The 50755-nt window shown below is 67.2% G+C and carries 41 protein-coding genes; 26 read left to right on the forward strand and 15 right to left on the reverse strand.

The genetic code is table 11. From position 1 onward, the window contains the following. Positions 1 to 129: 129 nt before the first annotated feature. A complete protein-coding gene (locus ASD86_RS01970) occupies positions 130 to 1020 on the reverse strand; it encodes a LysR family transcriptional regulator (RefSeq protein WP_056106299.1) in 891 nt (296 codons plus the stop codon). Positions 1021 to 1404: 384 nt separating this feature from the next. On the opposite strand from ASD86_RS01970, the gene ASD86_RS01975 reads away from it, so the two are divergent. Next, positions 1405 to 2949, forward strand: coding sequence for an MFS transporter (locus tag ASD86_RS01975; RefSeq protein WP_056106303.1), 1545 nt, complete (start codon positions 1405 to 1407; stop codon positions 2947 to 2949). Between the two features lie 10 nt (positions 2950 to 2959). On the opposite strand, the gene ASD86_RS01980 is transcribed toward ASD86_RS01975, so the two are convergent. Then, positions 2960 to 3877 (reverse strand): hypothetical protein, encoded by a 918-nt coding sequence (locus tag ASD86_RS01980; RefSeq protein WP_056106304.1) that lies wholly within the window; start codon positions 3875 to 3877, stop codon positions 2960 to 2962. A 155-nt stretch (positions 3878 to 4032) separates the two neighbouring features. On the opposite strand from ASD86_RS01980, the gene bla reads away from it, so the two are divergent. Together bla and ASD86_RS01990 are read left to right on the forward strand one after the other, a co-directional pair. Next, a complete protein-coding gene (gene bla / locus ASD86_RS01985; protein WP_056106307.1) occupies positions 4033 to 4956 on the forward strand; it encodes a class A beta-lactamase in 924 nt (307 codons plus the stop codon). A 136-nt stretch (positions 4957 to 5092) separates the two neighbouring features. After that, positions 5093 to 7192, forward strand: coding sequence for an NHL repeat-containing protein (locus tag ASD86_RS01990; protein ID WP_056106310.1), 2100 nt, complete (start codon positions 5093 to 5095; stop codon positions 7190 to 7192). Positions 7193 to 7317: 125 nt separating this feature from the next. On the opposite strand, the gene ASD86_RS01995 is transcribed toward ASD86_RS01990, so the two are convergent. Continuing rightward, the gene (locus tag ASD86_RS01995; protein ID WP_056106312.1) at positions 7318 to 7773 is read right to left on the reverse strand and encodes a PA2169 family four-helix-bundle protein; all 456 of its coding nucleotides are present in this window, start codon (positions 7771 to 7773) and stop codon (positions 7318 to 7320) included. Positions 7774 to 8119: 346 nt separating this feature from the next. On the opposite strand from ASD86_RS01995, the gene ASD86_RS02000 reads away from it, so the two are divergent. Beyond that, the gene (locus tag ASD86_RS02000; RefSeq protein ID WP_056106315.1) at positions 8120 to 9118 is read left to right on the forward strand and encodes a ligase-associated DNA damage response exonuclease; all 999 of its coding nucleotides are present in this window, start codon (positions 8120 to 8122) and stop codon (positions 9116 to 9118) included. Further along, on the forward strand, positions 9115 to 10725 hold the full coding sequence (locus ASD86_RS02005) for an ATP-dependent DNA ligase (RefSeq protein ID WP_056106318.1): 1611 nt from the start codon (positions 9115 to 9117) through the stop codon (positions 10723 to 10725). Before ASD86_RS02000 ends, ASD86_RS02005 begins: the two co-directional genes overlap by 4 nt. A gap of 15 nt (positions 10726 to 10740) precedes the next feature. Here ASD86_RS02005 and ASD86_RS02010 read toward each other — a convergent pair whose 3' ends face one another. The 5 genes from ASD86_RS02010 to ASD86_RS02030 form a co-directional block, all read right to left on the reverse strand. Beyond that, on the reverse strand, positions 10741 to 13380 hold the full coding sequence (locus tag ASD86_RS02010) for an excinuclease ABC subunit UvrA (protein WP_056106321.1): 2640 nt from the start codon (positions 13378 to 13380) through the stop codon (positions 10741 to 10743). A 95-nt stretch (positions 13381 to 13475) separates the two neighbouring features. Beyond that, a complete protein-coding gene (locus ASD86_RS02015) occupies positions 13476 to 13913 on the reverse strand; it encodes a response regulator (RefSeq protein ID WP_056106323.1) in 438 nt (145 codons plus the stop codon). 7 nt (positions 13914 to 13920) lie between these two features. Next, on the reverse strand, positions 13921 to 14367 hold the full coding sequence (locus ASD86_RS02020) for a response regulator (RefSeq protein WP_056106326.1): 447 nt from the start codon (positions 14365 to 14367) through the stop codon (positions 13921 to 13923). After that, positions 14360 to 16174, reverse strand: a complete 1815-nt coding sequence (locus ASD86_RS02025) for an ATP-binding protein (protein ID WP_056106328.1) — start codon at positions 16172 to 16174, stop codon at positions 14360 to 14362. Before ASD86_RS02025 ends, ASD86_RS02020 begins: the two co-directional genes overlap by 8 nt. 270 nt (positions 16175 to 16444) lie before the next feature. Continuing rightward, the gene (locus tag ASD86_RS02030; RefSeq protein WP_056106330.1) at positions 16445 to 17182 is read right to left on the reverse strand and encodes a DNA-formamidopyrimidine glycosylase family protein; all 738 of its coding nucleotides are present in this window, start codon (positions 17180 to 17182) and stop codon (positions 16445 to 16447) included. Between the two features lie 101 nt (positions 17183 to 17283). Between ASD86_RS02030 and ASD86_RS02035 the strand changes: the two genes are divergently transcribed. Further along, a complete protein-coding gene (locus ASD86_RS02035; protein ID WP_056106334.1) occupies positions 17284 to 18078 on the forward strand; it encodes a DUF72 domain-containing protein in 795 nt (264 codons plus the stop codon). Between the two features lie 162 nt (positions 18079 to 18240). Further along, entirely contained in the window at positions 18241 to 19152 is a 912-nt protein-coding gene (locus ASD86_RS02040; protein ID WP_056106336.1) for an NAD(P)/FAD-dependent oxidoreductase, read from the forward strand. 21 nt (positions 19153 to 19173) lie between these two features. On the opposite strand, the gene ASD86_RS02045 is transcribed toward ASD86_RS02040, so the two are convergent. Continuing rightward, positions 19174 to 19551, reverse strand: coding sequence for a hypothetical protein (locus ASD86_RS02045; protein WP_157476015.1), 378 nt, complete (start codon positions 19549 to 19551; stop codon positions 19174 to 19176). Positions 19552 to 19753: 202 nt separating this feature from the next. Next, positions 19754 to 20926 carry a serine hydrolase domain-containing protein gene (locus ASD86_RS02050; RefSeq protein WP_056107052.1) on the reverse strand — a complete coding sequence of 391 codons (1173 nt, stop codon included), beginning with the start codon at positions 20924 to 20926 and terminating at the stop codon, positions 19754 to 19756. 271 nt (positions 20927 to 21197) lie between these two features. On the opposite strand from ASD86_RS02050, the gene ASD86_RS27160 reads away from it, so the two are divergent. The 3 genes from ASD86_RS27160 to ASD86_RS02065 are packed head-to-tail and all read left to right on the forward strand — an operon-like array spanning position 21198 to position 22862. After that, positions 21198 to 21713: a sigma-70 family RNA polymerase sigma factor gene (locus tag ASD86_RS27160; RefSeq protein ID WP_056106342.1), complete on the forward strand. Its 516-nt coding sequence runs from the start codon at positions 21198 to 21200 to the stop codon at positions 21711 to 21713. Further along, positions 21710 to 22483 (forward strand): hypothetical protein, encoded by a 774-nt coding sequence (locus tag ASD86_RS02060; RefSeq protein ID WP_056106344.1) that lies wholly within the window; start codon positions 21710 to 21712, stop codon positions 22481 to 22483. Before ASD86_RS27160 ends, ASD86_RS02060 begins: the two co-directional genes overlap by 4 nt. A gap of 4 nt (positions 22484 to 22487) precedes the next feature. Beyond that, a complete protein-coding gene (locus tag ASD86_RS02065; RefSeq protein ID WP_157476019.1) occupies positions 22488 to 22862 on the forward strand; it encodes a hypothetical protein in 375 nt (124 codons plus the stop codon). 208 nt (positions 22863 to 23070) lie between these two features. Here ASD86_RS02065 and ASD86_RS02070 read toward each other — a convergent pair whose 3' ends face one another. From ASD86_RS02070 to ASD86_RS02085, 4 genes are all read right to left on the reverse strand, one after another. Beyond that, entirely contained in the window at positions 23071 to 24330 is a 1260-nt protein-coding gene (locus ASD86_RS02070) for a delta-60 repeat domain-containing protein (protein ID WP_056106348.1), read from the reverse strand. A 769-nt stretch (positions 24331 to 25099) separates the two neighbouring features. After that, positions 25100 to 25888, reverse strand: coding sequence for an NrdJb (locus ASD86_RS02075; RefSeq protein ID WP_056106350.1), 789 nt, complete (start codon positions 25886 to 25888; stop codon positions 25100 to 25102). A 143-nt stretch (positions 25889 to 26031) separates the two neighbouring features. Next, positions 26032 to 26559 carry a hypothetical protein gene (locus tag ASD86_RS02080; protein ID WP_056106352.1) on the reverse strand — a complete coding sequence of 176 codons (528 nt, stop codon included), beginning with the start codon at positions 26557 to 26559 and terminating at the stop codon, positions 26032 to 26034. Positions 26560 to 26825: 266 nt separating this feature from the next. Further along, positions 26826 to 28979, reverse strand: coding sequence for an adenosylcobalamin-dependent ribonucleoside-diphosphate reductase (locus tag ASD86_RS02085; RefSeq protein WP_056106354.1), 2154 nt, complete (start codon positions 28977 to 28979; stop codon positions 26826 to 26828). Positions 28980 to 29785: 806 nt separating this feature from the next. Between ASD86_RS02085 and ASD86_RS02090 the strand changes: the two genes are divergently transcribed. The 16 genes from ASD86_RS02090 (at position 29786) to ASD86_RS02165 (ending at position 49043) form a co-directional block, all read left to right on the forward strand. After that, complete coding sequence (locus tag ASD86_RS02090) at positions 29786 to 31219, forward strand: Do family serine endopeptidase (protein WP_056106356.1); 1434 nt, start codon at positions 29786 to 29788, stop codon at positions 31217 to 31219. 267 nt (positions 31220 to 31486) lie between these two features. Further along, positions 31487 to 31849, forward strand: a complete 363-nt coding sequence (locus ASD86_RS02095; protein ID WP_056106359.1) for a hypothetical protein — start codon at positions 31487 to 31489, stop codon at positions 31847 to 31849. A gap of 20 nt (positions 31850 to 31869) precedes the next feature. Then, on the forward strand, positions 31870 to 32394 hold the full coding sequence (locus ASD86_RS02100) for a hypothetical protein (protein ID WP_056107054.1): 525 nt from the start codon (positions 31870 to 31872) through the stop codon (positions 32392 to 32394). Further along, positions 32394 to 32777: a hypothetical protein gene (locus ASD86_RS02105; protein WP_056106361.1), complete on the forward strand. Its 384-nt coding sequence runs from the start codon at positions 32394 to 32396 to the stop codon at positions 32775 to 32777. Before ASD86_RS02100 ends, ASD86_RS02105 begins: the two co-directional genes overlap by 1 nt. 517 nt (positions 32778 to 33294) lie before the next feature. Further along, positions 33295 to 34344 (forward strand): AI-2E family transporter, encoded by a 1050-nt coding sequence (locus ASD86_RS02110; protein WP_082578039.1) that lies wholly within the window; start codon positions 33295 to 33297, stop codon positions 34342 to 34344. Between the two features lie 128 nt (positions 34345 to 34472). After that, positions 34473 to 35003 carry an endonuclease V gene (locus ASD86_RS02115; protein ID WP_056106363.1) on the forward strand — a complete coding sequence of 177 codons (531 nt, stop codon included), beginning with the start codon at positions 34473 to 34475 and terminating at the stop codon, positions 35001 to 35003. Between the two features lie 371 nt (positions 35004 to 35374). Continuing rightward, a complete protein-coding gene (locus tag ASD86_RS02120) occupies positions 35375 to 36091 on the forward strand; it encodes an HAD-IA family hydrolase (protein ID WP_056106365.1) in 717 nt (238 codons plus the stop codon). Next, the gene (locus ASD86_RS02125) at positions 36088 to 37470 is read left to right on the forward strand and encodes a leucyl aminopeptidase family protein (protein ID WP_056106367.1); all 1383 of its coding nucleotides are present in this window, start codon (positions 36088 to 36090) and stop codon (positions 37468 to 37470) included. Before ASD86_RS02120 ends, ASD86_RS02125 begins: the two co-directional genes overlap by 4 nt. A 135-nt stretch (positions 37471 to 37605) precedes the next feature. Continuing rightward, complete coding sequence (locus ASD86_RS02130; protein ID WP_056106369.1) at positions 37606 to 38214, forward strand: nucleoside 2-deoxyribosyltransferase domain-containing protein; 609 nt, start codon at positions 37606 to 37608, stop codon at positions 38212 to 38214. A gap of 336 nt (positions 38215 to 38550) precedes the next feature. Then, positions 38551 to 40665 (forward strand): DUF11 domain-containing protein, encoded by a 2115-nt coding sequence (locus tag ASD86_RS02135; protein ID WP_056106372.1) that lies wholly within the window; start codon positions 38551 to 38553, stop codon positions 40663 to 40665. Positions 40666 to 40997: 332 nt separating this feature from the next. Then, positions 40998 to 43040, forward strand: a complete 2043-nt coding sequence (locus ASD86_RS02140; protein WP_157476021.1) for a GEVED domain-containing protein — start codon at positions 40998 to 41000, stop codon at positions 43038 to 43040. Positions 43041 to 43355: 315 nt separating this feature from the next. After that, entirely contained in the window at positions 43356 to 44612 is a 1257-nt protein-coding gene (locus ASD86_RS02145) for an efflux RND transporter periplasmic adaptor subunit (protein WP_056106377.1), read from the forward strand. Between the two features lie 213 nt (positions 44613 to 44825). Continuing rightward, complete coding sequence (locus ASD86_RS02150) at positions 44826 to 45518, forward strand: ABC transporter ATP-binding protein (protein WP_056106379.1); 693 nt, start codon at positions 44826 to 44828, stop codon at positions 45516 to 45518. 16 nt (positions 45519 to 45534) lie between these two features. After that, positions 45535 to 46701: an ABC transporter permease gene (locus ASD86_RS02155; RefSeq protein WP_056106381.1), complete on the forward strand. Its 1167-nt coding sequence runs from the start codon at positions 45535 to 45537 to the stop codon at positions 46699 to 46701. A 12-nt stretch (positions 46702 to 46713) separates the two neighbouring features. Continuing rightward, positions 46714 to 48039, forward strand: a complete 1326-nt coding sequence (locus ASD86_RS02160) for an ABC transporter permease (RefSeq protein WP_056106383.1) — start codon at positions 46714 to 46716, stop codon at positions 48037 to 48039. A gap of 257 nt (positions 48040 to 48296) precedes the next feature. After that, positions 48297 to 49043 (forward strand): hypothetical protein, encoded by a 747-nt coding sequence (locus ASD86_RS02165; protein ID WP_056106385.1) that lies wholly within the window; start codon positions 48297 to 48299, stop codon positions 49041 to 49043. A gap of 1480 nt (positions 49044 to 50523) precedes the next feature. Here the strand turns inward: ASD86_RS02165 and ASD86_RS27640 are convergent. Then, positions 50524 to 50755, reverse strand: a 232-nt coding sequence (locus tag ASD86_RS27640) for an EamA family transporter (protein WP_235567635.1), incomplete at its 5' end; no start/stop codon positions are given.

Consider the following 50755-nt stretch of genomic DNA (forward strand, 5'->3'; position numbering starts at 1 on the left):
GCTGGCGCGGGGGATTTGCTTTTGCGCTTGGTGTTGAGGGAAGAGCAAATCCCCCCTGCCCCCCTTTTTTAAAGGGGGGAAAAGCACGGGTTTTCGGTTAGCGCATGCGGAGTTGGACGGCGCGGGAAATCAAACGCCGCGCACGCGCATCGGATTCGGCGCGGGGTTCGGCGCGGTCGCGGGCAGGTCGCGGATCAGTTTGCCGAACTCGCAGACCGCGGGCGCGGCTTCGAGCGAGTTCCAGATCAATACGAACTCAGCGTCGGGCAAGGTCGGCAGGCCGTATTCGCCGTCGACGATGCGCATGCCCGGTTCGACGTCGTCCTCGGCCATCACCGTGATCGCCAGGCCGGCGAGGATCGCCGCGTGCAGGCCTTGCTGGCTTGGCGAGGTGAACACCACATGCCATTCGACCGCGGTGCCGTCCAACGCCGAGATGCCGACTTGCCGGTTGATGCACGGCGGCGGGAAAAACGCGAACGGCAGCGAGGTGTTTGCGGGCACGTCGAAGTAATCGGCCGCGACCCACACCCAGCGCGTACGCCGCAATACGGTGCCGGCGCCGCTATCGGGCAAGGCGATGATCACCGCGAGGTCGAGTTCGTCGGCTTCGACCATCTGCCGCAGGTCCATGCTCATGCTGACGCTCACGTCCAGACGGATCGACGGGAACGCGCGCGCGAACTGACACAGCACGTTGGGCAGACGATCGCCGATGAAATTCTCGGGCACGCCGAAGCGGACCACGCCGGCGATCGGCGAGGGCTGGAAGCGCCGGGTCAATGCGTCCAGCGATTGCAGGATCTGGCCGGCATGACGCAGGAAGTCTTCGCCGTCTTCGGTCAAGGTCAGGCGCCGGGTGGTGCGGCGCAGGAGCGGGCGGCCGACCTGGTCTTCGAGGCGGCGGATCTGGTGGCTGATCGCCGACTGGGTCAGGTGCAGGCGCTCGGCGGCGCGGGTGAAGCCGCCGGTTTCGGTGACGGCGACGAAGGTGCGCAGCAGGGCCGGGTCGAAGTCCATGGGCTCAGGATACGGCGATTGATGAGGGGCCGTAATGGGTTCCACAAAATTAAATCATTTCTCTCATGAGTCGGGCACGGGGAGAATGATCGGTGTCGCTCGATTGGCGATGCGGCCCATCGCCGCGAGGCCGCGAGGTCTGTTGTGGGAGGGGCTTGAGCCCCGACGCTCTCGATCAGGTCACTGAGGCCTTTCGCAATCCGAGCGGAAAGCATCAGGGCTGAAGCCCCTCCCACGAAAAACCTCGAAGCTGCGCTGCGGTCTTGCACAAGCCGACTTGCTGGCTTGCGACGCATCCACCTTTGACTACTCGCAACGCAACCGCGCCGCAGCCATCAAACGCGGCAATGCGAAGCCCTGCCCCATCGTTTCCCAGGACACCCCATGCCCCTGTCCCAATCCGGCAAGAACACCCTCGCCCTCGCCGCGGTCAGCCTCGCCGCGCTGATGTTCGGCCTGGAGATCTCCAGCGTGCCGGTGATTTTGCCGACCCTGGAAAAACAACTGCACGGCGATCTGCGCGACATGCAGTGGGTGATGAACGCCTACACCATCGCCTGCACCACGGTGCTGATGGCCGCGGGCACGCTGGCCGATCGCTACGGCCGTCGCCGCGTGTTCGTGCTCAGCGTGATCGCGTTCGGGCTGACTTCGCTGATCTGCGGCGTGGCGCAAAGCATGCCGGTGCTGATCGCGAGTCGTTTCGCGCAAGGCCTCGCCGGTGGCGCGATGTTGACCTGCCAGATGGCGATCCTGTCGCATCAGTTCCAGGCCGGCCGCGAACGCGGCCGCGCGTTCGCGATCTTCGGCATCGTGTTCGGCGCCGGACTGGGCTTCGGGCCGATCATCGGCGGCGCGATCGTCGCGCTGTCGAACTGGCACTGGGTGTTCCTGGTGCACGTGCCGTTGTCGGTGTTGACCTGGGTGCTGATCGCGCTGGGCGCGCAGGAGTCGCGCGATCCCAATGCGCATAAGCTCGATCGCGCCGGCATCGTCACCTTGTCGGTCGCCGTGCTCGGTCTAACCTATTACCTGACCCAGGCGCCGGAACAAGGCTTCGCCAGCCCGGTTGCATTGGCCGCGCTGACGATCGCGGTGATCGGTTCGATCGCGTTCGTGATCGCGGAAAAACGCAGCGCGCATCCGATGTTCGATTTCGCGGTGTTCCGCATCCGCGATTTTTCTGGCTCGATCATGGGCTCGATCGGCATGAACTTCAGCTTCTGGCCGTTCATGATCTACCTGCCGATCTATTACCAGAGCGCGCTGGGCTACGACACGGTCAGCGCGGGACTCGCGCTGTTGGCGTACACCCTGCCGACTCTGCTGATGCCGCCGCTCGCCGAACGTTTGTCGGCGCGTTATTCGCCCGGGGTGGTGATTCCGCTGGGGCTGTTCGCGATCGGCGCGGGCTTTCTGGCGATGCGTTACGGCAGCGCGGTCGAACATGCCAGTTGGCTCAGCATGTTGCCCGGCGCGCTGCTGGCCGGCGCCGGCCTGGGACTGACCAATACGCCGGTGACCAATACCACCACCGCCGCGGTGCCGAGCTCGCGCGCCGGCATGGCTGCGGGCATCGACATGAGCGCGCGCTTGATCACCTTGGCGATCAATATCGCCTTGATGGGTTTGATCCTGATCGCGGGCATCGCCGCGCATCTGCATGGGGTGTTCGGCGCGCGTTTCGACGGCGCGCAGTTGCGGCAATTGGCCGGGCGGATCGCGGCGGGCGATGTCAACGCTTTGCAGTCGGTCAGTGGCGGCACCCACGAGGTCGCGCATGCCGCGTTGATCGAGGGCTTCGAGTGGGTGCTGTGGTACGGCGGCATCGGCGTATGCGTGCTGGCCGCGCTGAGCCTGGCGATCTTCGCGCCGGGCCGCGCGCGTTCGTCCGCGAACGATGCGCAAACCGCGTCGTGCGCGCAGTAAGCGCGAGGCCTCAGAAGAACGCGATGCCCGGCCGCAGCACCAGTTGGAAGATCAGCAACTGCGCGATCACCGCCAGCACCGGCACTGCCAGCGAACGCGCGGGCGCGATGCCCGCCACTCGCGCCGACCCGGTCGACCACGCCGCGGCCTGCAGCCACCACACGCCGATCACGAACTCGGCGATCGGCACGATCGCGACCTGATCGAGACTGCCCGGCACCCGCATCGCGATGATCAACGGCAGCGCCAGCAAGGCCGGCAGGGTCGCGATGCGGAACATGAAACCGCTGCGCCGTCCGGGCGTGGCGATGTCGCCGGCCTGCGGCGCAAGCGCGAGCAAGTGCTTGGCGAAACCGATCGCCAGCGCGGCGATGATCGGCAACGCGGTCAAGCCCAGAGCGAGCTTGGTGCCCGCGCCGAGCTGCAGATAGTCGAAGGCCATGCCGACATCGTTTTGCGGCACCACCGAGCCGACCACGATCTGCGGCAGCGACTGGAAGTAACCGTGGAACGCCATCCAGATCGCGAACAGCCGCCAGCCCATGCCGCGCGGCGGGCGCAGCTTGAGCCACGCGGTGCAGGCGATCGCGACCAACAAGATCGCCAACGCGCCGGTGCCCTGGAACAGATGCGCCAGCGGGTTATCGCCATCCCAGTGATGATTGTTGTGGAACAAGGTCGGCCGCAGGCCCGGGGTCAGCGCCTTGGGCACCACCAGGAACAGTTCCTGGATGAAGAAGATCAGGCTGAAGCTGAATGCGTACAACGCGGTGGAATGGAGGGTCGGGCGCCAGTTCCATTCGCTGCGCGGCGCCACGCTCGCGGCCGTGCCGCGCGAACGCAGCAAGCCGACCGCGCCCCATAGCAGCGGGCCGACCACGACGGTCAGCAGCGAAGCGATTACAACCAACTGCACGGTAGCGTTCATGCCGATGCCGCAAACTTAAGTTGCTGCAACAGATACGGCCAAGGCCGCGACGGTTGCAGCCGCTGCAAGGATTTCTTTTGCCTGCCGCGAGAATTCCTCGTTTGTCGCGGTCACCCATGCCGCCAATAATCGGGTTCCCCGAAGGAGACCTGCCCATGCAACGACGCGATTTTCTGCAATGCGCCAGCGGCCTGCTGCTCGCCGCCGGCGCGAGCGCCAGTTTCGGCGCCGCCGCGCTGAGCCTCGCACCGCCGGCCAAGCACGACGCCAAGCCCGGCGACTGGCAGACGCGCCTGCGCGATCTGGAAAAGCACAGCGGCGGCCGCCTGGGCGTGGCCGTGCTCGACACCGGCAACGGCCAGCGCATGGCCTGGCGCGAGAACGAACGCTTCCGCATGTGCAGCACGTTCAAGTACCTGCTGGCCGCGGCGATTCTGCGACAGGTTGAATTGGGCAAAGTCACGCTGTCGCAGCAGGTGCCGATCACCGCCGCCGACATGATTGCGCATGCGCCCTTCACCCAGCCGCTGGTGGGCCGCAGCGCCAGCGTCGCGCAGCTGTGCGAGGCGACGGTGACCTTGAGCGATAACCCGGCGGCGAATCTGCTGTATCCGCTCGTCGGTGGCCCGCAAGGCTTGACCCGATTCCTGCGCGAGATCGGCGACGGCGTCACCCGCACCGACCGTACCGAACCCACGCTCAACGGCGGCGCGCCCGACGATCCGCGCGACACCAGCACGCCGACCGCGCAGATCGCCACCATGCAGCGTCTGTTGCTGAGCGATGCGCTGAAGGAATCCTCGCGCAAGCAGTTGATCGCCTGGCTGGTCGCCAACAAGACTGGCGACAAGCGTCTGCGCGCGGGCCTGCCGGCCGGGATCCGGGTCGGCGACAAGACCGGCAGCGGCGACGATGCGACCAACGACGTCGCGATCGTCTGGCCGCCGGGTCGCGCACCGATCCTGATCGTCAGCTATCTGGCCACCGCCAAGCTCGACGGCGCCGGCCGCGACGCGGTGCTGGCCTCGGTGGCGCGCATCGTGAGCGAGCAGTGGGGCCTGTCCGCGACGCAACGCTGAGCCCACGCGGCGCCCTCTTGCATCGCACGCACAAGCGGCCCTCGTGGCCGCTTCTGCATTGGGCCGCGCGCGCCGTTTAGAATCAGGATCGATGCGGCCCGCCGCTGTCGCGCGGGTTTGCGTAACAAGGACTTGAATGAACCGAACTACCTGGATCCTGGCCGCGATCGGCCTGACCGCGGCCGCGCTCGCCGCCACCTTCGTGATCGAACCCGGCGCACCGCGCGCCTTGTTGAACGCGGCCAAGCCCGCGCCCACGCCGACCGCGTTCGGCTGGAACGCGCAACTCGAACTCATCGCCGGCGACGGCGTGCGCGGCCTGCGCAACGCGACCGCGGCGCAGGCGCGCTTCGCCGATCCCTACGGACTGGCGCGCAGCGGCAACGGCACGCTGTATGTCGCCGATGGCGGCGACAACAATCTGATCCGCCTGATCCGCGCCGACGGCAGCGTCGCCACCGTGGCCGGTTCGATCGAAGGCTTCGCCGATGGCGCGGGCACGAAGGCAGCGTTCAATACGCCGTCCGGGTTGGCGCTCGACAGCTTCGGCAATCTATATGTCGCCGACACCGGCAATCACGCGATCCGCAAGATTTCGCCGCAAGGCTTGGTCAGCACGCTGGCCGGCAGCGGCGTGGCCGGTTATCGCGACGGCCCTGGCGCGCAGGCGCAGTTCAACGGGCCGATCGGGGTCGCGGTGTCTCAGGCCGGGCGCGTGTTCGTCGCCGACACGTATAACGATCGCATCCGGGTGATCGAACCCGACGGCAGCGTCGGCACGCTGGCCGGTGGAGCGCCTGGCAACAGCGACGGCGCGGCGGCGATCGCGCGCTTCGATACGCCGACCGCGCTGGCGATCGATGCGCAAGGCATCGTCTGGGTCGCCGACACCCGCAACCGCGCGATCCGCCGTGTCGAACCCGATGGCGATGTCAGCACCTTGAACCTGTTGCCGACGGTCGAAGGCGATAATCCGCTGTCGCGTCCGACCGCGCTGGCGATCACTCACGACGGTCTGATGTACGTCGGCGATATGTCGACGGGATTGGTGTTGCAGATCCGCGCCGACGGCAATTGGGTGGCGCTGACCGGCAATGCGCAAGAGCAGCGCCTGTCGCTGCCCGCGGCGATGACGCTCGACGCAGAAGGTGCGATCTACCTCACCGATGCCGGCAGCTACCGTGTGCATCGCGTTGCCGCGGCCGCGGCGCAGCCCATCGTCACCGTCGCCGGGCCATCGCCGCTGGACCCATTGCCGTTCACCGCCGGACGTTGGCCGCTGCATCCGCAGGACGCGTGGCACGAAGTGGTCGGTACCCTGGGCGAAGTGCGCGGCGATGGTCGCGGCGAAAGCCGCCATCACCTGCACGGCGGCTTCGACATCCGCGGCGACATCGGCCAGCAGGTGCTCGCGATCGCCGATGCCAAGACCAGCAATCCGTCGAGTGCCTGGGGCTACGGCAGCCTCGGCGAAGGCGCGTCGCTGGATACGATCAGCTACATCCACATGCGCGTGGGGCGCAACGGCAAGGGCGAACCGATCGATCCGGCGCGTTTCCAGCCGATCGTCGGCGACGACGGCAAGACCGAACGCATGCGCTTGCGTCGTGGCACCCGCTTCAAGGCCGGCGACGTGCTCGGCACCATCAATCCGATGGCGCATGTGCATCTGGCGCTGGGTTCCAACGGTTACGAGCGCAATGCGGTGACCTTGGGTTTCACCGGTTACGCCGATCATTACCCGCCGCGGATCGAACGCATCCAGTTGCTCGATTCGCTGGAACAGCCGCTCGCGCAGAAAGAACAGGGTCGGCTCGTGGTGTCGCGCGGGCAACCGGGCGTGCAGATCGTGGTCGAAGCCTGGGATCAGGTCGACGACAATCTGGCGCGGCGCCGGCTCGGTCTGTACACGCTGGGCTATCAATGGCTCGACGCCGCCGGCAAACCGCTGCCCGGGTACGAACAGCCGCGCATGAACATCGAGTTCGACCGCAAACCGCCCGACGATGCGACCAAGGTGCTGTACGCCGCCGACAGCGGCATCACCGTCCACGGCAGCGCGATCACCCGCTTCCGCTACGTGCTGACCAACACCGTGCGCAACGGCAAGGTCGCCACCGGTCTGTGGCTGCCGAGCGAACTGCCGGCGGGCGATTACACCTTGCGCATCAGCGCGCGCGATTACAGCGGCAATGAGGCGAGCGCGGGGCGCGATCTGGCGATTCGGCTGCGTTGATCGGGCTTGCTGAAGCGCAGGCATGAAAAAGCCCCGTCGTCGCCGACGGGGCTTTTGTTTAGCTATCGTGACGCGTGTTCGACGCAGCAGGATCGATCGTTATTCGAACCCGTGGTTCGAAACGATCAGGACGCGGCTTTCAGCGCGTGCTTGCGGGTGCTCATGATCTGATGGCATTCGCGCACCTGCGGCAGCAGGCGTTCGACTTCGACGCGCGCGGCCGGCGGGGTGTCGCTGTCGGACAAGGTCTCGTTGAACGCCTTGAGCAGGCGATCTTCCGACTCTTCCAGTTCGGCCACGTAGCCGTACTGGGTGTCGCCGAGGGTCGCGCGTACCTTGCCGTAGAACTGCTGCATCGAGCCGACGAAGGTGCCGTGCTCGGCCGGCTTGCCGCCCGCGGCGACCACCGCCGAACTCAGGCTGGTGACGATGTCGCCCTTGACGCCGGCGATGCGCACGAACAGCGCGGACAGCTCGGAATCCTTCACCTTCTGCGCGGCTTCGGTGTAGAAGTCCTTGCCGTCGCGCGCGATTTCGATGAGGTCGTTGAGGGTGTGCGCGGTTTTGGTCTGGGTATTCATTGAAGCTCCTGGCTGGCCAGCAAGAGCGTGTCGCGCTGGCCGTGTGGGGATGATTGCTCGTAATGAGCCGGCGATGTGCGCCGGTGCCATGGACTATTTCGCATCGCTCATTAAGACCTCGTGACCCTCGCGCGCAACGATTCATACAGTCGCATGCACTGAATAATTCATTTTCTGGATTCGCTCGCTAACTCACGCTGCGTTGACCCGGGCGGCGATCGCGATCCGCATTCATCGCGCGCATACGCCGCAATTCGCTTCGACGCAGCCACGACCACGCGCGATATGACGATCCCGTCACGACGCCTTTTGCACAGTGGCGCCACCCAATCGTCGGACCTGGCGCATGCAGCCTGATGATTTGATCGTGGTTCGCCCGCAAGGCCTGTACTGCCCGCTCGGCGATTTCTACATCGATCCCTGGCAACCGGTCGCCACCGCGATCGTCACTCACGGCCACGCCGACCACGCGCGTGTCGGCATGGGCGTGTATCACGGCAGCGAAGAAGGCCTGCCGATTCTGCGTTGGCGACTGGGCGATCAGGCGTATCGAAGCCATGCCTATGGCGAAGCCTTCGAACTCGGGCGCGTGCGCGTGTCCCTGCATCCGGCCGGGCATGTACTGGGGTCGGCGCAGGTACGCATCGAACACGGCGACCAAGTCTGTGTGGTGTCCGGCGATTACAAACGCCAGCACGATCCGACCTGCAGCGCGTTCGAACCGGTGCCGTGTTCGACCTTCGTCACCGAGTCGACCTTCGCCCTGCCGATCTATCGATGGCCGGACACGGCGCAGGTCGCGGCCGAGATCGTCGAGTGGCGCGAGCACTGCGCCGCGCGCGGCGAGACGGCGGTGCTGTTCTGTTATGCGCTGGGCAAGGCGCAGCGCATTCTCGCGGAACTTGCGAAACACGCCTCGCGACCGGTGTGGGTCCACGGCGCGATCGCGTCGGGCGTGGAGATCTACCGACACGCCGGCGTGGCCATGGCCGACACCGAACTTGTGGCGGATGCGAAGTCGCGCGACGAATGGGCCGGCGAACTCGTGCTGGCACCGCCGTCGGCCGCGGGTTCGGCGTGGATGCGCCGGTTCCGCCGTGTGCAGACCGGATTCGCCTCGGGCTGGATGCGCATCCGCGGCAATCGGCGCCGGCGCAACTTCGATCGCGGCTTCGTCATTTCCGATCACGCCGATTGGCCCGCGTTGCTGCAGACCATCGACGACAGCCGCGCCGAACGGGTGATCGCCCATCACGGACGCTCGGAGGCGCTGTTGCGCGTGCTCGCCGAACGCGGCCTGGCGGTGGATCGCTTCGATACCGGCATGCAGGGCGAACAGGCATGAAGCGCTTCGCCGCCCTGTTCCGCGAACTCGATCGCAGCACCGCGACCTCGGACAAACGCGCTGCGCTGATCGATTACTTCACTGCCGCCGCGCCGCGCGATCTGGCCTGGGGCCTGTGGCTGCTGTCGGGCCACAAGCTCGGCAAGATCGCGAACCAGCGCGAACTGCGCGAATGGGTCGCGCAGGAAACCGGATTGCCCGGCTGGTTGATCGACGACAGCTACGATCAGGTCGGCGACTTGGCCGAAACTCTCGGCCTGTTGCTTGACGAACCCGATCCCGCCGCGGCCGTGGACCGGCCGCTGCACGACTGGATCGAATTGCAGCTCGCGCCGTTGAGCGGGGTGGACCCGGCGACGCGTCGCGATGCGGTCGTCGCCGGTTGGCGCGGGTTGCAGGCCGAACAACGTTTCGTGTTCAACAAACTGCTGACCGGCGCCCTGCGCGTGGGCGTGTCGCAACGGCTGGTGCAGCAGGCGCTGGCGCAATGGTCCGGCGTGGATATCGCGCTGATCGCCCAGCGCATGCTTGGCGCATGGCAGCCTTCGCCCGAATTCGTGCAGCAGCTGCTGGCGAAGGAAACCACCGCGCAGGACCGGCAGCAGCCGTATCCGTTTTTTCTCGCCTCGCCGCTGGAATCGAAGGACGATGCGCCGCCGACCCAGGCGCTGGGGCCGATCGAGGACTGGTTGCTGGAGTGGAAGTGGGACGGCATCCGTTTGCAGCTGATCCATCGCCAGGGTCAGTCGTTGCTGTGGTCGCGCGGCGAAGAACGCCTGGACGGTCGCTTTCCGGAGATCGAAGCAGCGGCGCGACGCCTGCCGCGCGATTGCGTGCTCGACGGCGAACTGCTCGGCTGGCGCGACGGCGACGCGCAGCCATTGCCGTTCGCTGCCTTGCAGACCCGGATCCAGCGCCGCAAGCCCGGACCGAAGATTCTGGCCGATACGCCGGCGCGCATGCTCGCCTACGACTTGCTGGAACTCGACGGCGAGGACTGGCGACCGCGGCCACTGCACGAACGCCGCGCTGCGCTGGCGACGCTGCTGACGGCGCATGCCGATCCGGCGATCGTGCTGTCCGCGCAGGTCGACGCGGCAGACTGGACACAAGCGGCGGCGTTGCGCGAACAGGCGCGCGAACGCGGCGTCGAGGGGCTGATGCTCAAGCGCCGCGACTCGAGCTATCAGGTCGGTCGACGCCGCGGCGATTGGTGGAAGTGGAAGATCGATCCGCTGACCATCGATGCTGTGCTGGTGTACGCGCAGGCCGGCAGCGGCCGCCGCAGCACCTTGTACACCGACTACACCTTCGCGCTGTGGGACGGCGATGCGCTGGTGCCGATCGCCAAGGCCTACTCGGGCCTGGACGATCAGGAAATCCTGCAACTGGACCGCTGGATCCGCGCCAACACGCTCGAACGTTTCGGCCCGGTGCGCTCGGTGACGCCGCTGCATGTGTTCGAACTCGGCTTCGAAGCGATCAATCGGTCGAGCCGGCACAAGTCGGGGATCGCCGTGCGCTTTCCGCGGATCCTGCGCTGGCGTCACGACAAGACCGCCGAGCAGGCCGATCGGATCGAGACGCTGAAAGCACTCGCGCCGTAGAACGACTCCGCAAGCTCAGCCCAACACCCGCCGCAGATAAGGCGCGGTCCGGCTCGCCTTGACGCGAGCGACCTGCTGCGGCGTTCCGCTGGCGACGATCGCGCCGCCGTCTTCGCCCGCGCCCGGGCCGACATCGATCACCCAGTCGCTGTCGGCGACCACGCGCATTTCGTGTTCGACCACGATCACCGTATTGCCGGCATCGACCAGGCCATGCAGCTGCGCCATCAGCTTGTCGACATCGGCCGGATGCAATCCGGTCGTCGGCTCGTCGAGCACGTACAGGCTGTTGCCGTGCTGGCTGCGCTGCAACTCGGTCGCCAGCTTGATGCGCTGGGCTTCGCCGCCGGACAGTTCGGTCGCCGGTTGTCCCAGGCGCAGATAGCCCAAGCCGATATCGCGCAACAAGGTCAGCGGACGCCGCACCGCGTCTTCGTCGGCGAAGAACGCCAGCGCCTCGTCGACCGTCATCGCCAGCACTTCGGCGATGCTGCGGCCGTTCAACAGGACTTCCAGCGTCTTCGCGTTGTAGCGGCTGCCGTGACAGGTCGGGCACGGCGCGTACACGGTCGGCATGAACAGCAATTCGACCTGGACGAAGCCCTCGCCTTCGCAGGTCTCGCAGCGCCCTTGCGCGACGTTGAACGAGAACCGGCCGGCGTTGTAGCGGCGCGATTTGGCCAGCGCGGTGCCGGCGAACAGTTTGCGCACGTGATCGAACAAGCCGGTGTAGGTGGCCAGATTCGAGCGCGGGGTGCGGCCAATCGGTTTCTGGTCGACGTTGACCAGACGTTTGATCGCATCGGCGCCGCCGTGGATGCGTCCGGCGGTCTTGGCGATTTCGCTGGGCTGCGGTTCGCCGGTCTCGGATTCTTCCACCGGCGGCTCGTGGCCGAGATGGTCGCCGACCAGCTCGACCAAGGCCTGGCTGACCAGACTGGACTTGCCCGAACCCGACACGCCGGTGACGGCGGTGAACACGCCCAGCGGAAAACGCGCATCCAGGCCGTGCAGGTTATTGCGATGCAGACCACGCAGTTCCAGCCAGCCGCTCGGCGAGCGCGGCGCTCGCGCGCGCTTCGCATCGGCACCGTCTGCAGCGAACAGATAACGCCCGGTGTGCGACGCGGCGATCGTGCGCAGGCCGTCGGGCGGGCCGCTGTAGAGAATCTGTCCGCCGTTCTGGCCGGCGTCCGGACCCACGTCGACCAGCCAATCGGCGCGCCGCATCATGTCCAGGTCGTGTTCGACCACGAACACCGAATTGCCGGCGTGCTTGAGTTGATCCAGCGCGCGATGCAGCGCTTCGCTGTCGGCCGGGTGCAGGCCGGCGGATGGTTCGTCCAGCACGTAGACCACGCCGAACAGGTTGGAACGGATCTGGGTCGCCAGACGCAATCGTTGCAGTTCGCCCGGCGACAGGGTCGGCGTGGTCCGATCCATCGCCAGATAGCCCAGGCCCAAGGCCTGCAAGGTCGCGATGCGCTCGACCAGATCGTGGGCGATGCGTTGTGCGGCGATGCGTTTTTCTTCGGACAGGTCCGGCGTGCGGCGCACGTCGGTGCCGCCGGCATGCGCCGATCCGCCCGCGGCGACGCGCTTGGCGGTGTCCTGGGCGCTGGCCGCGCGACTGCGCGTGGATGCCTTGGTCGGCGCATCGAAGCGTCCGTTCGCGGCCGGCGCCAGCACCTCGGCGATGCGATTGAGCGACAGCCGCGACAGGCTGCCGATGTCGAGACCGGCGAAGGTCACCGACAGCGCTTCGCGCTTGAGCCGGCGACCGTCGCAGACCGGACACGGCGCGCCGCTCATGAAGCGCGCCACGCGTTTTTTCATCAACGCGCTTTGGGTGGTGGCGAAGGTGTGCAGCACGTAGCGGCGGGCGCCGGTGAAGGTGCCCATGTAGCTCGGCTCGGTCTTGCGCCGCAGCGCGGCGCGGGTCTGCGCGGGAGTGAAGCCGGCGTACACCGGCGCGACCGGTTGTTCTTCGGTGTACAGGATCCAGTCGCGATCTTTCTTCGGCAGATCGCGCCAGGGCACGTCGACGTCGTAGCCCAGGGTAACCAGGATGTCGCGCAGGTTCTGTCCGTGCCAGGCCGGCGGCCACGAGGCGATCGCGCGATCGCGGATGCTCAGCGACGGATCGGGCACCATCGCGCGTTCGGTCACCTCGTACACGTAGCCCAGGCCGTGGCAGTTCGGGCAGGCACCTTGCGGGGTGTTCGGCGAGAAGTCCTCGGCGTACAGCATCGGCTGCTTGGGCGGATAGGTGCCGGCGCGCGAGTACAGCATGCGCAGCAGGCTCGACAGCGTGGTGACGCTGCCGACGGTCGAGCGGACGTTCGGGGTGCCGCGCTGCTGTTGCAGCGCCACCGCCGGCGGCAGGCCGTCGATCGCATCCACGTCGGGCACGCCGACCTGATCGATCAGGCGCCGCGCATACGGCGACAGCGATTCCAGATAGCGGCGCTGCGCCTCGGCGAACAAGGTGCCGAACGCCAGCGAGGATTTTCCCGAGCCCGACACGCCGCTGAACACCACCAGCGCATCGCGCGGGATATCGACGTCGATGTCCTTGAGGTTGTGTTCGCGCGCGCCGCGCACGCTGACGTACGCGCCGAAGCGGGGATCTGCTCGAGTGGATGTGTTTGCCATGGGCCAGCCGAAGAACGTATATCGGCGGCCATTGTGCGCGAGCCGGTGTTAGCCGGACATGCAGCGCGCGGCGTTCGGCAGCCGTCGAGCGGGCCTCAGGAGACCGGCACCTGAGGCGGATCGGCTTCGGCCTGATCGGTCTCGGCTTGATCGGCTGTGGCATCAATCGGCGCGCGCCGCCCGTGTTCGTCGATCAGGGTCTGCAACTGCATCGGCAGCAGTTCCAGTCGGTTTTTGTCCCATACCGTTTCGTCCAGGTGCTCGGTCGCGTCGGCGGTGGCGCCGGTCAGGAACACGAACAAGCTGGCCGGCGCCTGCGCGCGCACGATCGCGCGCGCAACCTCGCCGTCGAAACCGGGCAGGTTGAGGTCGCACAGGACGATGTGCGGCGCGAACTCGGCCAGGGCCGCGCGCAGTTGCGGCTCGTTGTCGACCCGGCGACTGACCCAGGCCTCGGGCCAGCGGCCGAGCTCCAAGGTCGCCAGTTCGACGTCCTCGGCGACATCGTCGACGAACAGCAGGCGCCAGGTCATGGCTCGCTCAACCTTGCGCCTTGAACGGCGGTTCGTTGATCACCGCCCAGAACTTTCCGAGCGTGCGCACCGCCTCGAAGAACTGGTCCACGTCGACCGGCTTGACCACGTAGGCGTTCACGCCCAGGTCCCAGCTGCGCACCAGGTCGGCTTCCTCGCGCGAGGACGACAGGATCACCACCGGCAACTGGCGCAGCTTTTCGTCCTGGCGCAAGGCTTCCAGCACTTCCAGGCCGTCCATGCGCGGCATCTTGATGTCGAGCAGCAGCACCGAGGGATCGCCCTCGCCGCGATCGGCGTACTTGCCGCGGCGGAACAGGTAATCCAGCGCCTCAACGCCGTCGGTGACGTGCACGATCGGATTGATCAGGTTGGCCTCGCGCAGCGCGTCGATGGCCATTTCGGCGTCGTAGGGACTGTCTTCGGCGAGCAGGATGGTGCGGATGTCAGTCATGGCCCGAAGGTCCCCTGGCGAGTTCGGCGTTGGAAGGAAGGATGAAATGGAAGGTGGCGCCCTCGCCCGGCCGGCTTTCGGCCCAGATCCGGCCGTTGTGGCGGGTCAGCACCCGGCGCACGCTGGCCAGGCCGATGCCGGTGCCGGAGAATTCGCTGGCCGAATGCAGGCGCTGGAACACGCCGAACAGCTTGCCGGCGAAGGCCATGTCGAAGCCGGCGCCGTTGTCGCGCACGCTGAAGTGATGGTTGCGTTCTTCGTCGTAGCGGTGCTCGACCTCGATGATCGAGGGCTGGCTGTGCACGCTGTACTTGACCGCGTTGCCCAGCAGGTTGAGCCAGACTTGGCGCAGCATGTTCTCGTCGCCGACCACGATCGGCAGCGCGGCGAGCTTCCACTGGATCTCGCGGCCGGGCTGGTCCATGCGCGCATTGGCGTCGAGCATCGAGCGCGTCTCCTGCACCAGCGACTGCATGTCCACCGCCTGCAGGCGCATCGCGCTGCGACCCAGGCGCGAATACACCAGCAGGTCGTCGATCAGGTCCGACATGCGCTTTGCGGAGTTGGAGATCACCTGCAGGTAGTGGCGCGACTTTTCGTCGGCGGCCTCGCCCAGGTGACGCTGCAGCTTGTCGGCGAAGCCGGCGGTGTGGCGCAGCGGCGCGCGCAGATCGTGCGAGACCGAGTAGCTGAAGGCTTCCAGCTCGCGGTTGACGTCGGAGATCTGCTCGACCTTGCCCTCGAGCTGGCGATTGAGTTCGTGGATGCGGTTCTCGCCGGCGCGACGGGCGCTGATGTCGCTGGCGGTGATCATCACCGTGTTTTCTTCGGTTTCCGGCAGCGGCATGCGCCGTGCGTTGATCATCATGACCCGGCGCACGCCGTCGTGGGTGATCTGCTCGCGCTCGTAGTCCCACAGCTCGCGGCCGCGATTGAGCACTTCCGCCAGCCGGCGCGTGGTTTCCTCGTCGGCCCAGGCGCCGCCGCTGAGTTCGGTCAGCTTCTGCCGCGCGCCGGGCTCGTCGCGCATGCCGTACAGCTCGCCGAAGGCGACATTGGCCAGGACCACGCGCAGCTCGCGATCGACCACCGCGATCGGCTCGCGCACGGTGTCGAGCACCACCGAGGCATGCGCGCTCGCGGTCTGCGCGTCGCGCTCGGCGTTCAAGCGCCGGCGCATCTGGCGCAGGGCGAAGAAGCTGATCGCGGCGAGCACCAGGATCTGCGCGAGCACCGCGCCCCAGCGGGTCAGCTCGGTCAGGCGCACGCGCTGTTCGTACTGGACCTGGCGCTGCGCCAGCAGGTCGCGTTCTTGCTTGATCAGCTCGGCGATCAGCGCGCCGACCGGGTATTGGGTCACCGCCCGGCTGGTCTGTTCCGCCGGCAACGGCTGGACGTGCGGCTGGGCGATGTCGTGCATCGATTGCAGCCGCAGCCGCACCTGCCCGCGCAATTCGCCCAGGCGCAGTTGCTGGTCGGGGTTGTCCTGGGTCAGCCGCTGCAGGGCCAGCAGCTCCTCGGTCACGCCGGCGCGGGCGTCGGCGATGCGCTTGTCGAAACGCTCGCTGCGCGGAACGCCGGCCGCCAAGGCCAGCGAGGCCGCCTCGACGTCGCGGATGTTCTGGCCCAGGGCCTGGGCGCGGGCGTCGACTTCGAGGGTGTGCTGGACCCAGTCGGAGGCTTCCACCGCGGATTGGTTGGCCTGCAACAGCACCCAGGCCGGCGCGACCACGATGAGCACGATGACGATCGCCAGCCCAGTGGCCTGCCAGAACGGCGAAAGTCGGTCGACGGAGCGTAGGGGCATGAGTAGGAAGGCCGTCTGGGTGAGGTCGCACCGCGCGGCCATACGCTCCCGAGGCAGGCCGCATCATCGCGTCGAGGCCGGTTGTGTGCAATAGGCTGGGTGTCACGGCACACCGTCGGCACAATCGGCGGCCCAGGCTGAAAGGTTCAGCGTGGCGGTGCGGCTTCGCGCGGGTTTGATGCGACGGCGTTACATCAGCGGCGTCGGAACCGGCCGCGGCGGGCGACATCGGTCGCTCCGAGTGGTGGCGGGCGGCTGGCCGCGGCGGCCTTAGCCGTAGCGTTTCTGGCAGACCTCGCAAAAGAACGCGCGCCGCTTGAACCGGCCCAAGTGCTTGCAGTAACTCAGGCGCGCGCCATCACGAGGGCAATGGGTCTTGGTGTGCACCTGGTAATGACGCTTGAGTTCGAAAGTCTTCTTCCAGCGGTAGAAATCGAAACTGTAGTCGCGGGCCTGCGCGATCAGTTCGCCGAGTTTGCGCGGCGGCAGCGCGCCGACCGTGCTGAGCGGATGCACGCCGATGCGGTGCAGGACTTCGTTCTTGATGATGTTGCCGACGCCGGCGAAAACGTTCTGATCGAGCAAGGCGTCGGCGGCCAGCTCATTTGGACGCAGCTTGAGTTTCTTGCGCGCCGCCTTCGGGTCCCAGGCCGGGTTCATCACATCGCCGGTACAGTCGTAGGCCTCGTCCAGTGGCCCTTCGATGAACTTGACCGAGCAATTGTAGAAATTGAGCTCGTCGCCCAGAGCGAAGCGCAGGCTCACCCGCGGCGCGGCCGGCCGCTGCTCGTTGATGCGATAGCTGCCGAACAGCATCAGGTGGATGCGCAGGGCGAAGCCTTCGAATTCGACCAGGAAATGCTTGCCCCAGGTGCGCAACGCGACGATGGTCTGGCCGCGCATGCGCTGAATGTCCTGCGCACTGTTGCCGGCCACGCTCAGCACTTCGCGCCCTTCGAAGGCGGCGGCTTCTTCCTTGAGAATGACGATCGTCGGGCCTTCAGGCATGACCGCAGTATCGGTGCGCAAGGTTAGCGATGCGTCAACGCCGACGCGCGATCGTCGTGCGATGCTCGTTGCTCATGACGACACGAGCAGTATCTGCGCGAATGAACGAGTCATCTTCCGTACAACGCGCGCGCGTTCGCATCGGCTGCGCGGGCTGGTCGATCTCCGCCGCGCATCGCGACGCGTTCGGCGCGGGCGACAGCATGCTCGCGCGTTACGCCACGGTGTTCGACGCGGTCGAGATCAACTCCTCGTTCTACCGTCCGCATCAGCGCAAGACCTACGAACGCTGGGCCGCCAGCGTGCCGGCCGATTTCCGTTTTTCGGCCAAGCTGCCCAAGAGCATTTCGCATGAGGCCCGCCTGCATCGCACCGGCCCGCTGCTTGAACCGTTCATCGAAGAAGTCACCGGACTGGGCGCGAACCTGGGCGGCTTGTTGCTGCAGCTGCCGCCGAGCCTGGCCTTCGACGCGCGCACGGCCGCGACGTTTTTCCGCATGCTGCGCGCGCGCTGGAACGGCGGCTGCGTATGCGAACCGCGGCATGCGAGCTGGTTCGCGCCGGCGGCGACGGAGTTGCTGCGTAAGCACGCGATCGGCCGGGTCGGCGCCGACCCCGCGCTCAACCAGGACGCACGCGTGCCCGGCGGCGATGGGTCGTGGCGCTATTGGCGCTGGCACGGCTCGCCGCAGATGTACTACAGCGCCTACTCGCCCTCGGCATTGGCCGAACTGGCCGAGCAGGTCGCGGCCACGGCGGACGACGGCGAGACCTGGGTGATCTTCGACAACACCGCGGCCGGGCACGCGATCGGCGATGCGCGCGGCCTGCAATCGCTGCTGGCCGCGCGTCGCGCCGGGATCGTTCCCATAGGCCACGGCGCGGCCGGCGATTGAACGCGGCGGCGCCGCGCGCTCGAGGCTTACGCCGACTCATTCGTCGCGACGGCCGGAAAGCCGCGGGTGAAAGCCGTCGCGGGGTCGCGGAACCGAGCCATATCGTGCGCGAAGCCGTAGGATGCGGCTGAATCGTCAACGATCGTCGGCCAAGGAACCCCGATGGAACACATCGACGTCATCGTGGTGGGCGGCGGACCGGCCGGCCTGACCGCCGCGACTTATCTGCAACGCTTCCATCGGCGCTGCGTGCTGATCGATGCCGGCGACAGCCGCGCGCTGCGCATTCCCGAAAGCCATAACTGCCCCGGCTTTCCCGATGGCGTGTCCGGTCCGGACCTGGTCGAGCGCATGCGCACCCAGGCGCGCGAGGCCGGGGTCGAATTCGAATCCGGCAGCGTCGACGCGCTGACCCGGCATGACGACGGCGGCTTCGTGGTCAGCGCGGGATCGCGCCAGTGGCGCAGCCGCGCGGTGATCCTGGCGACGGGTACGCGCGACGTGCTGCCCGAGGTCGAGTGGGCCGAGGAGGCCATCGCCTGCGGCGCGCTACGCCTGTGCTCGGTGTGCGACGCGTTCGAGGCCACCGATCTGCGCATCGGCGTGTATGGGCCAAGTAGCGCGGTGGCCTCGCACGGACGTTTCCTGCGCAGCTACAGCGACCGGCTGGTGTTGATTCCGACCGATCAAGCGTTCGATGCGGGCGACGACAAGGCCTTCGCCGACGGTGCGACGCAGGTGTTGGCGCCGGGCGGCGAACTGCGGTTCGACGGCCAACGCTGCGCGTATCGCGAACCCGACGGCACGGTCACCGAACTCGACACGCTGTATCCATTCCTCGGCGTCGAAGCCGAGCATCCACTGGTCGCCTGCGCCGGGGCTGGGGTCGAGCGTCCCGGCGAAACCGTGGTCGACGCGCATCAACGCACGCGCATTCCCGGCCTGTACGCGATCGGCGACATGGTCAGCGGCTTGAACCAGATCTCGGTCGCGGTGGGCCAGGCCGCGATCGCGGCCACCCATCTGCATAACGCATTGCCGTTCGTGCCGCGCGGCATGGCCTCGGTCAAATAACGATCGAGGCCACGGCGACGCTTAGCGCGGCTTGCGCCGCGCCAGGCGACTGCGATTGGCCTTGACCGTGCGCGCCACCGGCTTGAGGCCTTCGGCGAGGATGCGATCGCCGGTAGCGAACAAGCCGCTCCACTGCTGCCACGGCGTCGCGCCGGGCATCCACGCGCTCCACGCCGACAGGCTCCACGGCGCCATCCACGCCGCGCCGGCCATCGCCCACCAGCCCTGCATCGCCGCGGCGGATTTCTCCGACACCATCCGGCTCCATTCGCGCTGCGTCTGCGCCGACGGCGGATAGCCGCCCTGCGCGGTTTCCATCAGCCGCTGGGCGATCACCCACGGTGCGGCCTGAGCGATGGAGGCGAGTTGATCGGACGAACGAGTGGGCGTGGGCGACATGGGCAACTCCGGGAATCGAGTTCGCACAGTGCCTGAGGCCTGTGCTGTCGCTGTGACGATGCGGAGCCGATGTGCGCGATTGGGCGCTTGGCGATGAATGGTTCACGAAACGGCGCGGTCGGCGCGTCTGCCCCGCCCTGCGCGCGCGGGCATTGGCGCGATGGCCCGCGCGCGCACAACGTTGCGCGGACCCATCGCGATCTCAGCGCGCCCCGTCCCAGAACTTCATGTCGCCGTACTCCCACTCCCACGGCGCGCCGGTCTTGCCCAGTACGAATTCGACTAATTTGGGAAACGCAGGCTCGGCGCGCACATCGTTGGACAGGATCACCACGCAACGCTGACCGCGCTCGACGCAGACCAGGGTGTTGGCGGTCGAGTCGTTGTGCCCGCCCTTCATGAAACCGGCGCCCTGCGCGCTGCGGAACGCGATCACGCCCAGGCCCGCGGCCAGATCCGCGCGCCGCTGCGCCGCCGGCAGTTCGGGTTGCAGGGACGGGAACTGACTGCGCGTGGTGATCGGCAACTGCGGCTTCGCCAGCTCCGCGCGCATCCGTTTCGACAGGCCGGCGCCGCGCACCAGTCCGGCGGCGAACCGCGCCATGTCGTCGATGCTGGTGTCCATCGATCCGGCCGCGCGCACCCGGCTGCGTTCGTCGTGCGGCTCGGCCGAGCCGTCGGCGCGCCAGCCATCGGCGAGGTTCGCGGCGAAGCGCGATTGCCAGATCATGCTGGTGTCGCGCATGCCCAGCGGTTCGAACACGCGTTCGCGCATCCCCTCGCCGACATCGATGCCGAGGCCGCGCTCGATCACGAACTGCAGCAGGATCAGGCCGTCGCCGGAATAGCCGTAGCGCGTTCCCGGGTCAAAATGGAATCGCAGTTTTTCGTCGGCTTCGTCGAAGAAGAAATTGGCGAAGCCTGGGCTGTGGGTCAGCAGATGGCGCGCGGTCAACTTGCGCCAGCGCTCGTCGCCGGCCAGCGTCGACCACGGCGCATAGCGGTCTTCATCGGGATAGTCCGGCAGCGGCCGATCGAGATAGCCGGCGATCGGCTTGTCCAGGTCGAGCCGGCCTTCATCGACCAGTTGCGCGACGAAATAGGCGAACGCGGCCTTGGTCAGCGACGCGCCGTACATCACCGTGTCGGTCCGCAGCGGTTGGCCCTGCGCGTTGCGGCTGCCATAGCTGCGGACCCGGACGACACGGCCGCGATCGACGACCGCGATGGCGAGGCCGCGGGTACCGGTGGCGGCCATCGCGCTGGCGGCCTGCGCGTCCAGAGCGTCGGTATCGGGAATGCGGGCGGCGGCCGGGCCGGAGGCCAGCAGCGCCAACAATCCAGCGACGGCGAGCGAGCGCAGCCACGCCGGCATGTGGGCATCGAACGGAAACAAGGCGGAACGCGACAGCGAAGCGGCGGACGACATGGCGTTTTCTCCTGGGGTGTCGACCGCTATGACGCGCCGGGCCGGCGAAACTTACAACGATCGCCCAATCTGGCCGCATCGGCCGATCGTTGTAAGTTTCGCCGGCCCGGCGCGTCTTTCTGGTCGAACTCCCAGCACAGACCCCTATGCCATGCTTGCCCGGATCAACCCGCTTGCCCGGATCGACAGACCCGCCGGCATCAACTGGACCCCGCCGATGACCGAATCCGCGCCGTCTCCCGATTGGCTGGCCCAGCACTACGGGCCGCTCGTGTTCAAGGCCGCCTACCGCGTGCTCGGCGACGCATCGCTGGCCGAGGACGTGCAGCAGGACGTGTTCCTGAAGCTGATCGAAAGCAATCCGATCGATGTCGCCTCATGGCCGGCGTATCTATCCGCCTCGGCGGTGCGCACGGCCATCGATGTGTTGCGCCGCCGCCAGCGCTGGTGGCGGGTCGTGCCGATGTGGCGCGCGCAGCAGTCGCTCGCGGCCGCATCGGCGGAACAGGCCAGCGAGGAACGCGAACGCAGTCAACGCCTGCGCCTGGCGCTGGCGAAGCTGCCCAAGCGCGAAGCGCAGTGTTTCAGTCTTCGCTATCTGGAGTGCATGGAGATCGGCGAGATCGCGCGCTCTCTGGCGCTCAGCGAAAACAACGTCAACGTCGTCCTGCACCGCGCCCGGCGCAGGCTGGAAACGCAACTCGGCGAAGCCGCCGTGGAGATCGCCCCATGAACCAGCGATTCGATCACGAACTGTCCGCCCCGCTCGCGCAGCGGGTCCGCGAAGCCGATGCGGTTCCCACCGATGCGGTCGAACGCGCGCAGCAACGACTGACCCAGCGACTGCGCAATCAGGCCCGTCCGCGCCGCATGCAGGCACCACGCTGGATCGCCGCGTCCGCGCTCGCCGCGCTGCTGGTCGTGGTGGTGATGAGCGTGCCGATGCTGTCCGGCGGCGGCGATGCCTTCGCCGCGGTGCAGGACCATCTGCGCCGTTTCGTCCATCTGGAAATGAACGTCACCCAGCGCGCGCAGGGCCAGGTGATCCAGACCTCGCGCACCCTGGTCGATGCGCACGGCGTGTTGCGCACCGACGTGGGCGATCAGCTCAGCATCATCGTCGACCCGCCGCGTGGACGCGTGCTGACCCTGCTGCACGCGCCCAGGCAAGCGATGGTGACCGCGCTACCGAAGGGCAAGAACGCGCCGCAGGACACGCTGCAATGGCTCAACGAGCTGCGCAATTTCAAGGGCAAGGCCACGCCGCTCAAGCAGACCCGGATGATCGACGGACAGCGCGCGCAGGGCTGGTCGCTGCGGCTGCACGGCGTCGACATGGAGATCTGGGCCGATGCCAGCGGCCTGCCCCTGGCGATGCGGCAGCACGGCGGCGCGGGGCTGGAAATCGACTACCGCTTCACCCTCGACGGGCCGGTCGCGCCGGGACGCCTGAGCAGCGATCCGCCGCCGGGTTACGCGCGGGTCGAGCCTGATCGCGAGTAGATCGATGCACTGGTGCCTGCGCTTGCCTCGACCGCGGCGCAGGCTTCCTTGCCAGCGCCGACGCATCCGCGACGCCGCCGATTTACGTGTTGCCCATGGCCAGTGCTGGAGCAGCCGGCGCAGCCTGACCTTGCTCGGCGACGCCGCCGATCTCGCCAGCGGTTTAATCGAACGGATGGACTGGAATGCCGCGGTGAGCGAATACGAAATCGGGATGTTCGAATGCATCGTCGAATCCGCCGAGGGTTCGGCCGAAGGTGCGGCGACTCTCCCGTCGCACGACGGGCAGGCGCTGACCTTGGCGATGTATCGCAGCCACGAGGCCGCGCCATCGGAAGTCTGTAGTGCTTCGGTCGACGGCGGCGTCCTGCGCGGTTAATCCCGGCAGTCGCCGGCACCTGACGACGACAAGATCGCGGACACAAAAGAGGCTCCCGAAAGAGACGTTCAATTGCGCAGAGCCGTTGCGGTTTTTTACTCGCGGTGAAAGGGCCGATAAAAGGAAGGCGAAAACCCCTCCCACCGCGGCGGGTGAAAGGGGGACTTTCCCGATGCCGCCGTTGAGGCCGGCACCGTTGCGCGTCAGCTTATTGGTAACGCGCCACAACGAAGGCCGACGGCGAGTTGCCATAACCCACCACGACGATTTTTCCGTCGGCCTGGATGGCGAGCCCTTGAACCGCGGCATTCGCGCTGCCGACGGTGGCGGCGACAGGGCCGAAGCTCGCGTCCTGATTGCCGAACGAGTCGTAGCGATTCAAGGTCAACTGGCGGTAACTGCCCGCATTGGAGTACCCACCGACGATGATTCCGCCGTTGGCGTCGATGGCGACGTCACCGCCGACCGCATCGCCGCTGCCGATGGCGGTAACGACCTTGCCGGTGCCCGATCCAAAGTAGCTGTCCAGCGCGCCGGTGCTCGTGTAACGGACCGCGGCGAATCGGTAGGGCCCGGCGCTCGCGCTTTTCGCGTAGCCGGCGGCGACGAGGTTGCCGTCGCTTTGAATCGCCAGCGAGGTGGCGATGGCGGCGTTGCCGGCGGACGTGCCGGCCACATTGGTCAGCACTTTACCGCCGGTACCGAAGCTGGCATCCAGCGCGCCACTGGTGGTGTAACGCGTCAACGCGAATACGGTGCCGCTGCTCGACGCATAACCGGCCAGCACCGGTTTACCATCGGCCTGGATGACCAGGCTGTTGGCGAAGGACGAACTGGTGCCGACCGACGAGGTGACGGTACCGGTACCGCCGCCGAAGCTGTAATCCAGAGTCCCGCCGCTGGTAAGCCGCGCCAGCGCGAAGCCGGAACCGGCATAGCCCGCGACCCAGATCGAGCTGCCCTGTACGGCAATGGCGTTGGCTTCCGAAGCGCCCGCGTAGAAATTGACGGTCGCCTTGCCCGAGCTGCCGAAGCTCGTGTCCAGCGAACCATCCGTGTTGTAGCGATAGACGGTGAAGTTGCGGGTGGAGGTGAAGTTCGGGCACGAGGTGCCGGCAACGACGATCTTGCCATCGGCCTGCAGAGCGAGTGCGCGCGCCTGTCCCGAGCAGCTGCCCGAGGGCGTGGTGGTGACCTTGCCGGTGCCGTTGAAGCTGGTATCCAGCGCGCCGCTGGTCGTATAACGCGCCAGCGCGAACTCACCGAGCGCGGTCTGGCCGGCGGTGACGATCCGTCCGTCTGATTGGATAACAACCCGGGCGGCGGCACCGTAGCTGCCGAATGCGGTGGAGGTAATGCCTGCCGAACCGAACGCGGGGTCCAGCGATGCGGCCTGTGCGAGCGTTGCAAATGCGCCGATAGCGCTGATGGCGATGCCAAACGATACCTTCATCGTGTTGCTGGTCACTGGTGGGTTCTCCTTGTTGGAGGTGGTTGAATCCATTCCGGGATTCAATTCACCGCCGCTCACTGTGCAGCGGCGGTGTGCTGGGTGCGCAAGGTCTTGAAGGCGATTGCGAGGTGGCGTCGCATGTGAAAGGTATCCGTGCCTGCACAGGTATCGCGCAAGCAACCGTGCGGCGTGGCCTGAGTTGATCTGCCGCACCGACGGGCCGTTCGTGGCGATCGGCGGGCCGGCATCTTCGAGGGTGCTTTTTAAGACGTACGACGCTGTTGGCGAAACCGGAGACATCGGGAGAGGCTCATAGACCTCGTCACGCTCGGCCCAATGGGCAGATCGGTACACGTCGCAGTTCCCCTCCGACAAGCTTCGGTTTTAAACCGATCGCTGGTGCTCGATGCCCGTCCAATAGTCGCACTCCCCATGCACTGGACCAGGGCGCCCCACTGCTCTGCCTCTCGGCCCAGGACATGCTTATGCGTGCGACGGTAAGCAGACCCCAGCTTCTGCGCGGACATTCAGCGCCCCCCTTGTGCCAATTGTGCGCCGGACGAATCTCCGTGATTGCGACGTTCCGCGGACATGGACTATCCAGCGCATGCGAGCACTGAAGCCCGAGCTTGCGTGCGACCGCGGCCGCTTTGCGCCGAGTAAATGTCAAAAAAGAAAAAGGGGCTCCGGAGAGCCCCTTTCAGGTAATAACAAACTTCTGGGTGGCGACGTAACGCCTTCACGGCGCCCGAGCATGGCGACTTCGCGCTACAACATCACCGCCTCAACCGCACTTGGAATAGCCGCAGTTCAAGCAGGTCGCGCAGCCGTCCATCAGCACCAGCGCCTTGGTGCTGCACTTGTGGCAGACCGTGGCCGAGGGCGGGAACGAGGCGCCGTCGCCGGTGACGCTGACGTCCTCGACGCGCGGCTCGATCACGGTGATCGACGCCGACGCAGTTACCTCAGAGTTTTTTTTTGAACCGCGCTGTTCGTAGGCGGCGCGCTTCTCGGCGATCAGCGCGCGCTGGGAATCGCTCATTTCCGGGTCGTGGATCATGCCGATCGACTTGAGGTGGTCCTCGACGATGGCGCCCATCTCGGCGACCAAGGAGGGCATGTACACGCCGCCGGCCTTGAAGTAGCCGCCGCGCGGGTCGAACACGGCCTTCATCTCGTCGACCAGGAAGGTCACGTCGCCGCCCTTGCGGAACACCGCCGACATGATGCGCGTGAGCGCCACGATCCACTGGAAGTGGTCCATGTTCTTGGAGTTGATGAAGATCTCGAACGGACGGCGCGATTCGTGTTCGGTGCCGGCGTTGAGCACGATGTCGTTGATGGTGACGTACAACGCGTGCTCGAACAGCGGCGATTTGATCTTGTAGGTCGAGCCGATCAGGATCTCGGGGCGCTCGATGCGCTCGTGCATCTGGATGACATCGGCGACCGGCAGCTCGACCGGCGCGTTGCGCGCGGCGGCGGCGGCTTCGGCGGCGCGGGCGTCCTTGGCCTTGTCTTCCTGGCTGATGACGCTGTAGCCCTTGATTTTCTGTTCGATCTTGACGGCCATGGGCCCGACTCCTGATTGCGGCGGTGCTTGTTCGTGTGCGGGTGGTGCGGGACTTGCGGGGCGATGCGGCGCGAGACGCGGCCACTGCTTTCACCCCAGCCCTCTCCCGCTGGCGGGAGAGGGAGGGACGCTGCGATCAGGCCTTACTTCGCGGCCTTCTTCGCGGCTTTCTTGGCAGCCTTCTTCGCAGGCGCCTTCTTGGTCGCCTTCTTGGCGGCGGCCTTCTTCACTGCTTTCTTGGCGGGCGCCTTCTTGGTCGCGGCCTTCTTGGTCGCGACTTTCTTGGCCGCCTTCTTCGCGGTCTTCTTCACGGCCTTGACGGCTTTCTTGGCCGACTTGACCGCCTTCTTCGCGGCTTTCTTGGCGGCTTTCTTCGGCGCGGCCTTCTTGGCGGCCTTCTTCGCCGCCTTCTTGGCCGGCTTCTTGCCGGTGGCCTTGTCCTTCAGCGCGGTGGCTTCCTTCTTGGCCTTGGCGCTGGCGGTGGCGAGCTTCTTCTTCGCCGTGCCGACGGCTTTCTTGGCGGCCTTGCGGGCCTTGGTCGCGGTCTTCTTGACCGAGGCCACGGCTTCCTCGGCCCGGGTCGCGATCGCGCTGCCGAGGTTGGATGCGGTTTCTTTCACGTTCTCGGCAGCCTGGGTCAGGGTCGCCGTCACTCCATTTCCGTTGCTCATGATGCCCTCCTGATGGGCGTTTTTTAATCGCGGTACGTGAGCGTTACTTGCAATCGGGGGTGTTACCGGAGCGATGCTATACCTGCTGCGCGCGGCTAGACAGTGGCCGCTCGTCGGTTCGCTGCGCGCGAGAGTGATCCGAGCTGGAATTCCGCGGCCGCGAGGACATTGCCTGCAACCGCGACGCCTGCGATCGCGCCGCGCCGACGCGTCGAGCGACGCCCGAACGCGCGGCCCGCGGTGGCGGGCGCGCGGCCGGACCGGCCTTAGAACTTGCCGTAATACCCTTCCTTGAGCGCATCGAACAGGTTCGCGGCGGAGTGCATTTCGCCGTCGTATTCGATCTGTTCGTTGCCCTTGACCTCGATCACGCTGCCGTCTTCGAGCTCGAAGCGGTAGGTGGTGTTCTCGAGATCGGCTTCCTTCACCAGCACGCCCTGGAACGCGGCCGGGTTGAAGCGGAAGGTGGTGCAGCCCTTGAGGCCTTGCTCGTGGGCGTAGCGGTAGATGTCCTTGAAGTCCTCGTACGGGTAATCCGTGGGGACGTTCGCGGTCTTGGAAATCGAGCTGTCGACCCACCTCTGCGCGGCGGCCTGGACGTCGACGTGTTCCTTCGGCGAAATATCGTCGGCGGAAATGAAGTAGTCGGGCAGCTTCGCCTCGGCTTCCTCGCTGAACGGCATCGCCTTGGGGTTGATCAGTTCGCGGTAGGCCAGCAGCTCGAACGAATAGACGTCGACCTTTTCCTTGGACTTCTTGCCTTCGCGGATCACGTTGCGGCTGTAGTGATGGGCGAACGAGGGCTCGATGCCGTTGGAGGCGTTGTTGGCCAGCGACAGCGAGATAGTGCCGGTCGGCGCGATCGAGCTGTGGTGGGTGAAGCGGCTGCCGACGTCGGCCAGCTCCTCGACCAGTTCGGGCGCGACTTCGGCCACCCGCTGCATGTAGCGCGAGTACTTGGCGTGCAGGACCTTGCCTGGGATTTCCTGGCCGATCTTCCAGCCGTCGGCCTTCATCTCCGGACGCTTGCGCAGCATCTCGGCGGTCACGGCGAAGCGCTCTTCCATGATCGGGGCGGCGCCCTTCTCCTTGGCCAGCGCCAGGCCCATTTCCCAGCCGGCCACGGCCATTTCGCGGGCGATGCGATCGGTGAACTCGCACGAGGCCTTGGAGCCGTACTTCATCCGCAGCATGGTCACGGTGCTGCCCAGGCCGAGGAAGCCCATGCCGTGGCGGCGCTTGCGCATGATCTCGTCGCGCTGCTGCTGCAACGGCAGGCCGTTCACTTCGACCACGTTGTCGAGCATGCGGGTGAACACGCGCACGACTTCCTTGTATTCCTCCCAGTCGAACTCGGCCCGGTCGGTGAAGGCGTTGCGCACGAACTTGGTCAGGTTGACCGAACCCAGCAGGCAGGCGCCGTACGGCGGCAGCGGCTGCTCGCCGCAGGGGTTGGTCGCGCGGATGGTCTCGCACCACCAGTTGTTGTTCATCTCGTTGACGCGGTCGATCAGGATGAATCCGGGCTCGGCGTAGTCGTACGTCGAGACCATGATCATGTCCCACAGGTGCCGCGCGCGGATGTGACCGTAGATCTTGCAGGCGACCAGGCCGTCTTCGCGCGAGATGTAGTTGCGCGTGGTCGGCCAGTCGCGCCACACCACTTGGGCGGCGTCCTCGAGGTCGACGTCCTCGCGTTCCTTGATGTTGACCGGGAACACCAGCGGCCAGTCGGCGTCGGTCTTGACCGCGTCCATGAAGCCGTCGGTGATCAGCAGCGACAGGTTGAACTGGCGCAGGCGGCCGTCTTCGCGCTTGGCGCGGATGAAATCCTTCACGTCGGGGTGGCTGACGTCGAAGGTGCCCATCTGGGCGCCGCGACGGCCGCCGGCCGAGGACACGGTGAAGCACATCTTGTCGTAGATATCCATGAAGGACATCGGACCGGAGGTGTACGCCCCGGCGCCGGCGACGAACGCGCCGCGCGGCCGCAGGGTGCTGAATTCGTAACCGATGCCGCAACCCGCCTTGAGGGTCAGGCCGGCTTCGTGGACTTTCTCGAGGATGCCGTCCATCGAGTCTTCGATCGTGCCCGAGACGGTGCAGTTGATCGTCGAGGTGGCGGGCTTATGTTCCAAGGCGCCTGCATTGGAGGTGATGCGGCCGGCCGGGATCGCGCCGCGGCGCAACGCCCAGGCGAAGCGCTCGTACCAGTACTGCTGCTTCTCGGCATTGGGCTCGGCGTCGGCCAGAGCGCGGGCGACTCGCAGGTAGGTGCCGTCGATATCGGCATCCACTGCCTCGCCGTTCTTGGTCTTGAGGCGGTACTTCTTGTCCCAGATGTCCTGGGACGCGGGCTGCAGGGCCATGTCCTGCTCTGCCGCCGGGTTCTTCACCGCCTCGAGGCGCACGCTGCTCATGCCTGTTTCATCTCCTTCTATTGGCGGCGGGCCGTTGGGTTGCGCCCGCCGCCGGTGGTTTCTTTTTTGAACGGGTAATCGGGGTGTGTCTGAAGGTGTTGCGTACTGCGGGTGGATCGGTGGATCGACTGCTGGGTAATCGGGACACTCTATTTATGTCCCGCGACCTGACTCGATCCCACGCATGCTGTGTAACGACTGCAGCGTGTAGAGCCTGTCGCGGGTGTTGCGCCTGGCGCCGGACAAGGTCCTTAGCCGGGTGGATCAGCCCGTCGTCAGCCCCCCGCCGACGACGACGCACGCGATCGCGTGAATTACGCGCCGCGTGCGGCTGGTATGCGTGTTTTGAGGTTCTCGTTCGTCGTCGTCATGCGCCCGCTCACTGTCTAGGCGATGCCTGCACACCCACCCAAGCTGAACCCCTACGCTTGGGCTCCTCCTGCCGGGCCGACCACTAGATGTTGTGGCCCCGCAGGGACTTCAAACTACGCCGCGCGTTTGTCGAAGTCAACGGCTTGTTGATGACTATCACGCTTTCTCTGACCCGGCTCTGTCACAGATTCCAGTTCCGATGCGGCGGCGATACATCCTCGGCCAAGGGCCTGCGTACACTGCGCGGCCCGTGCTGGCCGTGCGTCACTTCATCGGCTATTTATCGCCCTGCTCCAACAATGAATGGGTACGGCATCGAACCACCGCGCGCCGCGGCGGTCCAAGCCTGCGACCGGCGCGGCCGCCCTGGCGGCAAGGCCGAACTGCCACGATGTCCTCCCTCTTTCTTTCACGTTGACCGGAACCGCGACGCGATGCGCCCTCTGCCGACCTTGCTGACCCTTGCCCTGGCCGCCGCGTTCGGCGGTTTCGCCGCCACCGCGATCCGCGAAGGGATCCAAGCGCCCGCGGCGGCCTCGCCGGCCGCGGCCGCGGTGATGCCGACCGCCGCCGCGCTGCCGGCCTCGGTCGGCGGCCAGTTGCTGCCCTCGCTGGCACCGATGCTGCAGAAGGTCACCCCGGCCGTGGTCAGCGTGCATACCAAGCAGACCGTGCGCATCCGCAACCCGTTCGCCAACGATCCGTTCTTCCGCCGCATGTTCCCGAACATCCCGCAGGAGCGGATCAACGAATCGCTGGGCTCGGGCGTGATCGTCGACGCCAAGAACGGCTACGTGCTGACCAATCACCACGTGATCGAAGGCGCCGACGAGGTCTCGGTGACCTTGGCCGACGGGCGCACGGTCAAGGCCGAGTTCCTCGGCTCGGACCCGGACACCGACGTGGCGGTGATGCGGATTCCGGCGCAGAACCTCAGCGCGATCACCCTGGCCGATTCCGATGCGCTACGGGTCGGCGACTTCGTGGTCGCGGTCGGCAACCCGTTCGGGATCGGCCAGACGGTGACCTCGGGCATCGTCTCGGCGGTCGGCCGCAGCGGCTTGCGCGGGCTGGGCTATCAGAACTTCATTCAGACCGACGCCTCGATCAACCCGGGCAATTCCGGCGGCGCGCTGGTCAATCTCAACGGCGAGCTGATCGGCATCAACACCGCCAGCTTCAATCCGCAGGGCAGCATGGCCGGCAACATCGGCCTGGGCTTCGCGATCCCGGTGAACCTGGCGCGCAACATCAAGGACCAGCTGATCGCCAACAACGGCGTGGTGCGTCGCGGCACGCTGGGGCTGGAATCGCAGGACGTCACCCCGCAACTCGCGGCCGGGCTGAAACTGTCCGAACCGCGCGGCGCGCTGGTCTCGCGCGTGTTCGCCGGCAGCGCGGCGGCGGCGGCCGGGCTCAAGCCCGGCGACGTGATCCTGACCGCCAACGGCCAGCGCGTCGACGGCCGCGATGCGCTGCGCAATTTCGAAGGCCTGCAGGCGATCGGCAGCAAGATCGCGCTGGACGTGCAGCGCGACGGCCAGACGGTGCAACTGAACGCGACCCTGCGCGAACAGCCCAAGGCGATGGCCGGCGCCGAACTCGATCCACGCCTGACCGGCGCGACCTTCGCCGAAGTGCCCGAACGCCTGCGCCAATCCGGCGTTTCCGGCGTGGTGGTGGAAAGCGTGACCCGCGGAAGTCGCGCCGAAGCGAACAATTTGCGCAAGGACGACGTCATCGTTGCCGCCAGCAGCGGCGATTTCGACGATCTGCCCGGCTTCCGCGCGAGCTTCACGCGGACTCCGGCACAGTTGGTCCTGCGGATCCGCCGCGGCAACAGTGTCGGCAATCTGCCAATGCAGTAATCGCAGGTGGCGTAAGGTGCCGAGCATCGTGCCGTCGCCGTCCGCAGTGTTTTCGTTTCGATGCGTCAGGTTTCAAGCGACACCGTCAAGGCACCACGCTTCAATGCGTCATGTTCGATGCGCCATGCTTCATCGCACCGTTCGCGGCGCAATCCGCTCACCCTCGTCGCGCGTCACCGATCGGCCCCCGCCGCCGGGCTCGCGACAACCCGCTAGAACCCTGGACTTGTTCAGCGGTTCATCCATGCAGCACGGAGGAACACCCTGATGACCCCTACCTCGACCGACGCCATCAAGAGCAACCTGGGCGAAGCCGGCACCCATCTCAAGCAAGCCGCCGCCGACGCCGGCGACGCGATCCGCAATGCCGCCAGCGTGGCCGGCGATGAATTGAAGGTCGGCAAGGCCAACGTCAAGTCCGGCCTGGCCGACAGCGCCCTGGCCGGCATCGCCGCGGCCGAGAACGCCGGCGGCGCCGCGCGCGAGCAAGTCGACGCGCTGATGGACAAGGGCCGCGACCTGATCGAAAGCGCCGCCGAACTGGTGCGCGAACGTCCGCTGGCGTCGTTCGGCGTGGCCTTCGCCGCCGGCTTCATCATCGCCAAGCTCGCCCGCGGCGGCGACAAGTAAGCGTGAGCGACACGCCCGGCATGGACCCTCACGCCCAGGCGCCTTCGGGCGCCCCAGGCGGCGACTCGCAACGTTCCGCCGCGGACGATCGCGCACCTTCGATCGACGCGGCGTTCCGCGACATCAGCAGCGCGGGCCGCGAGGGCCTGTCGGCCGCGCTCGACACCGGCCGCGCCTTGCGCGGCCTGGTGGTGGCCGATCTCGCCCTGGCGCGCAGTGCGCTGGGGCGGGCCTTGCTGTGGGTCAGCGTGGCGATCGTGTTCGGTGCCTCGTCGTGGCTGCTGTTGATGGCGGCGCTGATCGCGGTGCTCAACGGCGTGCTGGGCTGGTCGTGGATGGCCTCGATGGCGTTCGCGGCCGGGCTCAGCCTGGTCGTGACCGGCGTGGGCGTGTGGCAGGCCTTGCGTTACTTCGAACACACCCGCCTGGACGCCACCCGCCGGCAATTGCGCCGGCTGGGCATCGGCGATGACGACGACGATGCGACTCCGCTCGGCGTCGCGCCGGGGCTCACGCCCCGCGATCCCAACCGCACGGAGGCGTGATGAGCCGTTTCGAAGCCTTGCAACGCCGGGTCCATAAGCGCGAGAAGCTGCTCGAAGGCCGTTATCAGCAGGCGGTCGAGCGTAAAGACGCATTGAAAGCCAGTTGGCGCGAAGCGTGGACGCCGGGTCGGATCGTCATCGCCGGTTTGGTCAGCGGTTTCGTGATGGGTCGCGCCGAGCCGGTCAAGATCGCGGTCAAGAGCGGCAATCTGATGCAAATCGTGACCTTGCTGTCGGGCCTGTTCGCCGGCACCAGCGCGCAGGAAGCCGCGCAGAACGCCGACAAGGCCGCGGGCCAGGCCGGTCATGCGGCGCGCGAGGCCGGTCACGCCGCCGACAGCGCGCACGAGGCGGCGCAAACGGGCGAACGCGACGCGGCCTGAGGCCGCTCGCCATCGCTTAGCGACAACGATTCCAGCAACGGCGATGCTTCGGGCATCGCCTTTCCCGTGCGCGTAAACGGCGCAAGCCGCGACTGCATGGGTCGGGCGGCTTGATTCGCACTCCATTACCTCGGGCCTCGTCGGTTCGGTGCGGCCATGGTCCGATCCGCCGCGACGACCCGGTCCGAACGCGACTGCAAGGCGCGCGCTTCGACAAGGCCACTTCAGCAAGACCATTTCGGCAACCCGTTTCGAGCGGTCCCGCGCGTGTGTCCGGCGTGATGGCGAACACACACGCGACAGCGCACAGTACGCGCTCCGAAAACGCCGAGCCTTCGCCGCCTTGAGCCAGACCGCGCCGCCGTCCGCCTCACCCGAGCCGTCCGACCCGGCGCAATCGCAGCCGACCGACCCGCGCATCGCTTCGTCCGATCCCACCGTCGAACCGACCGCCGACACGCCGCCCGCAACCGACGCAACCGCGTCGCCACCGCCCGACGCCGCTGTCAAACCGCCGATGCCGCCGCGTCCGCGCGCGCCGATGCCGCTGCTGGTGCTGGCCATGCTCGCGATCGGCTACACCTTGTGGGCCGCGCAGGAGCTGCTGCTGCCGGTGCTGCTGGCCGCGTTCTTCGCCCTGGTCGGCAATCCGATCCTGCGCCTGCTCGGCAAATTTTACGTGCCGCGTTTTCTCGGCGCGTTGATCGTGCTGGCCGGTGGCCTCGCCGTCGCCGGCGCGCTGACCGTGCAACTGGCCGAACCGGCCGGCGAATGGGTGCGTCAGGTGCCGCGCGAAATGAAGCAGATCGGCCCGAAGCTGCGGCAGATGACCAAGCCGCTGCAGGACGCCAACCGCGCCGCGCAAAATTTCGCCCGAGCCGCCGGCGGCGAAAGCACCAGCAAGCCGGTGCAGGTGGTCAAGACCGAACTCAACGATCCCTACCGCTCGCTGACCGCCACGCCCAAGTACATCGCCCAGGCACTGGCGGTGGTGCTGCTGACGTTCTTCTTCATGGTCTATGGCGAATCCTTGCAGCGCAACGCGATCGCGCTGCTGCCGAGCCAACGCAAGAAAGTGGTCACCATCGACATCCTGCATTCGATCGAGCGCGAGATCTCGCGCTACGTATTGACCATCAGCCTGATCAACACCGGTTTCGGCCTGGCCTTGGCGGGCGCGCTGTATGCGCTGGGCGTGCCGGTGCAGGAGTCGCTGCTGTGGGGCACGATGGCGGCGATCCTGAATTTCGCCCCGTTCGTGGGCCCGCTGATCGGCATGGCGGTGATGCTGCTGATGGGACTGGTCGCGTTCGACGAGCTGTGGCCGTCGCTGCTGCCGGTCGGGCTGTACCTGCTGCTGCACACGATCGAATCGCAGGCGGTGACGCCGATCGTGCTGGGCCGGCGCATGCGTTTGTCGCCGCTGGTGCTGATCCTGGCGCTGATGTTCTTCGGCTGGCTGTGGGGCATCATCGGCCTGCTGCTGGCGGTGCCGATGCTGGTGTGCGTGAAGCTGGTGCTGGCGCGGATCGAAGGTCTTGAGGGGTGGTCGAAGTTGCTGGAGTGAGATCGCACGACGTGCCGCGCGCTGTCCGAGGTCTTTGCGACAGCGGCTTCAGCCACGATGCTTTCCAATTCGTCGCGCCGAAATCGCACTCGCGTCTGCAGCCGCGTAATCGCCCCGAATAGTCCGCAATGATCCTCGCCGTCGACGTCCAGTACCGCGAAACCTCCGCCACCGTCGCCGGCGTCTTGTTCGCTGATTGGGGTGATGCGCAAGCGATCGCGTCGCACACCTTGGTCTGCGAGGACATCGCCGAGTACGTGCCCGGCGAGTTCTATCGGCGCGAACTGCCATGCATCCTGCGCTTGCTCGATACCCTGGCGGCGGTGACGATCGATTGCATCGCGATCGACGGCTACGTCTGGCTCGGCGCCGAACAACGCCCCGGGCTCGGCGCGCATCTGCGCGACGCGCTGCACGAGCGCGTGCCGGTGGTCGGCATCGCCAAGACTTATTACGCGGGCACGCCGGCCGCGGCCGAAGTGCGGCGCGGCGGCAGCGATCGACCGTTGTATGTATCGGCCGCCGGCATGGCGCTGGACGAGGCGCGCGCCGCGGTCGCGCGGATGAGCGGCGGCCATCGGATTCCGGATTTGCTCAAGCAGGTCGACCGGCTGGCGCGCGGGCTGGATGCGCCGGTGCCAGTGAAACCGTCGCGCTAGCGCCCACGGCACTTCACGGACGCTGACGGCGCTCGTCGTGCGCGCTGCGCAAGCGGGGCGCGACTTCGCGGAACGGCCTTCAGCCCGGATGCCTTCGCTCAGGCCGCCTCGCCATCGTCCGTCCGCTGATCGCGGCGAGGAATTTCTGACCACCCCAGCTGCGCGGACCTCGGAAATCGGTGCATCCGGCCCAGGCTCCACTCAACCGCGATGCTCTGCCCCGAACGGATGTCGCCAAGTCGGGGGTGCGACGCCGTCCGCACATCCACCCAGAGCCACGCTCTTCCACAACCCGGCACAACCCGGTGCCCGCTCGGGCCGGTCGCCGCGCGTCACCCATTCAGCAGGGCGCCGCGCGCTAAAATGCGCGCATGAGCTTACCCATCCGCGCCATCACCCTCGATCTCGACGACACCATCTGGCCCATCGCTCCGGTCATGATCCGGGCCGAGAACGTGCTCGTCGACTGGCTGCGCGAGCATGCGCCGCGCACCGCCGAACGCTATCCGGCCCAGGCCATGCGCGAGCTGCGCGACCGCATCGCCGTGCAGCGGCCGGACCTGGCCCACGATTTCACCGAACAGCGCCGGCTGACCCTGGAGCACATGCTGCGCGACTCCGGCGACGACACCGCGCTGGCCGCGGCCGCGTTCGACGTGTTCTTCGCCGCGCGCTGCGAGGTCGAGCACTACGCCGACAGCGAGCACGCGCTCGCGCGTCTGGCCGCGCGGCTGCCGCTGGCGGCCTTGACCAACGGCAACGCCGACCTGCACCGGATCGGGCTGATGCCGCTGTTCCGCTTCCAGCTCGGCGCGCGCGAACACGGCCGGGCCAAGCCCGATCCCAGCATCTTCCACGCCGCCTGCGCGCGCCTGGATGTGGAACCGGCGCAGGTGCTGCACGTCGGCGACGACATCGAGATGGACGTGATCGGCGGCGCCCAGGCCGGCCTGCGCACCTGCTGGATCAATCGCGAACATAGAAGCTGGCCGCAGGAACACGCGCGTCCGGACCTGGAATTCACCACCCTTGCCGAGCTGGCCGACTGGCTGGACGCGGCGCACCGCACGGACACCGCCACCGCATGACTCTGCCCCTGGGTTTCACCTCCGATGCCGGCGACGCGCTGCCGCTGGCCCTGGTTCGCCGCGCCTCGTTCGATAGCTGGCGCGCGACGCTGAGCGAGTCGGCCGCGGCCTGGGTCGACGCGCAGGGCTTCGACGCCTCGCCCGGCACCGTGCTGACCCTGCCCGACGGCAACGGCCGCATCGCCTCGGCGGCGCTCGGCATCGGCGACCCGCGCGATCCGTTCTCCTACGGCCACGCCCCGTTCGCGCTGCCGCAGCGCGACTGGCAGGTCGGCGGCGAAGACGACGAGGCCAGCGTGAGCGCGCTGCGCATCGGCTGGGGCCTGGGCAGCTATCGCTTCAGCCGTTACAAGACGCCGATGCGAGCGCCGGCGCGACTGGTCGTCGACGCCGCGCTCGAAGGCGATGAGAGCTTCGACCTGATCGCCGCCTGCGTGCGCGTGCGCGATCTGATCAACACCCCGACCGAGCACATGGGCCCGGCCGAACTCGAAGCGGTCGCGCGCGAAATCGCGCTGCGCTTCCACGCGGACATCGAGGTGATCACCGGCGATGCGCTGATCGAACAGAACTTCCCCGCGATCCACGCGGTCGGCCGCGCCTCGCACCGCGCGCCGCGACTGATCGCGCTGCGCTGGGGCGACCTGGCGCATCCGCATATCGCGCTGGTCGGCAAGGGCGTGTGCTTCGACACCGGCGGCCTCGACCTCAAGCCGGCCGACGGCATGCGCTGGATGAAGAAGGACATGGGCGGCGCCGCGCACGCGATCGCGCTGGCCGAACTGATCATGGCGCGCAAGCTGCCGCTGCGGATCACCTTGCTGGTGCCGGCGGTGGAAAACTCGATCGGCCCGGACGCGTTCCGTCCCGGCGAAGTCATCGCCACCCGTCAGGGCATCAGCGTGGAGATCGACAACACCGACGCCGAAGGCCGGGTGATCCTGTGCGACGCGCTGACCTACGCCGGCGAACAAAAACCGGTCTGGCTGCTGGACTTCGCCACCCTGACCGGCGCGGCGCGGATCGCGCTGGGCCCGGATCTGCCGGCGCTGTTCACCAACCAGGATGCGATCGCGGTGCAGTGGCTCGAAGCCGGCCAGCGCCAGCGCGACCCGCTGTGGCGCATGCCGCTGTGGCGTCCGTACCTGCGTTACCTGACCAGCAACATCGCCGACCTCGCCAACGCCGGGCCGTCGAAGATGGCCGGCTCGGTGACCGCGGCGCTGTACCTGGAGCGTTTCGTCCCCGCCGACCTGCCGTGGGCGCATCTGGACGTGTACAGCTGGAACGACGCCGACCGCCCCGGCCGCCCGGCCGGCGGCGAAGCGCAGGGCCTGCGCGCGGCCTACGCCATGCTCAAGGCGCACGCGAGCGAGTGATCGATCGGACGCTTCGAACGCAATCGCAGGCATCGGCGGTGATCAGGTACTGATCGGGCCGATGTCCGATTGGCTCCGTCGATCGCTCATGCGCAGCCACGACCCGCCGCTTCGCCCGCACAGGACCCGACCGACATGAAAGCGCTGCTGATGTTTTCCGCGATGGCCTTATCGAGTAGTTCTGTGGCTGGCAGCACGGTGACCGGCGGCGCCGCGGCCGCCGACAGCGCGGCGGCGAACCCGCCGCGCTCGATCACGATCCAGTCGCCGAACCCGCTGCCCGACGACGGCCGCATCAGTGTGTTCCTGGCCGGCAGCATCGACATGGGCGGCTCGGTCGACTGGCAGGCGCAGGTCGCGCGCGAACTGGCCGATGAGGGCGTGGTCCTGCTCAACCCGCGCCGCGACGACTGGAACCCGGCCTGGAAGCCCAGCGCCGACGAACCCGAATTCCGCCGCCAGGTCGAATGGGAACTGGCCGCGCTGCAGCGCGCGGACGTAATCGCGATGTATTTCGTGCCCGGCTCGCAAAGCCCGGTGACCTTGCTGGAACTGGGCCTGCACGCCGGCTCGGGCAAGTTGCTGCTGGCCTGTCCGGACGGGTTCTGGCGCAAGGGCAATGTCGATATCACCGCCGACCGCTACCACGTGCCGCGTTTCGAATCGCTGCCGGCCCTGGTCGCGGCGGTGCGCGAGCGGGTGGAACGGCTGCGTCGCGCGCGCGCCGGCGCCGGCCCAGGCTGAAGCAGGCAACGGATCGGCGTCGCCGCTCCGTCTACCGATCCGGCGGCCCCAGACTGTAGGAGCTGCGCCCAGGCGTGACCGCCCAAAAGCCACCTGTGCATCTAGGCACACTCCCCGTGTCCTGCGCCGCCCCCTGCCCCCGTTCAACCCGTTCGACTCGGTGATCGCCGGCTCGGGGCTGGCATCTGCGATCGCCTTGCCGCAAAATGTGATTTGTGGCACATAACAAGTGCTATGCAAGTCACTAACGGCACCCGGGTCGATCGGGGCCGGGGCGGCCAGGCAGCGACAGCGCGCCCAAACCTTCGTAGTAAGGCTCGTTCAACAGGGGATTTCATGAATCGCTTGATCCGTTTCGGCCGCCAGGCCGGTCTGGCGCTGTGTGCCTGCGCGCTCGCCCTGAGCGGCGGCGCGTATGCCGCCAACGCCACCAGCCAGCAAGTCGCCAACCCGACCGGCGGCGTGCTCGCCAACGGTTCCGACGGCCTGCGGGTGACCTGGGGCAGCAACAGCCAGTTCCAGGTCCGGCTCAGCAATGCCGATCAGGTCTATAACGCCAACGCCACGCCGACCGCCGGCACCTTGTACAACGGCGTGTACCTGCGCGTGGATCGCGGCACCAACGCCACCACCCGCGTCTACACCAACGCCAACAACGCCGCCGGCGTTCCGTTCGCGCTGTTCACCCAGGTGTCGCAATCCGCGCTCAGCGGCACCGGCAGCGCCGCGTCGCCGTATGAAGTGACCACGGTGTTGCAACCGTCCGTCGCCGCCGACAACGCGATGCGGGTCACCATCGTCGACCGCTACATCACCCCGCAGGCGTGGTTCACCCGCCGGGTCACGCTCAGCGGCATGCCCGCCACGGGCGCGACGATCAAGTTCTATCAGAACGTCGACACCTACCTGCAGGGCGGCGACAACGGGCCGGGCTTCATGCGCACCAGCCCGGGCAACAACACCGGCCGGCCGGACCTGGTCGGCGTGATCAAGAACGATCAGTTCGAAGCGCTGTGGTGGGAGCCGTCCTCGGGCACGCCGAACTGGGACCGCTACTTCAGCGCGACCTACAGCCAGGCGCAGTCGCTGGTCTGCAACGGCACCGTGACCACGACCAACCCCTGCGTCAGCGCCGCCAGCAACGCCAACGCCGGCAACCTCAACAACAATATCGACACCAACAACGCCACCGACAACGGCATGGCCGCGCAGTGGAACGTGCCAGCCGGCACGACGACCTACGATATCGAATATCGCGTGACCTTCGCGGTCAGCTCGGTCGACCTGACCAAGGAATTCGCCCCGACCACCATCAACACCGGCGGCGTGTCCACCCTGACCTTCAATCTGGCCAACAAGAGCGTCAACACGACCTCCAGCATCAACTTCGTCGACACCCTGCCGGCCAACGTGGTGGTCGCGCCGACCCCGAACATCCGCACCAACTGCGCGGCCGGCGGTACCCTCGGCACCGCGTTCCCGGCCGGCATGACCGTCACCGCGGTCGCCGGCAGCGGTTCGATCGCGGTCAACGGGGGCCGGGTCAACGGCGCCGGCGCGGTCGGCGGCCAGCTCGCCTGCCAGATCACGGTCAACGTCACCTCCAACACGGTCGGCGTGTACCACAACACCAACGCCAGCATCAGCGGCACCAACAATCTGGTGAATCTGGTCGCCGACGAAGTGCTGACCGTGGTCCAGCCGCAGCTGACCGCGAGCAAGACGGTCAGCGGCACGCTCGCCGCCGGCCAGGCCGGCGCGGCCGCCGACGGCTACTTCGCGATCGGTCTGCAGAACACCGGCGGCGGCCCGACCACCGGCGCGATCACCATCGTCGACACCCTGCCGGCCGGTTTCAGCCTGGTCTCGGCTTCGAGCGCGCAAGGCACGGTGGCCTGCGGCACCCTGCCGGCGACCGGCACGGTGACCTGCACCTTCACCCCGAGCGCGCCGATCGCCGCCGGCGCCAGCGCCAGCGTGCGCTTGAACGTGGCGATCGCCGCGACCGCCACCGGCACCCCGACCAACACCGTCGCGGTGGCCGGCGGCGGCGACCCCGATCCGCTGCCGACCTGCCCCGCCGCGGGCAATCCGCAGTGCGCGCAGGTCCCCGCGCCGATCGCGGTCAACATCGCCCTGAGCCTGGTCAAGGGCGAAGTCGGCAACGCCACCACCTACACCCCGGGCGGCGCCACGACCTACACCCTGCGCGCCTGCAACCTCACCGGCCCGGCCGTGGCCAACGGCGCCACGGTCAACGACCCGCTGCCCAATGGCGTGACCCTGAGCGGCCCGTGGACTTGCGCCGGCACCGGCGGCGGCACCTGCGCGGCCAGCGGCGGCGCGGCCGGCGGCAATAGCGTGCAGCTGACCGGGGTGGTCCTGCCGGTCGGCGCCTGCGTCAACGTGCAGGTGCCGGTGAATTTCAGCCCGAACCCGGGCGCTTACTGACCGACCCGCCCCGCCCCAGCGTCCAAGCGATCCCTAAACGACCCGTCCGGCGCAAGCCGGGCGGGTTTTTTGTCGTATTTGTGTGCCAATAGCCACTTATGCACGTAGACATAAACACCCGAAAAGAGTCTTTTATGCGGCTAGCTTTGCGGGCGGTTTCGAGCGATAGCGCTACCCATCACTAATTTGTCCGCACATCGGCACAGATTACGTAAGCGACTAAGGGGCATGAATCCGTATCGGGTGTGTCCCACGTAGAGTGAAACGGCACTGCATTCCACAGGGGCCCTCGCTGGACGCGAGGTCTGCACTGCGTCACTCGGGGATAGGACATGGGGATCGAAGCGGGTATTCAGCGGTCTGGGCGCCGTATCGCATTGCTGGCCCTGTGCGCCGGCCTGGCCGCGTGGAGCGCCGGGGCCAACGCGGCGCAGGTCCACAATGCCACCGCCACCGGCACCATCGGCTTCAACAGCGCCTCAACCAAGCCGTATCCGTCGACGCTGACCACGACCTATACGGTCACCGGCGCCAACGTCCAGATCGTCGCCAACAACGTGCCGATCACCACCCTGGGCGGCGCCACCGCGGCGATGTTCACCCCGAACGTGCCGACCACGACCACCGGCATCCAGATGCAGACCGTCGGCGCGGCCTGCAACTTCGCCAACAACGCAGCGACCACGGTCGCCTGCCCGAACATCGGCACCCTGACGATCGGCTTCAGCCGGCCGGTCACCAATCCGACCGTGCACTTCCTCGGCCTGGGCAGCGTGCGCAGCATCACCGGCGATACGGTCACCATCACCGCCGCGCGTCCCGTCCACGCCATCGCCAGCTCGGTCCCGGCCGGCGCGACCATGACCCTGCTGGGCGGCGCGGTGAACCTGCAGACCCTGGGCGGCGGCACCTCGCTGGACCTGGTCAACACGACCTACAACGGCACCAACTGCACCGCGATCGCGCCCCCGGCCACCCAGCTCGCCGGCTGCGGCAGCGTGCGCATCAACGGCACGGTGACCTCGGTGACCTTCAACGTCGGCATCTCCGGCACCCGCAACGTCTTCAACGCCACCATCGGCAACGCGCTCGGCGATGACGGCTACATGGTCACCACCAGCGTCGACGAAGACTTCGGCGACGCCCCGGCCAGCTACGACGCGGGCGTGGCGGCGAGCCACATCGTCGACGGCATCCGCCTGGGCGGCAGCGTCGACGTCGACAACCCCAACGTGTTCAACGACACGCCCGCGGTCACCCCGAGCCCGAACGCGGTCGCGGTCGGCGCCGACAACAACGGCGCGGCCGGCGACGGCGCCGACGAAGACGGTCTGACCACGCCGCTGGCGACCCTGCACACCGGCCTGATCGGCCAGGCCTACGCGCTGACCCCGAGCCTGAGCGGCAGCACCGCCGCCGGCACCGTGTGCGGCTGGATCGACTTCAACCGCAACGGCGTGTTCGAAGGCGGCGAAGGCGTGTGCAACGCCGTGGCGAGCGGCGCGACCACGACAACGCTCAACTGGACCGTGCCGGTCGCGACCACCGCCGGCCGCAGCTACGTGCGCCTGCGCGCGACCCAGGGCAGCCAGCTCAGCACCGCCACCCCGACCGGCCGCCTCGACAGCGGCGAGGTCGAGGACTACATGATCGAGATCAAGCCGGTGGTGCGGGTGATCAAACAGCTCAATCCGACCGGCGCCACCGGCCGCTTCGACCTGGGCATCGGCGGCACCGCCTTCGCCATCGCCGCCGGCCACAACGGCACCACCAACTTCCGCACGCTGTACCACAACAGCGCGTCGGGGGCGCCCGACCTCACCGTCGCCCAGAACATCGCCACCACGCCGATCACCACCACCGTGGTCGAGGTGCCGACCCCCGCGACCACCGCGCTGTACGTCAGCACCTACGCCTGCGTGAACGGCGCCGGCGCCACCGTCGCCACCGGCACCGGGACCAGCGTCAACATCACCCTGCCGGTGTCGGTGATCGGCGCGGCCGCGAACGGTCAGGCGCAGGCGGTCACCTGCACCTTCACCAACCGGCTGGGCACCAGCGCGCTGTCGATCACCAAGGCCGACGTGCCGACCACCTACACGCCCGGCGGCAGCAGCACCTACACGATCCGCGCCTGCAACGCGGCCGGCGCCGACCCGGCCGCGGGCGCGACCATCACCGACACCCTGCCCCCAGGCGTGACCTTGAGCGGTCCATGGACCTGCGCCGGCACCGGCGGCGGCACCTGCTCGGCCGCCAGCGGCGGCGCGGCCGGCGGCAATACCGTCACCCTGACCGCGACGGCGCTGCCAGCCGGCGGCTGCGTCAACATCACCGTGCCGGTGAACTTCAGCGCCAATCCCGCCGATTACTGATCCGGCGGGGTTGGTTGCTACGCACTAACGCCGAGGCCGATCCGACGAAGTCCGACTGCAGGAGCTGCGCAAGCTGCGACCGCGACATCGCGCTTGCGACGGCTGCTGCGGTACCGCGGTCGCAGCTCGCGCAGCTCCTACAGTCTGGCTTCGAGCCGGCGCGGGCTGAATGCCGGCGTACGCGCGCGCACCGCGAGTGACACTTGTCATGCAAAACCGTCGACTCAAGGGCTGACAGAAACTGACTTTCAGCAGGTTGGCGCGCGCCCGCCGGCACGGTCACACTAGGCGCCATCTGGCGTATCGGTTGAGACCATGAGTGCATCGGCTGACCTGTTGAAGGAACTGCGCATCGACCGCAACCGCGCGCCGGAGCCTTCGGGTCGCCGCCGCCTGCTGGTGATCGGCCTGGCGCTGCTGTTCCTGGTGCCGCTGATCGTCATGGGCTGGATGCTGTTCGGCCGCAACGCCGGCGCCAAGGTCCAGACCGCCACGGTCACCGCGATCGGCGGCGGCAACGGCGCGGGCGCCTCGGTGCTCGACGCCACCGGCTATGTGGTCGCGCGGCGCATGGCCACGGTCTCGGCCAAGATCACCGGCAAGGTGCGCGAGGTGATGATCGAAGAAGGCCAGCGCGTCGAGGAGGGCCAGGTCATGGCCACGCTCGACCCGATCGACGCCAACGCCCAGCGCGAACTCACCGCCGCCCAGCTCGGCGCCGCGCAGAGCGACACCCAGCGCGTGCAGGCCCAGCTCAAGGAAGCCGAGGTCAACGCCACCCGACTTTCGTCGCTGGTCAAACAGCAACTGGTGTCGAAGTCGCAGTACGACCAGGCCGTCGCCAGCCGCGACTCGCTGCGCGCGCAATTGCTGACCGCGCAGCGCAACGTCAAGGTCGCCAGCGACAGCCTGCGCATCTCCGACCTGGGCGTGGATAACACCATCGTGCGCGCGCCGTTCTCCGGCGTGGTCACCGCCAAGGCCGCGCAACCGGGCGAAATCGTCTCGCCGCTGTCGGCCGGCGGCGGCTTCACCCGCACCGGCATCGGCACCATCGTCGACATGGACTCGCTCGAGATCGAAGTCGACGTCGGCGAATCCTTCATCGGCCGGGTGCAGCCGAAGATGCCGGTCGAGGCGGTGCTCAACGCGTACCCGGACTGGAAGATCCCGGCCGAAGTGATCGCGATCATTCCCACCGCCGACCGCGGCAAGGCCACGGTCAAGGTGCGCATCGCGATCAAGACCCGCGACGCGCGCATCGTCCCGGACATGGGCGTGCGGGTGAGCTTCCTGGAAGCGGCCAAGCCCGACCAGCCCAAGCAGACCAAGCCCAGCGCGATGATCCCCGCCAACGCGCTGGCCCAGCGCGACGGCAAGGACGTGGCCTTCGTGGTCAACGACGACAAGGTCGCGCAGACCGAGCTCAGCCTGGGCCGCAAGCTCGGCGAGGATCGTGAAGTGACCGCCGGCCTGAGCGGCGGCGAGACCGTCGTGCTCGATCCGCCCGATTCGCTGAAAGACGGATCGCGCGTGCGTGTCGAAACCGGCGACGCCGATTCGTCTAAGTAAGACATCGCCGAAGTAAGGCGACGTCGAAGTAACGCAACCGGGCGATCACCGCGCCCGACGCGCGCATCGCCACGATCACCGCGGCCGCGACACAAGCGGCCGTGCCGGACCATCGAACCGGCCGCCGCGCGCGGCCGCCGTACCGATCTGCGACCCGCGCGCGGCGCGTGTTGGCTCCTTTCACCGCAATCCCAACGCTTGAGGACGTCGAAGATGGACACTCTGGTTTCGATCAAAAACCTCACCAAGACTTACCAGCGCGGCCCGGAAAAGGTCGAAGTGCTGCACGGCATCAACCTGGACATCGCCAAGGGCGACTTCGTCGCGCTGATGGGCCCGTCGGGCTCGGGCAAGAGCACGCTGCTCAATCTGATCGGCGGCCTGGACAACCCCACCGGCGGCGAGATCACCATCGAAGGCGAGCGCATCGATCGCCTGAGCGCGGGCCAGTTGTCGCAGTGGCGCAGCCGCCATGTCGGCTTCGTGTTCCAGTTCTACAACCTGATGCCGGCGCTGACCGCGCAACGCAACGTCGAACTGCCGCTGCTGCTGTCGCCGTTGAACGGCTCGCAGCGCAAGCGCAACGCCGAAATCGCCCTGACCCTGGTCGGCCTCGCCGATCGGCGCAGCCACCGTCCGAACGAATTGTCCGGCGGCCAGCAACAGCGCGTGGCGATCGCGCGCGCGATCGTGTCCGACCCGACCCTGCTGATCTGCGACGAACCCACCGGCGATCTGGACCGGCACGCGGCCGAGGAAATCCTCAACCTGCTGCAGCTGCTCAACCGCGAACACGGCAAGACCATCGTCATGGTGACCCACGATCCCAAGGCCGCCGAGTACGCCACCCACACCCTGCACCTCGACAAGGGCACCCTGGTCGAACAGCAGTCGCACGCGGCATGAGTCGGGAGCGGCCATCATGAAATATTTCCATCTGATCTGGGCCGAGCTGATGCGGCGCAAGACGCGCACGGCGCTGACCTTGCTGTCGATCATCGCCGCGTTCCTGCTGTTCGGCCTGCTCGACGGCGTGCGCGAAAGCTTCGAGCAGGCCGGCAACAGCGCCAACGGCGTCAAGCGTCTGCAGACCGGTTCGCGCCTGTCCTTCATCCAGCCGTTGCCGATGTCGCTCAACGAGCGCATCGCGCAGGTACCGGGGGTCAAGCAAGTCACCTATGCGAACTGGTTCGGCGGCGCCTATCAGGATCCGCACAACCAGATTTTCAGCTTCGGCGTGGCCGACAACTATCTGGACCTGTATCCGGAAATGGCGGTGTCCGCCGCGCATCGCAAGGCGTTCGCCGCCACCCGCACCGGGGTGCTGGTCGGCGAAGGCCTGATGGCGCGCTTCGGCTGGAAAGTCGGACAGAAACTGCCGCTGCAGTCGACCATCTTCACCAGCAGCGACGGCAGCAAGAACTGGAGCTTCGACATCGTCGGCACGCTCGCGGCCAGCGACAAGAAATCCGGCGGCTGGTTCGACCAGATGATCCTGCTGCACTGGAAGTACTTCGACGATTCCACGCCCTACAACCGCGGCCAGGTCGGCTGGTACGTCACCGAGGTCAAGGACGCCAGCCAGAGCGACCGCGTGGCCAAGGCCATCGACGCGATCTCGGCCAATTCCGATCACGAGACCAAGACCCAGACCGAAGCGGCGGCGACCGCGAGCTGGATGAAGCAGATGGCCGACATCGGCCTGATCGTCGGCTCGATCATGGGCGCGGTGTTCTTCACCCTGGTGCTGCTGACCGGCAACACCATGGCCCAGGCGGTGCGCGAACGCACCTCCGAACTGGCCGTGCTCAAGACGATCGGCTTTCCCGACCGCAGCGTGCTGCTGCTGGTGCTGGCCGAGTCGGTATTGCTGCTGCTGCTCGGCGGCGTGATCGGCGTGGCCATCGCCGGCGGGCTCGGCCCGATCGTCAGCGCCGGCAGCAACGGCGCGATCAGCGTGCCGCCGATCGGCTGGCGCAGTTGGTCGGTGGCGTTGATGCTGATGGTCGGCATCGGCCTGTTGGTCGGCCTGTTGCCGGCGATCCGCGCCATGCGCCTGAACATCGTCGATGCATTGGCCGGACGCTAACGGAGAGCGCACATGAAAAAGTTCCTATCGTTCTTACGCGGCCTGCTCACCTTCCTGGCCCTGGTCGCCGGGCTGGTGCTGTGGGCGCTCGCGCCCTGGCCGGTGTTGCTCGGCCTCGCCGTCGCGTTCGTCTTGTGGATGCTGCTGACCCGCAGCGGCCAGCAGGCCGCGTCGGTGGCCGGCGTCGGCATCAGCACGCTGCGCCAGCGCGCTGGGTCGTCGTCGGTGGTGGTGATCGGCATCGCCGGCGTGGTCGCGGTGCTGGTGGCGATGCTGTCGATGGCCGAGGGCTACAAGCAAACGCTCGCGCGCACCGGCAGCGACGACACCGCGATGGTGCTGCGCGGCGCGTCCGCGGCCGAGGTGATGTCGACCCTCGACCTGGCCAGCATCAACGTCATCGAACAGGCACCCGGCATCGCCCGCGCCGCCGACGGCCGGCCGCTGGCCTCGCCGGAAACGGTGGTCGCGGCGAACCTGCCGATCAAGGGCGGCAAGCCCGACGAAGACGGCAGCGTGCAGTTGCGCGGCGTCGGCGATCGCGCCTGGCAGGTGCGGCCGCAGATCAAGATCGTGCAGGGCCGCAAGTTCGAGACCGGCAAGCGCGAAGTGGTGGTCGGCGTCGGCGCGCAGCGTCAGTTCGCCGGCATGGAGGTCGGCAAGCAGATCCGCCTGGGCAGCGAGACGTGGGCCGTGGTCGGCATCTTCAAATCCGGCGACGCCATGGATTCGGAAGTGTGGGCCGACGCCGACATGGTCGCGTCCACCTACCGTCGCGGCGCCTCGCGCAACGCGGTCATCGCCAAGCTCAGCGACGCCAAGCAGTTCAAGGCGTTCAAGGCCGCGTTGGCCGGCGACCCGCGACTGCAGGTCGACACCAGCACCACCGCGGAGTATTTCGCCAAGCAATCCGAGGCGATGACCAAGGTGATCCGCATCATCGGCATCGTGGTCGGTTCGATCATGGCGATCGGCGCGGTGTTCGGCGCGCTCAACACCATGTTCGCCACCGTCGCCACCCGCGCGCGCGAGATCGCGACCCTGCGCGCGATCGGCTTCCGCGGCTTGCCCGTCGTGGTCGCGGTGATGCTGGAAACGATGCTGCTGGCCTTGCTCGGCGGTTTGATCGGCGGCGCGCTCGCGTGGCTGATCTTCAACGGCTACACCGCCTCGACCATCGCCGGCGGCGTGGGTCAGTTGACCTTCGATTTCCGCGTCACCGGCGAGTTGCTGTGGAACGGCTTGAAGTGGGCGCTGGCGATCGGCTTCGTCGGCGGCCTGTTCCCGGCGCTGCGCGCGGCGACCTTGCCGGTGACGTCGGCGCTGCGGGCGTTGTAGGCTCAAGGCTCGACATGTGATTGCGATGCAAAAGCCCCCCTGCAATGAGGGGGGCTTTTTTTTCGGCGCAGTTTTATGCATCGCAGATGTCGCTCGTCGAGCGTCAATCCCCGCGGGCGCAAACGCCGGCCCGGCGATCCGCCGTCGCGATCGTTTGCCCGGCTGTCGGGCGACGTAGCTTGCGTCCGGCCACCTGCAACCTCGCTTGAGCCCACGCTATGCTTGCTTGCAACCTATAGGGGCGGGGGAAGGCGGAGATGAAGGAGCAACCCAAGCAAGGTTCGCTTGCCTTGGCGATCGTCGGCTCGATCATCGCGGGGATCGTCTGGTTCAGGCGGCACGACCCGCCTTCCGACGACTCGCCCTTCATCGCGGTGATGACGTGCCTGAGCTTTTTGCTGTTCGTGCTCTACGTCGGCGGATCGATCCTGTTTCCCGACCTGTGGAGCAAACGCGGCAAGGATTCCGCGCGCCGACGCGTGGCGCTGCAGCGCCGCCGCATCGGCGGTTTTACCTGGAGTCACAAGCAATGCCTGAGGATCGATCAGGAAGGCATCTTCGAAACCCGTCTGGGGATGATCGCCTGGTCTCAAGTTCTCGGACTATCGGCTCAGACGCTCATAGTCAACGACGTGGAGATGCCTTTGTTGCGGGTCTACTTACGTGACCCTTGGCGCTACCTGGAAAACGAAACCTCGGCGTTGATGGCTTACGGATACCGGATGCAGCTGGCCCGCGACGCTCGCCACGGCCGGATCGATATCGTGACCCGCCCCTACCGCGTGGATGTGGAAACGGCCTGCGAGATAGCTCGCGAGCTGCGCAAGGATTGCGCCGAACCCTGGATCGAAGACTGGAGCGCGGCGACCAGCGCGGCGGTCGTCGAGCAGCGCCTGCGCGAGTTTGAGTTGCTCGCCGCGACGCAGCTCGAAGCACCGCCGCCGACACCTGCCGTTCGCGCCACGCTGCAGGCCGACAGCCGACAGCACAGTGCGTCGGGCTGACGCGAAGGTTCATGCCGCCGCAGCCGCCGCCATCCGTCGCGACCGCAACAATCCCTCGCTGGCGAATACCGCCAGGCCGGTCCAGATGATCACGAAACCTATCGCGCGTTCGGCGTTGAACGGTTCGCGCAGAATCAGCACGCCGATCAGGAACTGCAAGGTCGGCGCGACGTATTGCAACAACCCGATCGCGGTCAGCGACACCCGCCGCACCGCATAGGCGAAGCCGATCAGCGGCNATCGGTGCCCGGCCCCAGCCGCCGATGAAACCACCCCACCGATGGGCCTGATCCCACAGCCCCCACGCCAGCCCCAGTGCGAACAGATAGACGTTCTCCGCGCCCACGCCGTCGACGGCATGCCCGATGCTTCAATTGCCTTTGTTTTCGCTCTAGAGTGGGCTGGAATTCACGGCAACACGCAGGCATGGATGAACACTGCAACTCGCAGACGCTTGTGGATCGGCGCAGCCTACGCATCGGGCATATTCGCGATGATGATCGCGCTCGATAGCGATGCATCGAGAAACCACAACCCGTATCTGAAACTGGCCTTGTTGTCGCTCTGCATCGGCGGTCTCGCGCTGTGCTTGCGAGCGATCTACCGCATCGATCACAGCCGCGCCAACGATCCGCGCAAGGCACTGCGCGCCGCGCTGGCGCAGAACGAATTACGCGGCACCTCATCGCTGTCGCTCGGATTGGCCGTGGGCACGCCGCTTATGGCCGTGCTGATTTCCACTATCGCCTACAGCCGTTGGCACGCCGCCGATTACCCAGTCGCGCTGTTCATGACCGTCTGCGCCGTCCTGCTCGGCACCGGCTGGATCTGGCTGCTGCGCAATCGCTTGCAGCCGCGCGAATTGCGCATCGATGCGACCGGCATCCACTCGCCCGACTTCGGCTTGATCGACTGGAGCGACGTTGTCGGCCTGCGGCGTTATTACGTCCGTCAGTTCGGGGGCGAGATTGAAGCATTGCAGGTGTGCGTGCGCGATCCGGCCCGCTATTTCGGTCGCCTGCCGGTCTGGATGCAACGGGCCAGCGGTCAAAACGCCACCACGACCCGACGTCACGCGCCACTGGTGGTTATGTTGAGCGGCTACGGCCTTGCGGCCGACAGCGCTTACGTCAGCGCGCTGGCGCTGCGGCGGCGGATCGCGGGAGCGTTCGTCGAGGACTGGGAGCCGGCGATAAGCGATACGGAAATCGATGGCTACCTGGCCGCGCACGCGCCGGTCGCCGCGGCACGCGCGTTGCCGGCTGCCGCAGCGTTGGGCGCGACCTTTCCTCAACGGCTGCAGGCGCAGCAGAACGCCGGCGCGGCGTTGTCCACCTCGCAGGCCCGCCTACAGATCCGCAATCGTGCGCGCCAACGGCGCTGGCACGAAGGCGCCTGGCGTCGTGGAATCATCGGTGTGTTGGGCGTTGTGGCCTATGTGCTGGTGATGGGCTGGCTCGACGGCCTGTTCGACTGACGCTCAAGCCGCCTGCGCAGCCGCCGCCATCCGCCGCGACCGCAACAAGCCCTCGCTGGCGAACACCGCCAGGCCGATCCAGATGATCACGAAACCGATCGCGCGTTCGGCATTGAACGGTTCGCGCAGAATCAGCACGCCGATCAGGAACTGCAAGGTCGGCGCGACGTACTGCAACAACCCGATCGCGGTCAGCGACACCCGCCGCACCGCATAGGCGAAGCCGATCAGCGGC

The sequence above is a fragment of the Lysobacter sp. Root690 genome, from assembly GCF_001427785.1.
Taxonomy (GTDB): Bacteria; Pseudomonadota; Gammaproteobacteria; order Xanthomonadales; family Xanthomonadaceae; genus Lysobacter.

Bases quoted from the DNA above. Each gene is read 5' to 3' on its own strand.
- ASD86_RS02160 (WP_056106383.1), top strand. From the start codon at position 46,714: ATGAAAAAGTTCCTATCGTTCTTACGCGGCCTGCTCACCTTCCTGGCC.
- ASD86_RS02065 (WP_157476019.1), top strand. From the start codon at position 22,488: ATGCACTGGTGCCTGCGCTTGCCTCGACCGCGGCGCAGGCTTCCTTGC.
- ASD86_RS02015 (WP_056106323.1), bottom strand. From the start codon at position 13,913: ATGACCTGGCGCCTGCTGTTCGTCGACGATGTCGCCGAGGACGTCGAA.
- ASD86_RS02155 (WP_056106381.1), top strand. From the start codon at position 45,535: ATGAAATATTTCCATCTGATCTGGGCCGAGCTGATGCGGCGCAAGACG.
- ASD86_RS02040 (WP_056106336.1), top strand. From the start codon at position 18,241: ATGGAACACATCGACGTCATCGTGGTGGGCGGCGGACCGGCCGGCCTG.
- ASD86_RS02100 (WP_056107054.1), top strand. From the start codon at position 31,870: ATGGACCCTCACGCCCAGGCGCCTTCGGGCGCCCCAGGCGGCGACTCG.
- ASD86_RS01975 (WP_056106303.1), top strand. From the start codon at position 1,405: ATGCCCCTGTCCCAATCCGGCAAGAACACCCTCGCCCTCGCCGCGGTC.
- ASD86_RS02095 (WP_056106359.1), top strand. From the start codon at position 31,487: ATGACCCCTACCTCGACCGACGCCATCAAGAGCAACCTGGGCGAAGCC.
- ASD86_RS02145 (WP_056106377.1), top strand. From the start codon at position 43,356: ATGAGTGCATCGGCTGACCTGTTGAAGGAACTGCGCATCGACCGCAAC.
- ASD86_RS02080 (WP_056106352.1), bottom strand. From the start codon at position 26,559: ATGAGCAACGGAAATGGAGTGACGGCGACCCTGACCCAGGCTGCCGAG.
- ASD86_RS02135 (WP_056106372.1), top strand. From the start codon at position 38,551: ATGAATCGCTTGATCCGTTTCGGCCGCCAGGCCGGTCTGGCGCTGTGT.
- ASD86_RS02035 (WP_056106334.1), top strand. From the start codon at position 17,284: ATGAACGAGTCATCTTCCGTACAACGCGCGCGCGTTCGCATCGGCTGC.
- ASD86_RS02045 (WP_157476015.1), bottom strand. From the start codon at position 19,551: ATGTCGCCCACGCCCACTCGTTCGTCCGATCAACTCGCCTCCATCGCT.
- ASD86_RS01995 (WP_056106312.1), bottom strand. From the start codon at position 7,773: ATGAATACCCAGACCAAAACCGCGCACACCCTCAACGACCTCATCGAA.
- ASD86_RS02130 (WP_056106369.1), top strand. From the start codon at position 37,606: ATGAAAGCGCTGCTGATGTTTTCCGCGATGGCCTTATCGAGTAGTTCT.
- ASD86_RS02110 (WP_082578039.1), top strand. From the start codon at position 33,295: ATGCCGCCGCGTCCGCGCGCGCCGATGCCGCTGCTGGTGCTGGCCATG.
- ASD86_RS02120 (WP_056106365.1), top strand. From the start codon at position 35,375: ATGAGCTTACCCATCCGCGCCATCACCCTCGATCTCGACGACACCATC.
- ASD86_RS02075 (WP_056106350.1), bottom strand. From the start codon at position 25,888: ATGGCCGTCAAGATCGAACAGAAAATCAAGGGCTACAGCGTCATCAGC.
- ASD86_RS27160 (WP_056106342.1), top strand. From the start codon at position 21,198: ATGACCGAATCCGCGCCGTCTCCCGATTGGCTGGCCCAGCACTACGGG.
- ASD86_RS01990 (WP_056106310.1), top strand. From the start codon at position 5,093: ATGAACCGAACTACCTGGATCCTGGCCGCGATCGGCCTGACCGCGGCC.
- ASD86_RS02030 (WP_056106330.1), bottom strand. From the start codon at position 17,182: ATGCCTGAAGGCCCGACGATCGTCATTCTCAAGGAAGAAGCCGCCGCC.
- ASD86_RS02025 (WP_056106328.1), bottom strand. From the start codon at position 16,174: ATGCCCCTACGCTCCGTCGACCGACTTTCGCCGTTCTGGCAGGCCACT.
- ASD86_RS02140 (WP_157476021.1), top strand. From the start codon at position 40,998: ATGGGGATCGAAGCGGGTATTCAGCGGTCTGGGCGCCGTATCGCATTG.
- bla (WP_056106307.1), top strand. From the start codon at position 4,033: ATGCAACGACGCGATTTTCTGCAATGCGCCAGCGGCCTGCTGCTCGCC.
- ASD86_RS02115 (WP_056106363.1), top strand. From the start codon at position 34,473: ATGATCCTCGCCGTCGACGTCCAGTACCGCGAAACCTCCGCCACCGTC.
- ASD86_RS02090 (WP_056106356.1), top strand. From the start codon at position 29,786: ATGCGCCCTCTGCCGACCTTGCTGACCCTTGCCCTGGCCGCCGCGTTC.
- ASD86_RS02165 (WP_056106385.1), top strand. From the start codon at position 48,297: ATGAAGGAGCAACCCAAGCAAGGTTCGCTTGCCTTGGCGATCGTCGGC.
- ASD86_RS02010 (WP_056106321.1), bottom strand. From the start codon at position 13,380: ATGGCAAACACATCCACTCGAGCAGATCCCCGCTTCGGCGCGTACGTC.
- ASD86_RS02085 (WP_056106354.1), bottom strand. From the start codon at position 28,979: ATGAGCAGCGTGCGCCTCGAGGCGGTGAAGAACCCGGCGGCAGAGCAG.
- ASD86_RS02005 (WP_056106318.1), top strand. From the start codon at position 9,115: ATGAAGCGCTTCGCCGCCCTGTTCCGCGAACTCGATCGCAGCACCGCG.
- ASD86_RS02105 (WP_056106361.1), top strand. From the start codon at position 32,394: ATGAGCCGTTTCGAAGCCTTGCAACGCCGGGTCCATAAGCGCGAGAAG.
- ASD86_RS01970 (WP_056106299.1), bottom strand. From the start codon at position 1,020: ATGGACTTCGACCCGGCCCTGCTGCGCACCTTCGTCGCCGTCACCGAA.
- ASD86_RS02125 (WP_056106367.1), top strand. From the start codon at position 36,088: ATGACTCTGCCCCTGGGTTTCACCTCCGATGCCGGCGACGCGCTGCCG.
- ASD86_RS02060 (WP_056106344.1), top strand. From the start codon at position 21,710: ATGAACCAGCGATTCGATCACGAACTGTCCGCCCCGCTCGCGCAGCGG.
- ASD86_RS01980 (WP_056106304.1), bottom strand. From the start codon at position 3,877: ATGAACGCTACCGTGCAGTTGGTTGTAATCGCTTCGCTGCTGACCGTC.
- ASD86_RS02150 (WP_056106379.1), top strand. From the start codon at position 44,826: ATGGACACTCTGGTTTCGATCAAAAACCTCACCAAGACTTACCAGCGC.
- ASD86_RS02000 (WP_056106315.1), top strand. From the start codon at position 8,120: ATGCAGCCTGATGATTTGATCGTGGTTCGCCCGCAAGGCCTGTACTGC.
- ASD86_RS02050 (WP_056107052.1), bottom strand. From the start codon at position 20,926: ATGCCGGCGTGGCTGCGCTCGCTCGCCGTCGCTGGATTGTTGGCGCTG.
- ASD86_RS02020 (WP_056106326.1), bottom strand. From the start codon at position 14,367: ATGACTGACATCCGCACCATCCTGCTCGCCGAAGACAGTCCCTACGAC.